This is a genomic window from Acinetobacter sp. ANC 5054, assembly GCF_002135295.1.
In the GTDB taxonomy this organism is placed as follows: domain Bacteria; phylum Pseudomonadota; class Gammaproteobacteria; order Pseudomonadales; family Moraxellaceae; genus Acinetobacter.
Map to the genome: position 1 here is coordinate 57672 of NZ_NEGG01000015.1, position 41351 is coordinate 99022.

The following is a 41351-nucleotide window of genomic DNA, read 5'->3' on the forward strand; positions in this document are numbered from 1 at the left end:
GCCAATACGCACATCCGCAATTTTCTGATTATCCAGCGCTTCTCTCATATTTAAAGCAAATAAAAAGCAGACCCGCCTTCCAAACTGCACTGCAGAAAGGACACTGGTCTGCTGTAGAATTTCAGCGCTATTGGCAAATTACACAATAAACTTTAAACAGTTGATGTAATTAAATAACGCGCTGATTTTAGTTCTAAAGAACAGATTGGGGGATTAAGCCGATTTGCGTGAATTTACACGGCCTTTAATCACAGCTGTTAAATTACCTTTCAGATATTTAAAAAATACTTTTAGAGGTGACAGTTTTGGATTGGGCTGTTTGCCTTCACCAATGGCTTTAAACTGCGCGGCATACCAAATAATTTCCATAATCGCCATTTTATCGACCATTGGAATACCAGTTTTAATTTTATCTACGCCATAACGTACATCCTGCCCTGCAATCAAACGGTCTGCCAATGCTGTTTCTACGGCAAACGGACGAGCAATACCGATAAATTCACATGCACCACTATCTAAGGCCGCATTCATTCCCTCAACGGTACGGAAGCCGCCAGTCACCATTAAATGACATTTCACTTCTTTACGGATTTTAGATGCAAAATCTAGGAAATATGCTTCACGGGCAATGGTCGATGCTTTGCGCTTATCTTCCTTAGCCCCTGCCATCGCTGGCGCTTCATAGGTACCGCCAGAGACTTCGATCAGGTCAATTCCCGCATCATCAATGGCTTTAAATACGGTAATTACATCTTCTTCGCTAATGCCACCGCGCTGGAAATCCGCAGAGTTTAATTTGACTGAAATAATAAAACTCTCTGAGGTTGCAGCACGAACCGCTTTATATACTTCCAGCAAGAAGCGCATACGGTTTTCGACAGAACCGCCCCATTGGTCACTACGCTGATTGGTGAGCGGCGACAAAAACTGGCTGATTAAATATCCATGCGCACCATGCAGTTGCACACCTTCAAAGCCCGCTTTTTCGCATACGGCTGCTGCGGTCGCAAAACGCTGGATAATATCTAAAATTTCATCTTCAAGCAGTGCACGTGGCGTGCCAAACGTCGTGGCTAACATTGGACTGAATGGCACAGCAGACGGCGCAACAGTTTCTTTATTTAAGCCTTTAGGGCATTGGCGGCCCGGATGCGACAGCTGCACCAATTGCACCATGCCATGCTTTTTACCCACATCTGCCCATTGCTTCAGCAAAGCTAAATCACGTTCAGTTTCTACACCCACCACACCCGGCTCGTTTTTGGCGCGTAAATCGACCATCACGTTGCCGGTAATCGCACAGCCTAAACCACCTTTGGCCCATGCTTTATATAAGCCAAAATGCAAATGGTTTGGCTGGCCCTGAACATTGGCCAAAGCTTCACTCATTGCACCTTTAATAATGCGGTTTTTAAATTGTGTATTACGTATTTGAATGGGTTGGGCAAGATGGCTCATTTTGTTTTATTCACTTTTTGAGTTGATGCCTTTACTCTAGCTACATTTATTCTCGCGTCAATAGCAGTTAGACAATATATATTGTCATTTTATGCAAGCCAGCATCAATACTGGCTTGCTTCAATCAGTTTCTGCGTATATTCCGCTTGTGGATGCGCAAATAGTTGATCCGTGTCTTGAAATTCGACTACTTGCGCATGACGCAGCACCAGCACTTTTTGGCATAGCGCTTTCACCACTTGCAAGTCATGGCTAATAAACAGATAACTCATCCCTGTTTGCTGCTGTAAACGGCGCAGCAATTTCACAATTGCACGCTGTGTCGTGCGGTCCAATGCTGAAGTTGGCTCATCCATAATCAGCACTTTGGGTTGCAATACCAATGCACGTGCCAGTGCAACACGCTGACGCTGACCGCCAGAGAGTTCATGCGGATAGCGCTGTTTAAAACTTGCTGGCAACTCAACCTGCTGCAAAGCGTCATCAATTTTCACGCTAATTTCTGTGGCTGAGAGCTTTTTCAGCGCCAAACCTTCACCAATGGTCTGTTCAACATTTAAACGTGGATTTAAGCTGCTAAATGGATCTTGAAATACAATTTGAAAGTCACTGCGTAAGGGCCGCAGCTTTTTCTCATTCAGCTGATTTAAATCCTGTCCTTGCAGCAAGATCTGCCCTTCACTTTCAATTAAACGTGATACTGCCAAAGCCAAAGAGCTTTTGCCAGAACCACTCTCTCCAACAATGCCAATCGACTGGCCCTGTTGCAGCGCCATGCTTAAAGGCTCTACCGCGACAAAATAATCTTTAATACGGTTTAATAGGCCCTGCTTAATAGGAAAGCGCACACCAACATGGTCCAATTGCAGCAGTACAGGCTGCGTATCTAGCACTAGGGCTTCACCAAAATCATGATTTAACAGATTGCGCGTATAATCTTGTGTCGGTGTATCAAAGATTTGCTGTACATTGCCCTGCTCTACAGCCTCACCTTTATGCATCACAATGACCTGATCTGCATATTTACGCACCAAGTTTAAATCGTGACTAATCAAAATCATGGCCATTTTACGGCTTTGTTGCAGTTCTTTAAGCAAATTTAGAATCTGCGCCTGCAAGGTGACATCCAGCGCAGTCGTCGGCTCATCGGCAATTAAGATATCGGGATCTAACGCCAAAGCCATGGCGATCATGACCCGTTGGCGCTGACCACCTGACAGTTCATGTGGATAGCGTTTGAGTTTATCTTCAGGCTCTGGAATACCCACATCGTTTAAAAGTTCAATAACCCATTCACGCGTTTTAGCCTTCGAGCAGCCACGCAGGATTAAACTTTCACCAATAATTTTTTCGACACGATGCAGCGGGTTCAGTGCAGTCATCGGCTCCTGAAAAATCATCGCAATTTTTTCACCGCGAATTTGCCGCAATTCCGCTGTGTTCATTTGCAGAAGATTTTGACCATTCAACAGCGCCTGCCCTGTGACCTGCAAATTTTTCGGTAAGAGACCTAGTATGGCTAAACTGCTAATAGATTTTCCTGAACCGCTTTCACCCACAATCGCCAGTGTTTCACCAGCCTGCAGCTCAAAGTTAAGCGCCTGAACTAAAGTCTGCCCGTCATGTTCGATATGTAACTGACTCACCGACAGCATTGAATGCTGCTGTACAGCATCTTGCGGCATATTATTGACGTCTTGGATCGAATGCATCTCGCGCCGCCTCCCCAATATAAATCAGCAATGACAGAACAATTGCCAAAGTAAAAAAGCCCGACAGCGCAAGCCACGGTGCATTTAAATTGTTTTTACCCTGCAACAGCAGTTCACCCAGTGATGCCGCATCTGGCGGCAAGCCATAGCCCAAAAAGTCCAAAGCCGTTAACGCGGTAATGTTTGCAGTCAGCATAAATGGTAGCTGAGACAGGCTCGAGCTCATGGCATTTGGCAAAATATGCCGAAAAATAATGGCGCGGTCCGAAACACCTAAACTGCGCGCAGCCCGTACATAGTCAAAATTTCGTGCCCGCAGAAATTCTGCCCGCACCAAACCCACTAGTGCGGTCCAACCAAATAGCAGCATAATGACAAATAGCCAATACACACTCGGGGTAAACATGCTGACTAAAATCATCACCATAAACAGCATAGGCAAGCCGCCCCAAACTTCGAGTATGCGCTGACCAATCAAATCAACCCAGCCGCCATAATAGCCTTGTAGTGCGCCAACGATGATGCCCAGCAATGCCGAGGTCAGCGTTAATGCAAAACCAAACAGCAGTGATACACGTAAGCCATAAAGAATACGCGCCAAGACATCACGGCCTTGGTCATCGGTGCCGAGCCAATTTTGTGAGGTTGGTGCAGATGGCACTGGCACAGCCAATTCTAAATTGGGCGTTTGATAGGAAAAATGGTTGATTGGCCACAGCGCCCAGCCTTTTTGCTGAATCAGCTGCTGCACCGCAGGATCTTTATAATCTGCTTCGGTTTCAAACACGCCGCCAAATTCAGTTTCTGGGTAGCTTTTAAATGCTGGCACATACAAGCTGCTGCCGTATTTCACCAGCAGCGGCTTATCATTGGCAATCAGTTCTGCACCCAATGACAACACAAAAATAATGGCAAAAATAATAAAACAGCCAAAACCCAATTTATTCTGTTTAAAGCGCTTTAAGCGCGCCTGCATAATCGGGGACATTATTTTGCTCCCCGTGATTCAAAGTTAATGCGCGGGTCAATGATTTGATACAGCACATCACTGATTAATCGCAGAACCAAGCCTAATAGTGTGAAGATGAATAATGTGCCAAAAATAACAGGATAATCACGCTGAACAATGGCTTCAAAACCTAGCAGACCCAGACCATCTAAGTTGAAAATGATTTCAATAAATAAATTGCCGACAAAAAAGATGCCAATGAGCGCTTCAGGCAAACCTGCAATCACAATCAACATGGCGTTACGGAACACATGCCCATACAGCACACGCGACTCAGTTAAGCCTTTCGAGCGCGCAGCCAGCACATATTGCTTATTCAGCTCTTCCATAAACGAATATTTTGTAAGATACGTCAGTCCTGCAAATCCGCCAATTATCATCGCCAGTAGCGGCAAGGTCATATGCCAAAAATAATCGACAACTTTGCCCCACAGGCTCAGCTCAGCAAAATTTTCCGAAACCAAGCCTTGCAGCGGGAACCATTGAAAGTACGAACCGCCCGCAAAAAACACAATAAGTAAAATAGCAAAAGCAAAGGCTGGAATGGCATAGCCTACAGCCAGTAGCATTGAAGTCGCTTTATCAAACATTAAACCGTGCTGGCGGGCTTTTTTAATGCCTAGCGGTATTGATACCAAATAAATCAGCAATGTGCTCCATAACCCCAAGGACAGCGAGACAGGAAGTTTTTCCCACAGCAGCTGCGTAACGGGCTTATCTTTAAAAAAACTGGTACCAAAATCTAACGTGGCATAGCCTTTGAGCATATGCCAGAAGCGCTGCATAAGCGGTCTATCGAATCCATATTGCGCCTTAATTTGCGCAACCATTTCATCGCTTAAACCCTTTTCACCTTGATATTGAATCGTATTATTCGCCATTTCACTATGGCTATTTCCCAGACCTTGAAAATGTTCAGCCTGCTGAATAGCCTGCTCTACAGGTCCACCGGGTGCGATTTGAATAACTATAAAATTAATCAGTAAAATGATAAATAATGTCGGAATCATCAAGAGCAATCGCTTTAAGATATAAGTGCTCATTTCAGATTATCGTCCTTAAAATTCATTATTACTTATTGTTTACGCAAATATTGAGCCACTGATTTTGCTTCTGTAGCATCACTCCACCAGTAATCAATACCTGTAGAAAGCTTTGGCTTCACTTCTGGTTGATGATACATGTTCCAATAAGCAAACCAGTTTTCACTTTGTCCAAACATAGGGATTTGGTAATAACCCGCACGCAATAAACGATCCAATACCTGTGTCCGTACTATCAATTGCTCACGATTAGGTGCATGAATGATCTGATGTATGACAGCATCTATTGCAGGATTTTTGATGCCTGCATAATTGTAATTACCGGGCTGATCCGCTGACTGACTGCCCCACAATTGTGCTTGCTCACTGGAAGGTGTTAAAGATTGCGGCATTTCATCCATAATCATATCAAAATCAGTTTTACGCATCCGCTCGGTATATTGTGCTTCATCAACTTGTCGTAGTGAAACCTGAATACCTAATCGTTTTAAATTACGTATATACGGTAATAAAATACGCTGAACATTGTCTTGATGAATCAAAATTTCAAAGTGAATGGGCTGATCTTTTTGATCAACCAAACGACCATTTTGATAGAGATAACCCGCATTCAACAAAATTTGCCGTGCCTTTAATAAATTTTCACGGTTAAAACCACTTCCATCTGAAACAGGATAACGCCAATTTCCCAACACGCCTGTTTTTTGGAGCTTGGTCAATTTCGACAATAATGGATTTAAAACTTGTTGTTCAGCCGAAGAAGGCTCACCTTTCGCTTCCAATACACTATTAGAAAAATAACTTTGTAAGCGCTGATACTGCCCATAAAACAATGCTTTATTTTGCCATTCAAAATCATAAGCATAAGTCAAAGCTTGTCTAAATTGAATATCATTAAAGGGGGTTCGCCGCGTATTAAATATTAAACTTCTAGTCGGAATGGGTCGTTGATGTTTAGAGCGATATTTCACAACTAAGCCCGCTTTAAATGCAGGAAAATTATAGGCACTCACCCAATTGCGTGCCTTCTTTTCCTCATACAAAGTAAATTGTCCTGCTTTAAAACCTTCAAAAGCGATTTCAGTACTACGATAATATACGTATTTCAGACGATTAAAATTGTAACGTCCACGATTTACCGCTAAATCTTTTGCCCAATAATTTGCATTGCGTTTGTAGCTTATACTCCGACCAGCATCAATATGCTCGATAACGTAGGGTCCAGAACCTAAGATAGGCACTAAGGTAATTTTCCTAAAATCTTTATGTGCCCAATCACGCTTAGAATAAATTGGCATTTGCGCCAATATCATTGGCATATCTGCATTATTACCAGACTTAAAACTCATTTTGACTTGATGGGCAGACAGCACTTCAGTTTTCGCCAAATCAGACAAATACATCTGCAACCCCGGATTTGCTTGGCTTTGATAGAGGTCAAAACTGAACTTGACATCTTCTGCAGTGAGCAAATCACCGTTACTAAATCTAGCCTTAGGATTTAAGTGAAAAATAACAAAATTGGTTTTCTTAGGGTCTAAGGTGACTTTTTCAGCAATGAGCGGATACATTACACCTGGTTCATCAAGCGATGGGCTCAACAGCGTATCAAATAAAAAATTGACGCCTTCGACCGAACTCCCTTTACCATTCATGCTATTTAGGTTGTCAAAAGCTCCCATTGCTGAACTAGAGATATACCCACCTTTTTCAGCATTTGTATTGGCATACGGCATGGACTCAAGTTGAGTATATTGCGCTGTATTATGTATCGCAAGAAAAGGCGTGGTCTGCAATGCAGCCCATGCCCCTTTAGATAGCACAATAAGACTTAGAGCAATGAATCTATGAGCAGTTGAAGCAATAGACATTCAACTTAACTCCTATTTGTCTAAACTTAGTTCGGCACTTTAATCACATCACCAATACGTAACTGTGCTGAAGGTTGTAAATCATTCATTTCAGCCAGTTTTGAGGTATCCATACCATAACGACTTGCCAGACCAATTAAGGTATCACCACGTTTAATACGATATTCAGTATTGGTTTTTGGCAGCTGAATTTTTTGACCAACACGTAAACCTGCTTTCGCACTCAGATTATTTAATTCAGCCAATTCCGCAACGCTCATGCCTATACGACTCGCAATCGAGTTTAAAGACTCACCCGATTTCACGCTATAACTTTCAGTATTGGCTACTTTAACCGAACTCGTCACGGCTTTAGTTTCAGCTTTTTTTGTCTCGACAACATTACTGCTATTGTTGGCTGGTACTTCACCATCAATTTTCAAGCGTTGTCCTACTCGAATAGCACTATTAGTTTTCAATCCATTGAGTTCAGCCAAATAGCTAAGTTGCAGATGATATTTTTGAGCAATTAAGCCCAAAGTTTCACCTGACTTCACCACATGTGTGTCACTAATTTCTGCAGTATTACTACGACTATTATTTTTGACTTCAGCTTTAACTGAATCAGCTTTCACAACGTTTTTTGTAGATTCTGTTTTGACAGACTCAACATCGCCCGTCAATTTCAACTTTTGACCTACTCGAAGCCCTGCAGTACGCTCAATCCCGTTAATATTGGCAACATAATCCATGCCTAAGTTATAACGACTTGCGATACCTGTTAAGGTGTCACCAGATTGCACCACATAGCTATCAGGTGTCGAGGCGCCAGCAGGAACTTTAAGATTTTGACCAACCATCACACCACTATTCGCCGCGATATCATTCAAGCTTGCCAACTCAGACAAACTAATTTTTGACTGCGTTGCAATGCTATACAAGGTATCACCACGTTGAACTTTATAGGTTTCAACTTTGTACGCTGGTTCTACTTTGACATTTTCAATGCGATTCGCAACTTTGCTTTCAAGTTTTTCTGATTTCGTCTCAGTCTCAACAGTATTTAAAGGCACATTAATTTTTTGCCCCGCCATTAAGCTACTGCCCGCAGTGAGCCCTGAAGTTAAATCCGCTAATTCTTGATTTGACAATGCATAGCGATCAGCAATCAATTTCAGATATTCACCACGTTTCACCACATACGTTTTAGTCTGAACTTTAGGCGTTTTGTCTGCAACTTGCACCAATGCTGCTTTTTTATCTGCTTCTATTTTCGCTTTTGAAGCTGGCGTTTCTTTTAATGACAACTTTTGCCCAACAAAGAGTCCACTCGTCGTATTTAGGCCATTAAAGTCAGCAAGTTGCTTGGTGCTTAAACCAAACTGGCTCGCAACCCCAGTTAAACTGTCATTGGCTTTAACCACATAACTGTCTGGCAGTGTTTTAACTTTAGACTCTTCATTATTTTGTACAATCGGTTTGGCATCGTACAAGTAAATGGTTGTACCCACATATAAGGTCGAATCTGGTGCTATTTGGTTCCAACTTGCGATATCACGCCAATTCACACCATTTTTCATCGCGATCAGCGCTAAGGTATCACCCGTTAAAACGGTATAGGTACTACGTTTACCTTTAGGTGCGACGACAACAATCTCTGAATCGGTACGAATCACGTTTTTACCTTGATTTCGCTTCGCTTCTTCAGAGTCTGCACTGGTATTTTCAGCTACGCTTTTCGGATATGAGAAACCTTTGGTTAACTCTTTACCTTGCTCATCTGCAATCGATTGACTGGTTTGAATAGCTGTTAACTTAATTTTGCCATCATAAGGATCAACAATTTCTGTACCCTTAGGTGCAATGGCTTTAATTTCTTGTACAACTTCTTCTTGTTCAGCCTTGGTTGCGACAGGTTTTAAAACTTCATCAACGGTTTTGTTCTCACCTTCTGCTTTGATAGCCGCCATAATCTGTTCACGTTCTTTTGAACTTAATGGAGGTTCAACAGATACCGCTTTTACAGCTGTGGTTGGTGTCACTGCAACTGGAATACGCGGCGCACTCGGAATATCACTATTTGATGCAAATGCTGCTAAAGCAGATGAACCCGTTGGCGTTGCCACTTTGGCCTTCGTTGTGCTCGCTAAAATTACAGGTGCGGGCGTTACTACAGGCTTCGCTGCTGTCGTCACAACGGGTTTAGTTGTTGTCGTTAATGTAGGCGGCGTGGTTTTAGACGGTTGAATCGTTGTTGTATTCAACTCTGGTGGAGTAACACGCGACGGCGTAATTTCAACATTATTTTTTGGAAGATTAGTATTGCTTGCCCAATAACCCGATGACCCACCTGCTTGTAATTTTTTCAAACGCGCGTCTACAGACGGGCTAACATCTGCTGGAATCAAAATACGCATTGGGCTACTGCTATCAATCACGTCACCACGATGACCCGGGTTTAATGAATACAATTCAGCGCGGCTTAGGCCCGTAATCGATGCAATTTCATTTAAGTTTGCAGGTCCCACAGCAACTTCACGGAAGTGAGGGCGGTTAGCAATAGGCGGTAAACTCACACCATAGGCACCTGGATTTTTAATAATTTGTGCTACCGCTAAGAAACGTGGCACATAATTCATGGTTTCTTGTGGTAATTTTAAAGACCAATAATCGGTAGGTAAGCCTGCTGCACGGTTACGGTTAATCGCTTGTTGAATACGACCTGGTCCAGCATTGTACGAAGCCAATGCCAACTCCCATGAACCAAACTGGTTGTGCAAAGCACCCAAAAATTCATATGCAGCACGTGTCGATTCGACCACGTCACGACGACCGTCATACAATGACGTTTGTTTTAAACCATAAATACGACCCGTACTTGGAATGAATTGCCACAAACCTGCCGCTGCTGCGCTACTGGTTGCTGCAGGGTCATAAGAACTTTCAATAACAGGTAAGAGTGCTAGCTCTGTAGGTAAACCACGACGTTCTGCTTCTTTTACAGTGTGATAAAGATAGCGTGATGCACGCGCACTTAAACGATCAATATAGGGTTGACGTGAAATAAACCAACCACGCTGTGCTTCAATACGGCTATCCCAATGGTTTAAATCCATTTTGAAGCCCACAGTCATACGTTTCCAAACGTCACCGTGTTTTAAAACTAAAAGACGATCCCCTTCTACTGCACGCATATCCGTTGCAGAAAGTAAATCTTCTAAAGAGTCGAGACTATTAGCATCAAGAAAATTCGAGCCAACTTGCTTACTGGCAGAGGTCTGTTTTGTTGTTTGCGAAGATGAACAGCCCGTCAGACCAAAGGCCGCCAACGCAGAACCTAATACTGTAAATTTAAAAATTTGGGGTAATGTAGGCTGCCATTCATTCGCAGTTGATTTATACATAAAAAAATCCAGACAACTCGTATAAAATTTATTTTTTAGATATGCCATTGTAGTGAAGCATGTCTCAGACACAAGGCGTTAATTTAACGCTATTTCAGTATAAATGTTACAAGAAATTAAAAAATTCGCCTTAAATGGATTTCTCTTGGTCATTTGCGTTATACAATACCCAGTTCAAATTGAAATTTTTTGTCCGGATTTGATTTATGTCTCAAACAATCACACTTTATGTTGATGGTGCATGTCGCGGCAACCCTGGTTTAGGGGGTTGGGGGGCGTATATCATTCGTGAATCCGGTGAAGAAAAACTATGTGGCGGTGAACCTGAGACCACCAATAACCGCATGGAACTGACTGCGGCAATTGAAGGCATTCAACATTGCCCAAAAGATGCCAAACTGATTATTTGGACAGACTCAAACTATGTAAAACAAGGTATTACCGAGTGGATTCATGGTTGGAAAAAGAAAAACTGGAAAGACGTTAAAAACCCAGATCTATGGAAATTGCTCGACGCAACATGTCAGGGCCGTGAGATTGAATGGAACTGGATTAAAGGTCATGCTGGACATGCTGGTAATGAAATGGCCGACCAATTGGCAAACTTAGGTGCAGATAAAACCTTAGAACAAATCAAAAAGGTACCTACAGCACAAGTTGAAACAGCTAAAAAAAAAGCTGAACCAGATTGGCTATTGAATGATCCTTTTGGATTAGAGTTTGCAGATAGTGAAGAAGAGGAGGAAATTGCACTGAATGAAACTGTAATTCAATCCGAAGAACCTACATTATCAATAGACTCTCCTGTTTCAAATATTCAGCAATCTGAAGAAGCGACGATGACTTCGGACGTTTCAGATATTGAAATTGAAATGAATCAAACTGGAAGCGTAGCAACAGCAGATACATCAGCACAAAATACCGACGTGCACCCCATGATTGTGATCACACCTGCAACATTAGATGTATCAGGGCCACGACAACTGATTCTCGATACCGAAACCACAGGTTTCTACTTCCAAGATGGCGACCGCATTATTGAAGTCGGTGCGGTGGAAATGATTAACCGTAAGCTGACTGGTAGTTCAATTCATATCTACATTAACCCGAAAAAACCTGTGGGTGATTCGGTCAATGTCCATGGTATCACTGACGAGTTTTTACAAGACAAACCTGAATATCATGAAGTTGCGGATACATTATTTGAATATTTAAAAGGCGCAGAAATTATTGCGCATAACGCAACCTTCGATATGAACTTCTTGGATATGGAGTTCAAGCGCGCAGGATTTGTCGCACTATCGGAAGTTTGTGAAGTAACGGATACTTTGGCCATGGCCAAAGCCAAACATCCGGGCCAGAAAAATTCACTCGATGCCCTAGTTCGTCGTTATGAAATTCCACAGCGTGACCGTACTTTCCACGGTGCTTTACTCGATGCGGAAATCTTATCTGATGTCTACCTTGCGATGACTGGTGGTCAGGTCTCTTTTGATATTGATGCCCTGACCCACAGCCAAAACGAAGATGGTTCAAGTGCACGCGCTGCCGTTGAAATCGAACTGCCTGTTATTTTACCTTCAAACGAAGAACTTGAAGCCCATGAGACATGGATCAAACAATTTGAAGAAAAACATGGCACACCTTGCCTTTTTGCGAAATAAAATCTAAATTTCGTGTTACTTTTTGTATTTAAACAATTCATACATACGTTATAGTAAAACCATAAACATGGACCGCCTTATAAGGCGGTTTATAAACAAGATAAAACATCTAGGAAAGGTGCAGATACATGTCTTACCAAACCTCTATTCATTTTGATCCAACGGCTTTGCTGATAATAAAAAATGAGGTTGATAACTCGATTAAGTTAGTCGAATCAGCAGTCAGCACCTTAGTTGAAGATCAAACTTTACCATTTGGGATTGATGATGCACTGATTCAATTTGAACAATGCGCTCAAGTCCTAGCTTTGGTCGATATGCCTAGCTTGGCAAAAATCGCCCAATATTCAGCAGAGTTAATGCGCAAGATCATGGGGAATCCAGCGCAAATTAACACACAAGATGTTATCGCTCTGAGCGAAGGCACAACCATGCTGAAACGCTATATCGAATTTATCTGTCTACGCGAAGTTAAAATTCCACAGTTCTTGCTCGACAGCTTAAACCGTTTAGAGCTTGCACTGGGTAAACCCGTGACAGCTGAAGGTCAACATATCGAATCCCTACTCGATTGCATTACACCTGACTTTGAATTGCCACAAGCGCCTGCGCTTGAAAAATCAAAATATGTACATCGCCTATATAAACTGGCTTTAAACAAACTGATTAAGCAAGAAGAAGGCGAACTTGACCTACAAGCAATTAAGCTTGTCGGTGCATATCTTGCAGGGTTGTCTGAAAAACACCCTAGCAAGCAATATTGGAATTTGGTCTTTGTTGCATTCAATCAAATTGACCAAATTTTAATTACCGATGCACGTCTTCGCACCTTGGTGAGCATTGAGCGCAATATGTCGCAATTCTTTGCCGCAAATGATCGTTTCAAAGCTAGCATTGCTGATTTAGCCAATGTATTAAGTTTATGTATTAGCCAAGAAGATGACATTTCACATCATATTCGTAACAAATTAAATATTGGCGAAGACTTACTGACCGACACACAATTGCAAGTATTTAGTCGCCATTTGTATGGTCCTGACTTTGATACCATGCATACCATTGGTGAATTGGTTACGGCTGAAATGACTCAAATCCGTAATGATATTGAGTTCAACTACCAAAATATGACGCCTGAAAAAACTGCTGAACTTCAAAACAAGTTGAATGAACTGGCAAATATTTTCAAAGTCCTCAACCTCAATGAAGCGCATAATGATTTATCGCGTCAAGCCGCGTCTTTAGGTCAAACAGCCATTTTGCAAGATGAAAATTTTGCACAACAGTTGATGAACACGATTTTATCTGCAATGAACTCGATTGGTGTACTTGAACGTCATCACACATCGAGTCGTTTACAACTTCGTGTGAATAACATGAATATCTCGCTCGACCGTTTAGATGATGCACATTCTGCATTGTTAAATGAAACTAAAACTTTAATTGATGCAACAAGTCAATCTTTGGTTCAGTATCTACAACATAAAGAATTGGCTCAATTGGAAGCAACAGCGATTCAATGCCGTGAAATCGGTGGTGCAATGTTATTCTTAAATGCCGACGCAGCACAAAATGCCTTGAAATCAACTGCAAAATTCTTAGCGCAACGTGTTGAATCTTCAACTGCTATTGAGCCATTTGAAATTCACGCTGCCTTAGATTCACTTGCAAGTGCAGATATGCTGATTGACAATTTAAAGAACAAACAGCCTGTATTACATACGATGTTTAAGGTAGCATTGGACAGTAGCGAAAAACTGAAATCAGCAGCGGCCTAATGTCTAAATTATCACTTGCATATATCTTCCAACAGCAACAACTGCTCGTCGATGAAAACTTTCAACTGCCTCAAGTTGAACAGCTTGCAAGTGACTTAAATATTGGCACGGGTGATCAAGTGATTGCCCGTGACCTGCTCGAAAATGAGTCGATTCCAGAAGGCTTACAACTCGTTCCTATACGTCAGTTATTACAAGTTTGGAATGTTCGACAATTTGAACAAGCGAGCCGTGCAATTCAATTGCTAGAATGGCGCCGCAATCATAAATTTTGTAGTCACTGTGGTTCTGCAACTGAAGTACATGCTTCCGAATATGCAATGGTCTGCCCTGCATGTGTTTATCATCAATACCCTCGAGTCAACCCCTGTGTAATTACCGTGATTACGCGTGGTGAAGATGAAATTCTACTGGCTAAAAATGCAAAAAATGCCCGTCAAATGTATGGCTTAATCGCTGGTTTTGTCGAAGTTGGTGAAACCCTAGAAGATGCTGTACGACGTGAAACTGAGGAAGAAGTTGGCTTAAAGGTCAATAATATTCAATATCTTGCAAGCCAACCTTGGCCATTTCCAAGTAATTTAATGATTGCCTTTAAAGCTGAATATGCTTCTGGTGAACTGCAATTACAGGAAGAAGAAATTAGCGACGCGGCTTTCTTTAAGTTTGATGCCTTACCTGAAATTCCATTTAAAGGCAGTATTGCCCATTCTATGATCATGCATGTGATTCATGGCACTCAAGTTGCCGATGATACGCAAGCATGGTTATAAACCGCAGTACTTTCAATAAAAAACCGCAATCATATTGCGGTTTTTTTATTTAGAGGAAATTCAGATCAAATTAACGTGGACTAATTTCATCCAAGACTCGCATAATTTCAGCTTTGGTTTTAAAGAATCGGCTAAACAAACTTGAAACTGAGCCAATCATAGTGATATGACCGACACGTGGAATTTGAATCAATTGACTATGATTACCCAATGCTTTCAACTTCTGATCAAGTTCATCACTATTACTAAAGCCCACAATATTGTCATTATTTGCCGTAAATAAATAATGTTTAACCTGATTATGTTCAACAAAATAGTAAGGCATCACTTGTTGATAAGGCACATCTTGATCAAATGCATCTGCACAAAGTGGATCACCTTTATAATCAAAATGATATGGCCCAGCCAAACCTACAATGGCACGAATATTTTCGCGTACCTGAATTGAATATGGCGTTGGATGATATAAGGCTGACATGACATTGAATGCCCCTGCTGAATGCCCCATCAATACCAAATTTTCAACTTCAATTTTAAGCTTTTGCTGCGAATGCGTTAGATAATTTAACGCTAAACTTAAATCATCAATGGATGCAGGAAAAATATGCTCAGGCGCTAAGTGATAGTTAATCACCGCGACATCAAAGCCTTCTTTGGCAAAAGCTTCACCAATAAAGCCATAATCTTTTTTATCCCCGTGCATCCATGCGCCGCCGTGTACAAAGACAATTAATGGGCGTTGGACACGAGGCTCAGAGGTACGGTACAAATCCAGACGATGTCGAGCTTTAAGACCATAAGCAATATTATTTTGCACGCTATAGCCTTTTTTCGGAGTTAAGCGATTTAAGGCATAACTGCCAAAATCATAAATACGAAAATCACGATAGAGTGCTTTAGCTAACTCCAGACTGTGCTGGAGTCGTTTGGACCAGGGATTGATTTTATTGAACATAATTTATTGAACAAAGTTTACAGCATATTACTGAGCATAATTTGGATCGACTGCATCGGGGTCAATAGCAACAGGGGTTTGCACGTCTGGCTGCACATTGCCTAATGCAGGCGTAGTATAACTTGAGTTTACGCTACGCGCTTGTGGGTTTGGATTTTCATCGACATTGTCAATTAAAGTCACAATACGTGTAACATTACCCACTTGTTGAAGCACTTGATTGAGATCATTCAGCTCCGCAGTATTCAAACGCCCCATCACATACAGCACAGCATCTTCGGTATGCACATGTACTTTACTGTCAGAGACCACAGGCGCTTTCATAATCAAGCCACGCGTATTTGCTGTGACTGCGGTATCTTGCATGATGGTGTTATAACTAATTTGATTACCCACGGTAATATAATTATGTACGGTTTTCACATCGCTCATCGAACGAACATTTTCTTCCGCCAATTCTTTTAAATGATTATCGGGTACTTGACCAGTTAACAATACATTGCCATGAAAACTTTCAATATTCACACGAGACTGTTTAAAACGACTGTCTAATTTATATAAATTAATTTTTGCAGTTCGAACAATGGAAGAGTCAATAAAAACTTGCCCCAAAGATCGCGCACCACTATCCGTTCCCACTGGTGCTGAACCTGTTCCACTTGAAATAAAACTCGCACAACCAGATAAACTTGCGACACAAAGCATCGTTATTGCAATACGCTTAACCACTTAGTACGACTCCTCATTTTTTTAACACGTATTTTTTCTATGCATTTACACAGTTTGTTTTATCAGAGATTAATCAACTCTTGATCAAAAGTAAAAGCATTTTCAATCCACTGCTGATCATACGGGTATTTAGAAAAGTCTTGCTGTAGTGTTTTTGCAAAGTGTTGATGAAAATCAAAACAAATCACATCAAAGCGACAATAATAATTTTGAAAATGTGACTGTTCATTTAAAAAGTGCAACGCAGTCTTCATCATTTTACGTTGTTTGTGTATCGAGACCGTTTCATTGGCATGTGCATATTGGGTAATAGATCGAGCTTTGACTTCGATAAAAAGCAAATCTTGCTCGCGCTCAACAATCAGATCGATCTCACCATAGCGACTATGAAAATTCACACGGACAGTACGATAACCCAATTTTTCAGCCCAAGCCCTCGCTTGCTGTTCTGCCCATTGCCCTAAATTTGCCATTCTTTCGATCCCAATTTATATCACAACGGGCACGATGCCTTTTTTACTGCGTTGATAGCAATGAGGGATACGCTGAATATTATTTTCATTGATTTTAATCAGCCCTGTTCGTCCTTGAAATTCGACACTCTTCACTTTGGGATCTTGTAAATACTGCTTCGCGATATGCCAAGTATCTCCACCAAAGGCCATTAGCCGCTGATACGGCATATCGACTGGATTCTTTTCATAGGCCCGAACCACATCGCTCCAACCTACATCATAGAGTGCGGGGGCATCACAAAACTGAATACCTTGTGGCAAAGGCTTATTGGCTTCAATCGCATTTGCCAAGGTATAAACTTTAGACTTTGGTAGCTGAGTTTGCTGATTTAACCATTCATTATTCCCCAATAACAATAATCCCTGATTTTTGCTTAATTTTTTTGGTCGATCTTCAATGATTTGTACAGGGACATTACTTTGGCCCAGCAATGACATCAGCATTAATTCATGTTCAGCTTCTGTGCCTTGTTGCCGTAGCACTAACAATTCCTGAATTTTATCTTTCGCGAATAATTGCTGTAGCGCTAAAGCATCATCACGCTTTGACAGACTATATTGCCAAACATTCTGGATTTGACTGGTGGTCTCATTTAAAGCCAACACGCGAACTTTGGGTTTTGCTTTGACCAAAGCTTCGACATCTTGACGTGCTAAGGGACCAATCACCAACTGGGTTTTTTTATTGACATACTGCTTCAACAAAGCCGACATTTGTTTCTGATTAGAATCGATATATTGAATGGGTACTTTGTAATCTGATGATTGATATGCACTGTCCAATCCTTGCTTAATACTGGATGCAGCTCGCGCCATAGGGCCAGATTCGGGTAGAATGACCAATACATCTGCTTGTACTGCCGTAAATACGCTGCTTAACAAGCAAAGACTTATTATTTTGTTCTTATTATCCAACATGGAGAAACCTATGAGTGCTCAGTTATTTGTTGTTGCAACTCCAATCGGGCACTTAGATGATATTAGTTATCGTGCAATTGAGGTATTGAAGTCGGTTAAAATTATTGCCGCTGAGGATACACGAACTTCTGCGCAATTGCTCAAACATTTTAGTATTAACACGCCTCTCACTGCCTGCCACGATCATAACGAAAGTAATAAAATTGATCAGTTAATTGAGCGCCTTGAGAAAGGTGAAAATATGGCTTTGATTAGTGATGCAGGTACTCCCCTGATTAGCGATCCGGGCTTTAAATTAGTCCGTGCTGCACAAGAAAAAAATATTCGTGTCATTCCTGTTCCCGGTGCATGTGCCGCAATTGCTGCACTGAGTGCCGTAGGTCTACCCAGTGACCGTTTCAGTTTTGAAGGTTTCTTACCCTCTAAGCAATCTCAGCGTCTGCTTGCCTTGAATAAACTCAAAGATGAAACCCAGACCATGATTATCTATGAAGCGCCACACCGTATTGTAGATTGCTTAAAAGATATGGCTGAGGTCTTTGGCACAGATCGCCCTGTTGGTTTTGCGCGTGAAATCACCAAAACTTTTGAAACCATCAAAAAAATGACTTTAGGTGAGTTAGTTCCCTTTGTTGAGTCTGATCATAACCAACAAAAAGGCGAAATTGTCTTGGTGATTGGTGGGTCGACTGAAGAAAAAGACATGGAACAAGAAAAACTGGATAAATTGCTGACTCGTCTGTTGCAGGATTTATCGGTCAAAGCTGCGTCGCAATTGGCTGCCGATTTAACTGGAATCAAAAAGAAAGTGGCTTATCAACGTGCTTTAGAACTCACTCAAGCAAACGACTAAGCACTTAAATCAGTCATTTAGAATAAAGCAGATGGTGTCTTCGGACACCATCCTGCACTTAAAAAAATTAAACATTTTAATTAAATACTCATAAAACAAATGCAAAGCCCGAATATGAGCAACTATATGAAAACCTCACAATTAAAAGTCGCTTATTTGTTTAATTTAATTTGGATGATTGCCCTAGCACATATTATTTATTCAGGTTTACAACCCTATCCGCACTATATTACGGGAGAGTTGATGACTGCAGATATGGTGGCGATTATCTACGCCTGTGCATATTGTTCCCTGTATTTTGTCGCAGGTAATATTTTTAAATTCAGTCATTTTTGGGATAAGCATCCATATTGGGCGTATATTTTGCTAAGTAGCGTCCTTATTTTTCAACTCTTTATCGCCGCTGTAGCCGCCATGCATGCGCCACCATATATCGGTGCATTTATTATCAATACCATGTTCCTATTACTCATCCATTTTGTGTTTTATCCAATTTACGCCATTAGCCGTAAGCATTTAAAGCCTCAGAAAAATTAAACGAAGGTCAATAAAGTAACCATAGACCAAATGTATAATGTGCTTCACAAAAGTACTTGTGTAATAAAAAAGAACGAAAAAAAAACACCATAAATAATGGTGTTTTTCAGTATTAGTCTTTTGCTGATTCGTCTGGAGGTACTTCAGTAATACGTCCACCACGCGCTAAGAATGCCGCAACTTCATCTTCTAAAGATTGACGCTGTTTTAGCTTCGCAGTCACAGTTAATGTTTCCGCTTCAGCGACATCACCATCTGATGCACCTTCGGCTGAATCCGATGCGCCTTTTTCAGCAGCTTTCGCTTCATCATCATCTACAGCAGAATCTTCTGCTTCATCATAATCATTCATATCAGTCATCGTGTTCTCCCCGCTAATGACTTCTGTTGGCCAGCTGATGTCTGGTTTTAAGTTAGAAGAAATTTAGCAATCTCTGAGCTTTTCGCCTAGTACCAAAGCTCATAAAATCGTATCTTTTTTAATCAAAATCGTAACCTTGTTTATACGAGTGATTAAAAATTATCTGACTTTTTATTTATTGGCATAGATTGTGTCTTTTAGAACTCTCAATCCATTGGCTTGTGCCATGAACGCATCTTTAAGAACAGTCTGATTTTCAACTTGTTTTAAACCAAAATTTCGTGCCCAAACAACAGGAAATAAAGTCGTGGTTTCCATCCAACCAATCGCAGACATGCTGTGCATCATGGCATCATTTTGACCTTTACGGCGGTGTTCATAACGTTTTAAGGTTTGTTCATGCGCCCATACACCACGTTTTTTGTCTGCTAGCAGTACGTCACACAGTACCGCAGCATCAAGGCAACCAATATTTACCCCCTGACCTGCCAGTGGATGAATCACATGTGCAGCATCACCAATTAACGCCAGACCATTTTTTACATATTGCTGCGCAGCTCGCGCTTTCAGCGGGAACTTGGCACGTGGTGTGGCTTCAAGCACCTCTCCCAACATATGATGGCTTTCACGGGTTAATAATTGGGTAAATTCAGTATCAGAAAGCGCTGCATATTCATCGGCATAATCATCAGGCAACGTCCAAACGATCGACTGCCAGTAGCCACTTTCTTCAGGCTTTAAACTTGCCATCGGTAAAAATGCCAAAGGCCCAGTTTCTAAGAAAATTTGACGTGCCACATGCTGATGCGGCTGTGCAGTACGAATCGCACAGCTAATTCCCGCTTGCTTATAATCCAGCACATCAATATCGATAAAAGCTTGTTCACGGACAAAAGAGTTTGCACCATCTGCACCAATGACCAGTTTGGTTTTTAGCTGTGTGCCATCTGCAAGATGAATGATCCAAACACCCACGCCTTCTTCAACACGGGTCACCTTCACTTGAGTACGGTAGTCTTGCAGCTGTTCAAGCATTTTTTCTTGAATGGCAAGGTTCAATAAGCTTGGTTCGACCATTGAACCTAGCGCTTGATCAACATGTGGCGTTTTCTCTACCGCTTGACCAAAGTTAATTTCACCATAGCCATTTTTATTCCACACCTGCATGCCGGTATAAGGCTGCTGGCGAGCCAGTTTGTCCCATACATCTACGGTTTTCAGTAAATGGATGGTTGCTTGGCTCAGTGCTAACACACGAGGATTGGCCATGCTTTTGGTTTTTTCAGCATCCAATATAGGTGCAGCATCGAGTACTGTGGCTTGTACGCCGCCTTGCGCCAATAGTAAAGCCGTTAAGCCACCAACTAATCCACCGCCAACAATGACGACATCGAGTATATCTGACTGATTTAAACTCATGCTTTTAACCCCATTGCATAATTGGCCACCAGCGGTTTAATGCCCAGAATGGTGTCAAATGCGACCAAGCCTGTATTACGGATGAGTTTTAAGATTGGGTTTTGATTGCTAAAGCCACGTACCACAGAATCGCAGAATTTAATCACGCGCTGCTGATCTGTCAGGCGGGATTTTTCATAATCCAACAGCATCGCTGCATCGCCAAGATCTGCATTATTTTGTACTTGTTCAGTTAAATAACGGCGCAGCACATAAGCATCTCGCATACACAGGTTAAAGCCCTGCCCAGCAACAGGGTGAATAGTATGTGCGGCATTGCCCATCAGCACCACACGCCCGACAGCTTGTTTCTCTGCCAGTACTTGTGACAATGGGAAGCTAAAGCGTTGACCTGTTTTTTGGAATTTACCTGCACGATCGCCATAGGTTTCTTGCAAAGCATCTAGGAAATGTTGGTCATTTTCATCACCAATCCATTCGCCTTCTGTGCCCTTCGGCACTGGCCAAACCACTGAACGGCGGTATTCACCCGGAAGCGGTAAAAGCGCCAATGGCCCTAAATGGCTAAAGCGTTCAAAGCCCACATGGTTGTGTGGTTTAGAAGTTTGTACTGTAGTGACAATAGCAACTTGGTCATAATCATGTACCGATGCGCCAATACCGAGTGCTTTACGGCAGAAAGAATCCCGACCATCAGCAGCAATGACAATTTTAGATTGCAATTTTAGTTGTTCTTCACCGCGCTGTGCTTCGATAAAAGCATGGTCTGCATCTTGATTCAGAGCGGTCACTTGCACACCATCAATCAATTCAATCAGGGATTCTTTTTTGACTTCGGTCAGCAGTACACGGCCTAACCATGCATTTTCAATCACCTGCCCAAAGCTTTCGACTTTTTCTTGGTCTGCTTTTAATCGAGCCTTACCAAAACTGCCTTGTTCGGTAATGTTAACTTCTAGAATAGGCGTTGCATGTTCTTGTAATGCATTCCACAGGCCAAGCTCTTGGTAAATTTGCACGGTACGGCGGGACAAAGCACTGTTTCGTGCATCGAAGCTCGAGTGATAAGGTGCAAGGTTTGCATCATCATAATTGGGATATTTGATTGCTTCGAGCAGCTTTACGCCAATCTGTGCTTTTGCCAACATCAGAGCCAGACTCAGTCCGACCATTCCACCACCCACGATGATGACTTCTTGCTGCATGCTTTGTTCCTTTTTTATGTTGTATTCGAATTTAGGAGAGGCATTCGAAATACGTATAATCTGTAATGGATTTTATCTTACATCAAGGGCATGAATTTTTATAATGAATTAGCGCAGATGATCAGAATTGTGCTTAAACATTAATGTTTTTTATCGAGATGAGAAAACATCTGCAATTTTTTAAAACGCTACACGCTGACTATGCCGTTTGACTCGTATTCTAATGCTAGAAAATGACATATTTTCTATGCAGGATAATTCATCCTATGAATGCGAGTAGCAAGGGATTTTTCTTATAAACAAATGATCTTTAAAATGAATGGCATCATCCTATTTTACGATCTAAAAATGCACTACTTTCAGAGTAAAATTTAAGGTATGGTAGATCTAGAAAATTCAATACAAATCAAAACAATGAATCAAAACCCATCTATTCAGCCAACCGAAAAAAATAGTCCTGTTGCATTAGTTACAGGGTCTACTTCTGGTATTGGTTATGCTATAGCGCGAAGGTTGTCGCATGAAGGTTATGCAGTTATTTTACATTCACGCAATTCTGTAGATGCGGGGAACGCATTGGCAACGGAGCTGGGAAATTCAATTTATATCCAAGCCGATTTAGCTCAAGATGCCGACCGAATCAGACTCATCAAAGAAGCAGTTGCTTGGACAGGTCGACTTGATGTATTGATCAATAATGCAGGCATTAGCCGTGTTGTTGCGCATGATGACCTTATGGCAGCTTCAGCCGAAATTTGGCAAGAGCTGCATGAGGTCAATGTCATTGCACCCTTTCGATTGATTGCAGAAGCAGAATCTGCCTTAAGAGCATCTGCTCAAGATGGGAGATCTGCTTGTATCATCAATATTAGTTCACATGCTGGTATTCGTCCTAAAGGGGCTTCTATTCCATATGCTGCTAGTAAAGCTGCCTTGAATCATATGACTCGCCTGCTTGCCGTATCTCTTGCGCCTGATATACAGGTAAATGCAATTGCACCTGGCCTTGTGGATACGCCTTTAACGCAAGATTGGACGTCATCCCAACAACTTTGGCAAGAGCATTCACCTATGGGCCGAGCAGCCAAGCCAGAAGATATAGCCCAAATTGTTGCTATGCTACTCTCATCCAACTACCTCACTGGGGAGATCATTATGGCTGATGGCGGGTTGAATTTGATTTGATGATAGCCACAGAATTATTATTTAAATAACAAAGGGATAAATTAAAAACCCATACCTCCATAAGGATGTGTTTTTATAAAAATTATGATATTAACTTTATGTTGGTAATGTTATTTTTCAGCGTAGATATTGTTTCAAATTAAGTAAATTTAGTATGAAAAAAATGCAAATCCTATTTTCAGTACTGCTCATCTTAGCTATTTTATGGAGCATTCAATGGATGTTTCATGGGTTTCCCACAGGGAATTAAACTTATTTGAAGCTAAACTTCTGAAGCATAACTATCCTGAAATACTAAATATTTTGAGAATAATAATGGATCATTCTGAACGCTTAATTGCAGCATTTTACTACTCTGTAGCTGGGATATTATTAGGTCTTGGACTAGCCATCTTTACATCACTTTATTTAAGTCTAACTATAAGTTCAGCTAAAATCGTGCTTTTTACTGTCATCTTCTTTTTTATTATTGGCTTTTTATTTCCCAATAGCGTCACCAATATATTCAAATAGATTTGGAACATTTTCATTCATTAATAGATATATTCCTCCTAAGATTTAAGGCAAGAATACGAAATAAATAAGCCGATCATCTGACCGGCTTATTCTCTTACAGCAAATTACTTCGCCATCAAGGCTTCAATATCTTCAACAGACTTGACCACTGCAGCGGTTAAAACGCGTGGGCCATTTTTCGTTGCCACCACATCATCTTCAATACGAATGCCAATACCGCGCCATTTCGCATCAACGCTTTCATCATCAGGCGCGATATAAAGACCCGGCTCTACCGTGACCACCATACCCTCTTCATAGGCACGCCATTCACCGTCTTGTTTATATGAACCCACATCATGCACATCCATACCCAACCAGTGGCCCGTACCATGCATATAGAACTGACGATAAGCTTCTTTTTCAATAATCTCATCAATATCGCCTTGCATAATGCCTAGATCCAGCAAGCCTTGAACCAAAATACGTACTGCCACGTTATGCGGTTCTTTATAAGAGCTGCCAACACGGATAGCATCAATGGCTGCAATTTGTGAATCCAGAACTACGTTATATAGGGCTTTTTGCTCAGGACTGAATTTGCCATTGACTGGGAAAGTACGGGTAATGTCTGATGCATACAGTTGATATTCGCACGCTGCGTCAATCAAGACCAAATCACCGTCTTTTAACTCTTTGTCATTTTCCACATAGTGCAAAATACAGCCATTTTCACCGCCACCAACAATGCTGTTATAAGACGGTACACAACCATTTTTACCAAACACATAATTCAGTTCAGCTTCCAAAGCATATTCCATCATGCCCGGTTTCACTGTTTGCATCGCACGTGTATGTGCTTCTGCAGAAATATCTGATGCGATTTGCATCAATTCCAGTTCGTCTTCAGATTTGTGCAAACGCATTTCATCAACAATACGATCGAGCTGAATCACCTGTGCAGGCGCACTTGCACCCTTCCGTGATTCACCGCTTGCAGTTGCAATCCATTTAGCAACGCGTGCATCAAAATCTTCCTGCTGACCAATGCGATAGAATAATTTATCTTTATTTTGTAATTTTTCTAAAATATCTTCGTCAAGCAAATCAATTGCATAAGCTTCATCTGCTTCATAATCATCAACAGCACCATCTACACCTGCACGGTAACCATTCCAAATTTCCATTTCACGGTCACGTTCGCGGCAGAACAAGCTATAAGTGTAGCCGTCTTCTTCTGTATCAAAAGTTTCAATGACTGCAACCGCTTCTGGTTCAGCAAAGCCTGTTAAATAGAAAAAACTACTGTCAGCACGAAATTTATAGTCTGCATCACGGTTACGCATGGCCTCTTTACTCGTGGCAATAATCGCAATGCTACGTAGCCCCATTTCACCTGCAAGGATGTCACGACGTTCTTGAAAATCTGCTTGAGTTAATTTCTTCATTTATTTGCTTCTTATGCGCTCTAATGATGTTTGAATTAAAAGTTGTGATTAGCTCTTAACATAGAACTAATCACGTTTTAATGCAAAAAGAATGCCTTAGCTTGGACGATGTGGTGTGAACATTTCAACCACATTGCTGCCCTGTGCTGATTTTTTGCTGCTTAATTGAAGTAAAGGTGTTTCTTCAACTGCAATTTTGCTACGGCCTACAGACAGGCTGACAGGAATTAAACGAACAAATTCGTATAACTCTTGATAGCTTTCCTCACCTTCTTCATCATCATCTGAATCTTCAAATTCAACTGAAGCCACATCCTGCAAATGTTCAATCAGTTCTTGCTCATTGGCACGAAGATGACCTGATGCCAAACCAAAGCCTAAAACTACACCTGCACACCAGTCTGCCAACGCTTGTACACGTTCAGAAAGTAGATGTTCGTCGTCTGGAAGTAAAGGAAGATAGTCGAGTTCATCATCTGAAAGTGAGTGAGCGACGTCTTCTGCTTCTTCTGTAAGCAAAGCCAATGCATCTTCATCTAATTCTGCAACATCGAGGGTTGCTAAAATTTGTTGCCATTCTTCACGGCTTGGTGGTTGTGACACACAAACTATACCTGTGAGTAAGCCATGTAACTCACTTGGGCTTGAAATTTCTTCAATTTTAGAAAAATTGTGTGACCAATCTGACCAACCTGAAATATCGTCTTGCATTCGCTTATCCAATCTCTATACTTCGTATATATTACCTTTGTTTGCAAGACTGTGCGACTACGTTATGTTAGAAGAATTACAGCGTCTCCAAGCGCATATTGGCGTTTTAAAAACGCGACTTGCGCAATATGAAAGTGAAAATGGTGCTTTAAAAGGTGAGAAAAACTCATCCAATGAACAGCATCATAGTCAAATTGTGCATAAGAACGGCATTATCACCTCTAAACAAGAAGAAATTGAAACACTGAATGAGCAATTAACCGATTCTCGTACGCAACTTAAACAGCTCAATACGGATGCCACTGCATTGGCAGATCGTTATAGCCGTTTGGAAAAAAGTTGTACGGATTTAAAAAATCGTTTTCAGGAGATTTTGGCTGAACGTAATGAACTACGTATCGTCAAAGAAAAAATGCAAAACGAACAACGTCATGCTCAACAGGAAATTCAAGGTCTACAACAAGAGCGTGAGCGTTTATTGCAAAAAAATGAACATGCCAAAGCAAAAGTTGAAGCGATTATTCAGCGTCTATCAATTTTAGGCACCGCTCAAGATCATCATGCGCAGGAAATTCAGCAGTTAGCGCATCCGACCGAAAATAATGAGGAAGTTTGATCATGAGTGAACAAATCGCCGTTGATTTAAAAGTTTTAGGTCACAGCTTTCGTCTAGCCACCACTTCGGATAAACAAGCGGATTTGGAACGTGCTGCACAATTGCTAAATGACAAATATGATGAATTCCGTCGTAAAGCGCCACGCATGGAACCAAGCAAGCTAATTATTATGGTGGCACTCGAGTTAATGCAAGAAGTGCTGTCGATGAATAAAAGTTTGCAGGAATATGCCAACTGTGAACTTTTGTTGCAAAATATTTTGGAAGAAGTGGAAGAATTGACTGAATAATCGATAGCTTAGTGATTAAACTTCGCCCGATCACTCGTAATTTATAAATTTATGGCCGTTAGACGATTTGCCAAAAAGACTGAATTCGTTATACTGAGCATATCTCTGAGGTGTTCGCCAGCTAGGTCTAATCCCCTGCCGATACTTAAACTTATGGATGTGTTCTGTATATTCTGAGCGTATGCCCTCCTTGTGTGGGAAACCCAGCGAGTGTACGTCGCGTCCACCTTGAACTCATCGGGTTCAGGGTCACGACATTTGCAGCGGCATCTTCGGAGCTATTTATTCTAATAAGAGCAACTACGATACTTTCAATATTTCAAAATAAATTTTCAAAAATTGTATCGCAAATAGTAACCCTCAAAATAAAATTACGTTTTCTATTACAACCATCCTTATCAGCTTTTAATCTACCAACCTAAATTTAATGCTATAAGGGCAATTAAAGCAGGCAAAGCTTGTATATAGAGTATTTTTCGACTGGCCGTAATCGCACCAAATATACCGGCAATCAACACACAACTTAAGAAGAAATTAGCCACCATCCATGCAAAGGGCTGAGCTAATAACAATGCAAAGATTAATCCTGCTGCCAGAAAACCATTATAAAGCCCCTGATTTTGTGCCAACACTTTCGTGAGCTGTGCTTTTTCAGGCGTATTGCCAAAAGCTTTTAAGCCCACAGGCTTGTCCCACAGGAACATTTCTAAGACTAAAATATAAATATGGAGTAATGCTATTAGGGCAATCAGTATTTGTGCGATCACGTCCAAGTCCTTCTTATTATTGATGCAGTGAATTTTACAAACTTATACACTTAAATGATCTTATATTTCAATTTATTAATTCAATCGAATGCTCTGAGTTAGCCAAATGACAATAAATTAACTGCTCATACACTTAACAGAGAATGATTTGGATGCTATGTAGGATAGCTACTCAGCGCGATAGACATGTTTAAAGCATTATACCAACACAACAAACGCAGTCAAAAATTTGATTTTTTTTAAATGCTTAATGCCCGTTCAAAAATCAAGGTCAAAGTTGAATGTACCATGATCAATTTGAACATGTAATGGTGTGTTCGGCACTAAAAAATGCATGGATAAAAGCAATGTTTGCTATGCACATTTTTACACTTTTGCTCTTCTATAAACATGGTGTACAAAACTACAAAATCATTGATAACAGTCATGTCTAATTCTTAGCCAGATTGAACGTTTTAAATTTTTCGTGATTATGTAATTTTTTTTTAATAGCGCTTACTTTTCATTTTTATCAAGATATCCTTAGAAAAGAGCAACTTGAAAAATCACATTTTAAAAACTGTGATTCATATCAAATAAAAATACAAAAAATGCATAATTTTATGCATAATTCACACTAAAATAGTGCCATTTTTTGTGATAGACACCTAATATAGGTAATTCAATATGCAATTCAAACATGTTCAGACTGTACTCTACTGGGTCATTTTGGCAGTATTCTTTTTAGGAATCGTTGCATATGAATGGCTACCTGTAGGTTATCGAGGCAGCTGGCTTTTTGTCTTAGCACTGATTATTGCAGGTGGCTTTGTCCGTTTTAGTACGGCCATTTTTATCGGGCTCGCTGCCTTCTTTTCAATCTCTATTTATTTCCTATTTGATCTGAATAGCTTCAATCATATTGAACGTCAAATTCTGTTACTTTTCATTGTTTTTTTTGCTCCATTGTTCCTTAGTGCCGTCCGTTATAACTTAATCGCAAGTGATAAATCACAAAAATCAATTAAGAACTTTAGTACAGGTTATTCCAATGATGTGCTGCCCATGAATACTTGGGAGCATATGATGGCAGAACTTTTAAAAATGTTGCCATTTTTGACTCTAAAAAATTATGAAGTCATCAATATTGAGATTAAGAATCAGCAATTGATTTCTGAAATGCTAGGTGAAGATGTCTGGAAAAATATTCAAAACAAAATCCTTGATTTGTTACGTCAAAAAACAGACGGGGTTATCTATAATTTTGCCAATGATGATCTGACGCAAATCCGCAGTGTGATTTTCCGTAACAATCCATCCTCGGAAAATATGCCGCAGTTTATTCATGTTTTGAAAAGCGTTGAAAGTATTGAACTGCAAATAGACTATGTGCTTAGGGATATCCCTGCCAGTATTCAGGAGGGAAATTATGTCTCTGCTCCTTAATATTTGCGGGGTCATTGTCTCGGTACAACAGTTTCCAGATCAGGCACTGCAACAGATTTATCAACAGGAATATCATTGCCCGATTGTGCAAATCGATAAAAATCAAGCCAGCTCAAATACGGATGTTCATGTGCCTGCTCAGGAAATACCTGTACAGGCGGCAGATCAGATCAATCGTTATTTTCCAGCTGAAAATGCTTGGTGGCCGTTGTATAGCCTTGATCAAGTAAAATCCAATAGCTTTAAACAAATGATTGCACGTGGCATCTACCCTGGCGTCATTCTGCCTCAGGAAAACTTTACTTGGGGACAGTATAAAAATGCAAAATATGCTGTACTTCAAGGCGCTATTCCCGTTATTGAATATAAGCATACCGATCCACATTATTTTGCATCTAAAGCGATTTTTGCTACGGCATTGGGTATGCGCCCAATGGCTGCATATATTCCAGCAGGTTGGGATCCAAATATTTTAATGCAGCCCAAAGGTAGTTATATCATTCAGCATTTTTCTAATGCGCAATTGCCAATGCCGGCACGTGCTTCAAAACTCAATGATCTCACTTTTTATAACGCCACAACCAATACCCAAACAGCTTCGGGTATGCAAATTATAGTTAACCCTCCAGACAGCTTACCAATTGAAAATATCCGCTACCCTGATTTTGGCATTGCTTGGCAATTTCATGGCATTCCATTTCAAAGCAACGAGCATGGTATTCAAACTGGAATTATGGGTTATGCGCTCTTGGTGTTGAGTGTTCTGAATATCCCTATTGATTTAATTTTAAATACCCATTATCCAAATATTCTTACCACCATGGGCAGCTCGATTTCTTGGGTCTCCCTTGTACTTGGAGTAATTTTATTCTTGGTGCTTATTATTTCTATCGTCAAAAGAGTGCGTGACAATGGATCCGATTGACCTGCTCTTTTTATTCGGCTTTATCGGAATTTGGGTTCCGCAAGCCTTTTGGGCTTGGCTGAGTTATTCGGCTTGGCAGTATTCAAAAAAGGCGGTTATTGAGCTGAAAAACCTGCCTGTACCTGAACACTGGCCGATGCTGAGTGTCTTGATTCCAGCCTATAACGAAGCTGTGGTGATTGAAGATACACTGCATGCGATGGCGCAGCAGGATTACCCTGCCGAATCCTATGAAGTGCTGCTGATTAATGATGGTTCTAAAGATGATACCTTAGAAATTGCCGAACGTATGGCGGCGCTTTATCCCTGCATTAAAATTGTCAATGTACCTAAAGGCATGGGCGGTAAAGGTAAATCTCGCACGCTAAATAATGGTTTGCCGCATGCCAAAGGCGAGCTCATTGTTGTTTATGATGCAGACAGTACCCCTGAGCCGAATTGTGTACGCTTATTGGCGCAAACTTTAATTGCCGATCCTAAACTGGTTGCAGTTAATGGCAAGGTACGCACCCGAAATTGGCGTGACAGCATTTTGACTCGATTTATCGCCATCGAGTTTATTTTTTTCCAATGGATTTTTCAGGGCGGTCGCTGGAACAAGTTTGAACTTTCAACTTTAATGGGGACAAACTATGTGATTTGGCGTAAAGCGCTGGAAACCTTAGGTGGATTTGACGAAAAATCTTTGGTTGATGATACCGAAATGAGTTTCCGAATTTTCCTAGGAAAAAAACGCATTAAATGGGTGCCTTATGCCGTTGGTTGGCAACAAGACCCCCCCTCTTTAGAGGTTTTTATTAAACAGCGCTCCCGTTGGACGCAAGGAAATTTTTATGTCACCAATAAATATTTACCGATTGCGCTAAGACATCCTTTCCCAATCGGTGTGGAAATTTCCAACAACATTATGTGCTACATCATGTTTGTTCCCGCATTATTTTGGAGTCACACCGCGCTGGTTCTAGGTTTACTGAATATTGCCAATGTATCTATTCCAGGTCCGTTTACGGCACTTTGGGGGCTGTCATTCTGCCTTTATGTTGCTCAAATGTGGTTTACCTTGTCGTTAGAGAAAGCTAAACCACAAATGTATTTCTTTTCAGTACTTGCCTATTTTACCTATTCACAGATTTTCCTGATCATCGTGTTTAAAGCTGCCTATGACATGATCAAAGGCAAATTAAAAGGTGAAGGTATTCAATGGTACAAGACTGAACGTAGTAAAGAGAAAAAATGATGAAACACTTAAAAATCTCCCCACTTTTGTCCTCATTACTTGCAATCAGTATTCTGGCTGCGCAGACTGCTAACGCTGCACAATGGTCTTTTCCAGACAGCATCAGTCAAAGTAAGCAAGCGCAAATCAGCCAATATTTTTATGTTGCCAAAGGTGAAAGTTGGAATAATGCCACGTATACCACCAACTACAATGCCGATCAAAATGTCAGTGTGGTTGTGAATTTAGATGACAAGCCGATCTACCGTGCTCAACTTGCCAATACAGGCACGCTGTCATTTAATGTACCCGCCAGTACCAGCGGTTTTCACCGTCTAGACCTGATTGTTCAGCAAAACAACACCATTGATCAAAGCAATTTGTGTTTAGAACAGCCGATTCAAGCAACGGCATTTGAGCAGGCGAATCTGAGTTATCAGCCCGTGCGTCAAAATTTCCGCTTAAGCGATTTACCTGATGCGTTGTATAACCCTAAACTCAACAGCAATACGGCGTTAAAGGGCGCTTTTATTTTTAATGCCAAAGACATTAAAGAAAGCAGCTCACTGGCGCGCTTAGTCAGTGGCTGGGAACAAAGCCGCACGGTCAAATGGCTCACCGCACAGCAAGCGGAAACAGAAACACCTGATTTTAAAGTGGTCGTGCAACATGCAGCCCAATTAAAAAATCCAGTATTACAACTACAAGCACCAAATAATATTCCTACATTGACGATCCAATACGGCAATGCTGCACAGCTAGAAAATGCAGTAAATGCCCTACTCAATGCTAAATATTTGCAGCAGCTAAACAGTGATAGCGCTCAATTGCCTGAGCGTATTGAAAGTCCAGCATGGGCCGTGAGTAAAAAATTTGATAATTTAGCAGACCTTGGCATCCAAGATTTCCGCTTAGGTCAAAGTAAACAAATCTTTACCCTCAACTTCCCAGCAGTTTGGCAACCAACCGATATTCTGCAAGGCCAAATCGCACTACGCGCTCAAAGTGGCTTACTTGAAGGCTCTGCAATGACTGCTTGGATTAACAGCGCACTTGCAGGCAGCATGAAACTTGCCAATCTAGAATCAGATCCTGTCGACCGCCAGTTCAACATCTTCAGTGCCGATATTGGCAAATCGCCATCCTTTGATTTGGCTATTGAAAATACAGTGCTGGCGAACTCTAATTGCTTACCAAATGTGCAAGGTTCAGTGTGGGTCAATGCTGAAAAATCTAAGCTCATGTTGCCTTATGTGCTGAAACAAGGGGTAATTAGCCTGTCGTCTGTATTGGCGACTCAACCTAAAATCGCAATTAATGATCATCCTAGCAGCAACAGCATAGCGGTGACGGCTATGCAAACAGCCAAACAAATGCTGATGACTGCTGCCCCTGTGCCACTTAATTTAAGCAGTTTTGATCCTGCACATCCTGAGCAAGTAAATGTCCGTGTCAATGCAGATATTTACCACCAGCAAGTGTTAATGCATCAAGATACGCTGTATCAACCAACGGCAGCGAATGGTTTCTTTGTTATATACCAAAATAACCGCTTCAATATCATTACAGATGATACAACTGGCGCCGACACATTTAACCGCTTGTGGCCTAAAATTCAGAGTCAGATTCCAAACAATACCGCGAAACTTTTTGTATCAGCAGAAGGTAATGTATATGTACTTAAAAAGCTAATTTTACAAACAAAAAGCGAGCCGATTATTGAGCAATCGAATACTTTCGTCATTATCGTGATACTATCAGCGCTGGTCGTGCTGATGGCCTTCTTCTGGTTATGGCGTAAACGTAAAAATGAAAGCAAATCCGAATAAAAAGAACTTAGCCAAAATGCTCATACTCTTTAGCATTTTGGCATGCTTTGTTTTAGGGACCTGTGCTGCGGTTTCACGCACACAGTCCCCTGCTAAGGTTATGGGTGTATTTTGGCAACCCGATTCAAACTCCGTACCCAGCGGTAATTGGGATCTTTTGGGTGCTCACACTTTTGTTCCGCAATTTGGCATGGTCAATGCCAAATCATGGTTTCCTGCTGGCAATATGCCACAGTGGGAAAACCTACCCAATTGGGAGAATGTACAAAAACAGCCGTGGTCTAAGCATCTCATACTCGGTCTATCGGGCGAATACAATGAAATTAACGCCCGCGCACATGTCAAACAACATGCTGCAACCTCGCAAAAATTCCTTCAACAAGTAACCCTGAGCCATCCACCTCAGGGTTATTATTTTCCAGTCGAAGCAGATCCTACATGGCTGCGTGTGAACGAATTAGGTAAAGCACTACAAAGCTTGCCGTCTCCACTTTGGGTGAGCATTTACAGTGCTGAAGCGGAACCTGAATTTTATGATGCATGGTTAAATAGCTGGCTTCCATCAAATACGAATGTGTTCTTTCAGGATGGTGTCGGCACAGGCACACGCACCCCTGCACAAGCTTTAAAAATCGCCAAACAATTACAACAAAAATTTGGTCAGAAAAGAATTGTATTGGTCTTAGAGGCCTTCCGCCCGACTAAAAATGGTGGATTTCGTGCAGCGTATCCATGGGAAATTATTCAGCAACTCAAAACCTATGAAAATCAAAACGTATTTATCTTTGATGGTCCACATTATATGGACCGTTCAACCGTGTATGCAGTTGCTTTATGGCAAAAGCTTGCTTATTAAATACTACATTGAAATAAAAAAGATCAGCATAAAGCTGATCTTTTTTTTAGAGTACATTAGGCTAAATTTATTGCCAAAATGGGTCATCTAATTTCAAACTGGCTTGCTCGCATCCTGATAGATTTGTTCTAAAATCCGTTCTGCGGCATAACCATCACCAAAGGGATTTTTTACCTGAGACATGGATTGATAATAATCAACATCGTCCATCAAACGCGTTGCCTGTTTTAAAATCAAATCTTTATCTGTACCCACTAAAACTCCGCCACCAACATCTACAACTTCAGGTCGCTCTGTAGTTGTACGCAAAATCAGCACTGGCTTATTGAAAGATGGGCCTTCTTCTTGCAAACCGCCCGAATCAGTCATGATAAAGTGCGCGCGGCGCATCATATTCAATAGATTTGGATAGTCCAGTGGCGGCAATAAATGCACTTGCGGATGCGCATCAAAATATTGATGCACCACTTGGTGAACTGCAGGATTGAGATGCACGGGCCAAACAAAATTCAAATGCGGATACTGCGCTGCCAATTGCTGAATTGATTCACAGATATTTTGAATCCCTTCACCAAAATTTTCACGGCGATGTGCAGTCACCAAAATAACTTTTTGCTCATCACTAAAATTCAAACCCAATTCTGCCATCAGGCGCAAACCTTCTGCATCACTCAATCGAGATTTAGCCAAACGTACGGCATCAACCACCGTGTTGCCTGTCACATGAATGTGTTCTGGTGTAATTGCTTCATTCATTAAATTTTGCTGCGACTGCTGGGTCGGTGCGAAATGCCAACGTGCAATGCGCGAAACCAACTGGCGGTTACCTTCTTCTGGAAATGGATGTTCCATATCATAAGAGCGCAGTCCAGCCTCGACATGCGCCACAGGTATTTTCAGTGAAAATGCTGTTAATCCAGCGGCGAGTACCGTGGTAGTATCACCTTGAACAATAATTGCATCACGCTTCACGCCATCAGCAAATACGCTTTCCAATTGTTCTAAGCCATGTTGTAGCAGTTGATTGAGGCTTTGCCCTGCGGACATCATCTTTAAACGTTGATCAATTTGAATTTGAAAAAATTCGATGGCATCACGTACCAATTCATCATGCTGACCAGTAAAAACCACTTCTACATCAAAACGCGGGTCTTGCTTTGCAAGCAAAATAATTGGAGCAACTTTAATTAATTCTGGGCGTGTGCCAAAAACAATCGACAGTTTCAATTTGTTTTGCATCATGATTAAAATCCTTGATAAATCGTCAATTCCACGCGGGTATTATTAAAGGTATCTTTCACATCTGTTGGTGTTGATGTCACGTATTTACCATATAGCTGCTCTACGCGAAGCGTCATTGGAAATTGTGCAAAAGGCTTCCATGAAACCCCTGGGCCGGCTTCCGCAAAATTATTGTAATAGCGATGTGCAGTATCATTAATGCTGTGGAATTTGCCATATAGTTGAACGCTATTATTTGCAAAACCCAGTCCCGTGCGTACCCGCATATCGGCTAAAACTGAATAATCTTCTCGCGAGTAGGTTGCAATATTGCCATAAGCATCGGTATGCCAATTTGGACAAGCTGCTTGTTCACACCATTGGTCTGAATTCCATTCCTGATAGCCCGTTAAACCAGCGTTGATACTTTCACGAAATTTACTTCGATCACGGTCAATCAAATCGTAACTGCCGCCCACTTCTGCATACGCCCGCACTGGCAGTTGTAGCCATGGTTGGTAACTCACCCCAACACCGACAATCGCCGCATTATCATCATAAATAACCGCATTACTACCCAAAACTTCCGGGTTGGTATTGCCAGAAGAACGTGTGTCGCGGTTGATACTGGCAAAACCATACAATTGACCTTGCTGACCTTCGCCAAAATAACGACCTGCACGGGCTTTTAAAGGAAATAGCCCAAGATCAAAACGACCTTCATAAGAGGGAGAGAAATAGACGTCTGCAAATACACGGCTGCCTGATTGATCATTGCTGCCTTGTAAATTTTTAACTGCCTGTTCAGCCGTTGCTTTGGTATCAGGGTTAGTGGAATCTCGAACTGATTTAAATAATTCTAATGCTTCGGCATTACGCTCTAGCCCATTCAACAAATAAGCTTGCTGGAGTGTCAGTGACTCATCTTGTGGCGCTAAAGCACGTGCTTTAACAATACTATCCAACGCGCCTTGATTGTTTTTTTGATTGATACGTAAATACGTTAAGCTTTTCCAAACACGTACATCATTAGGCGTGATCTGACTAATTTGCAGCAACATTTGTTCAGCTTGCTGTGGATCACTTTTCTCAATTTTATAATAATTTTCCCACAAAGGATAAACCGCAGTATCCATTGGAACCTGAGATTGTTCCACTGGGTTTGCATTTACAAACTGTACTGCTGAAAGACTCATCAAACTGCAAAAAAGCAGCTTCATCATCTTATGCATTTGGGGATCAATCATTAGAGCACTCTCATTATTTACTTAGATTACAACAAGATATTTTACCAATAACACACTATTAGGCTTAATAAATGTTAACCAAGTCACTATTTTAAACCAATAGACACCATTTTCACACGTATAATCTTAAGTCGTTTCTCCTAAACTTAAATGATTTTTGTACAGTAAATACGTAACGCATGCTTGGATTAGTTCATTTTAAATGCTGTATATTTCATTTTATTGTGATGGCTAAATGATAATTTCTATTGACCTGCACATTTTTCGCAGGCGGAATGACCCCATCTATCTCAATATTTTTCTTCATTCAAAATCGGTGCACTCTTCCAAATTACATCAGCGAATAAGGAAATTCTATAACTTCCCATATTCACGATCTTAAGATTTACATTTTTTTCAATTGGTCTATATATCCATCTAGATGACTCTGCATTTCAGGCATGATTTTTCTTAAAAATTGGCAATAATTTAGTGCATCTTGTGCGGACAATATACCCGTAGACACCAGCTGCATTTGCTTTTGTAGTAAACCTTCAACTTTTGGGATATCTGGCTTTTGACCATGACTTAAGCCCTGACTAATGGCTGCAAATTCAGTATAAAGCTGATCACGTTGACGCAAAAGTTCGGTTTGATTATCTAATGGCTTTAGATTCTGCTGTGGATTTTGCATTGGCTGCGAAGCTGATTCTTGCGCGGCTGTTATAGCGTGATTCGGCGATGTTTTAGAAGTCTCAACAGCTGTTTTAAGAAACCCTGTCTCAGGTTTAAAAAATAGCACCATAAGACACAAAACAATCAGTCCACCTGTAGTAACGGCAGTAAATTTGATCCAGCTCATTGTTTCACCTTTGTTATTTTATTTAAATGATTAATTTAATTTATAAAATTTTCTTTTAAATAATTTCATAAATTAGAAGAGGTGCAAAAAACCCAAGCGATCTGCACCTCGAATTAATTTTTAAGTTTATTTACTTCTATCTTTATTATTCATATTAAGGCGTAGACCATCCTGCTGGTGCATAACCTAAACGAACACGCTGTGGGTGATTGCCAACTGGAACTGTGATGACTTTTTCACCTGTTGCAAAATCAATCACGGTTACTGCATCTGTGGCACTTTCAGAAATGACACAGCGTTTACCATCTGGACTTTGCGTTGCCCAATACGGTTTGCCTGCAGCAATCAATTTCGCCGCGGTCAAAGTTTTACGATCGACGATGGTGGCATAATCGTCCATCGTTCCTGCAACACATAGTTTTTCACCATCTCCACTGATCGAAAGCCCATGATGGCGTGAGTCATTCACCCATTTGGTGCGATCAGAGGGAATAGTTGTACTTCCCGGAAGCTGTGCAATGCGTGTGACTTTGCCTTGATTGAGATCATATTCGACCAAGCCATTAAAAAATGAGACTTGCGCATAGATTTTGGATTCATCTTTGCTAAACACAATTGGACGCACAGCGTTCGATAGGTCTTTACGGCCAAAGGCATCCAATGCAGGACGAAAATCAATTTTCTTCAATACTTTAAAATTATTAGCATCGGCAATGGTGAGATAGCGTTTGCCTTTAGTGAAATCCTGCCACGTTGCATCCATTGAGGTTTCCACATTACCTATGGCTGAGTTAAGAATTTTTGTGCCACCATCAAAGTAAATATTTTCATGTGGCTTATCTCCTGTGGCAAAGCGCCCGAGTTCCTTGCCTGTGTTGATATCGAGTATATGTACGACATTTCCTGAAGACGCTGATACTGCAACCTGTTGACCATCAGGGGATACTGCCATATGGTCTGCTCGAAATCCCTCAACGGGTGTGCGCCAATTAATTTTCCCTGTTGTAATATTAATCGAGACAACATCTGCATAGCTTGGGCGTGATGCAACCACCGATTTGCCATCTGGTGTGGAATACATGTCATCGACCAATTGATCATTTCCCTCTCCTGCCGTATTACGAATATAGCTATAGGCGATCAACTTTACTGGATTGAGGTAAATCTCAGTGAGCCGTTCCTTTTTGTCGGGCACCATATTGATGACACCAACTTTCTGATAGTTTTTTGCAGGATTGATGACAGTAACCGTACCATCCCAGTTATTGCCGACAAAAAAGACTTGCTGGCTATTGGGTGGAACGGGTGCAGTGCTGGTCGCTGCGAAAGTAAGTGGCGACACCGCAACCATCATATAAAGAAGTGTCCTGATCCAGAGATTCTTTTTCATTTTTATTGTCCATTAATTTGTTTTATTTAGAAATATTCATCTGATAATTGATAATTTTTTAATCTAGATGAATCTACCTATTTATGTTCTAGGCGATTTAAGATTACTTAAATATACAAGTGTATTTATATAGTGAATTTTTTATTTCCGATGAGTTGAATATATTTCACTCAAGATACGAATAAAAAAAAGCACCCGAAGGTGCTTTTTTAGTTCATCAAATGATTAGTAAATAATTTGATTATTGTTGATTAGGTCATCTAGTTCGACTTTGCTCGTTTGATTGAGCAAGATCACGAGATCTTGTGATTCATATTCCGTACCTGATGTGCCATCACGGTCAATTGAAATCACAGCTGAATCAGTTTCTTCGTCATATTCTACTGTTACAAACTCTGCGAGATTCGCTTCAGTTGCATCGTCAGAAAGTAAGGATGAGATGTCGATTTGGTCATTTGAACCGATAGTAAACCCGTCAACCTGGTTCGCTTCGCCATTCGCTAATGCGTATTCTTGATTTAAAACTTTAAAGATAGGATCTTCGTCAATCGCTAAATCATTCACATCATTAACTTCTGCTGTAAGCATTGAGCGCCCAGCAAATCCATCTGCATCCAACACTTTTACTTGAAAATCCAGTGTAGACGTTGTCTTATCACTATTTGATATTTCCGTAGAAGTTGCGGTCAAGGTCACATCAAGGATTTCTTGGGATTTTTCTTTAACCGTCAGAGTAAAGTCAGTGTACTCTGATGCACTTGCATCTTGAACCGCAGGAGAATACTTAGCAATACCATCTGCACCAACAGTCACTGAATGAGATTTACCCGCTGCATCCTTAAAGCTGAGGATAGAACCTGGACGCAAGCCTGACATTTCAAATGATACATATTCTGAACCATCAATATCCATTGCTTTTACATGAATACCATCTAACTGAATCACATCTTCAGCATTACCTTGATATCCTAGAGCTATTGGATAGAAGCCTGTCTCATCTTTACCATCAACGCCAGCATTATAGTCACCTAGAATATAACCTGTGTCTGTAAGCAATCCATTAATGGCATCGACACTTGGATAATAACTTACAGCACTACCATCTTTTGTAGTAACGTTAAAGTTATAATTACCCACACCCTCAGCATTATGCGCATAGAACTGGAAGCTATAGAAACCTGTTTGACTCACACTAAAACTAGTATCTGCTTCGGTATTTACCCCTATCCAGTTGACATGTTCGGTAGAAACGCCATCACCAATAATAATCGCAGCACTATCATCAGCCTTTCCTTCATATTTATAGACTTGACCCGCTTCAAGGAATACAAAACCATGAATATAAACTGCATCAAACGTCGGTAAATTACTAGCATTCAAACTGCCAGTCTTTCCTGCCTCTGCATATGCAATACTACTACCATCCGAATTGGTGACGTTCGTATTGTTACGCAAATAATCAATAGCATTGATAAGGGTATCTCTATTTGCACCATCCCCAGAATTTTCAATCAAATTACTGCCATCAACATTTTTAACATTTTTCCAGGTTTGAATATTCAATTCTAACGGTGGTATATCAAAGTTAAAAATACCCACCATCGGCTGGTCGGCAACAGCAGTGACCTGAACGTTGATGGCATCTGTTGTGATTGTCTCTCCAACGTACCCATAGGCATAAGTAATTTCAGGAATTTCAACCATACCACTAAAGTCTTTCAATGGGGTAAAGGTTAATTCACCAGTTGATGTGACCGTTAAAGTACCCACACCTGGAACTTCAATAGGATTTTTTACAACGCTATTCCAATCATGTGTAATCTGTGTCGTAACTCCACCAATGGTAACTGTGTTTATCAGGTTATACGTTGGCTGACCCTCAATTGGATTCGGCAAAGTTACTTTTCCATCTTCCAGCACTGTAGCGTCAGGTTTAACAGGGACATCATCAAATGTCACTGTACCCGTATCTTCATCCGTGCCATCTGTCACGGTGTAAGTTACATCTGGAACTGAGCCTGAATAATTCGGCTCTGGAGTAAAGGTTAACTGACCTTCTTCTGTAATCGTGATTGTACCTACGTTTGGAATAGTCGCAGTTTCACTCGGTTGATAAGTGTTACCACCAACGGTGAAGTCTTTCACTGTTAATGGTTTACCTTCTGGATCGCTGTCGTTTTCAAGGATGTCTTTGGTTACTGGCGCATTATGCACTGGGGTAACAAGGTCATCGTTTGCTTCTGGTGCTTNATTCGGTGCAGCTGGAACATCTTCAAAGGTCACTGTGCCTTGAGCTTCGCCGCCTTTGCCATCAGTTACCGTGTATGTCACGTCAGGAACCGAACCGGTATAACCTGCTTCAGGCGTAAACGTTAAATTACCATCTTTATCAACGGTGATTGTTCCTACGCCTGGAAGTTCAGCCGTTTCACCTGGCTGATAAGTTTTATCCCCAACAGTGAAGTCTTTTAACACTAATGGATCATTTTCAGGGTCAGTATCGTTTGTAAGGATGTTCTTCTCAACTGGCGTACCGTGCTCCGTGGTCACTGTATCATTTTCAGCAACTGGTGGCTTATTCGGTGCAGCTGGAACATCTTCAAAGGTCACTGTGCCTTGAGCTTCGCCGCCTTTGCCATCAGTTACCGTGTATGTCACGTCAGGAACCGAACCGGTATAACCTGCTTCAGGCGTAAACGTTAAATTACC

At 41.1% G+C, this 41351-nt stretch carries 36 protein-coding genes and 1 other RNA gene (1 of these 37 only partly in view); 16 read left to right on the forward strand and 21 right to left on the reverse strand.

The genetic code is table 11. From position 1 onward, the window contains the following. A protein-coding gene (locus B9T33_RS14165; protein WP_086179541.1) for a glutathione S-transferase crosses the window boundary here: on the forward strand, window positions 1-149 show its end. 532 nt of this gene lie to the left of the window's left edge; 149 of the gene's 681 nt are visible here — the last part of the coding sequence; its start codon lies off the left edge, out of view; its stop codon occupies window positions 147-149. Window positions 150-213: 64 nt separating this feature from the next. On the opposite strand, the gene B9T33_RS14170 is transcribed toward B9T33_RS14165, so the two are convergent. The 6 genes from B9T33_RS14170 to B9T33_RS14195 form a co-directional block, all read right to left on the reverse strand. Next, on the reverse strand, window positions 214-1458 hold the full coding sequence (locus tag B9T33_RS14170; RefSeq protein ID WP_086179542.1) for an NADH:flavin oxidoreductase/NADH oxidase family protein: 1245 nt from the start codon (window positions 1456-1458) through the stop codon (window positions 214-216). Window positions 1459-1562: 104 nt separating this feature from the next. Further along, window positions 1563-3170 carry an ABC transporter ATP-binding protein gene (locus B9T33_RS14175; RefSeq protein ID WP_086179543.1) on the reverse strand — a complete coding sequence of 536 codons (1608 nt, stop codon included), beginning with the start codon at window positions 3168-3170 and terminating at the stop codon, window positions 1563-1565. After that, window positions 3145-4158: an ABC transporter permease gene (locus B9T33_RS14180; RefSeq protein WP_086179544.1), complete on the reverse strand. Its 1014-nt coding sequence runs from the start codon at window positions 4156-4158 to the stop codon at window positions 3145-3147. Before B9T33_RS14180 ends, B9T33_RS14175 begins: the two co-directional genes overlap by 26 nt. Continuing rightward, entirely contained in the window at window positions 4158-5222 is a 1065-nt protein-coding gene (locus B9T33_RS14185) for a microcin C ABC transporter permease YejB (protein ID WP_086179545.1), read from the reverse strand. Before B9T33_RS14185 ends, B9T33_RS14180 begins: the two co-directional genes overlap by 1 nt. A 32-nt stretch (window positions 5223-5254) precedes the next feature. Beyond that, a complete protein-coding gene (locus tag B9T33_RS14190; RefSeq protein WP_086179546.1) occupies window positions 5255-7093 on the reverse strand; it encodes an extracellular solute-binding protein in 1839 nt (612 codons plus the stop codon). A 26-nt stretch (window positions 7094-7119) separates the two neighbouring features. Further along, complete coding sequence (locus tag B9T33_RS14195; protein ID WP_086179547.1) at window positions 7120-10476, reverse strand: lytic transglycosylase; 3357 nt, start codon at window positions 10474-10476, stop codon at window positions 7120-7122. A gap of 206 nt (window positions 10477-10682) precedes the next feature. Between B9T33_RS14195 and dnaQ the strand changes: the two genes are divergently transcribed. From dnaQ to nudC, 3 genes are all read left to right on the forward strand, one after another. Then, entirely contained in the window at window positions 10683-12140 is a 1458-nt protein-coding gene (gene dnaQ, locus B9T33_RS14200; protein ID WP_086179548.1) for a DNA polymerase III subunit epsilon, read from the forward strand. A gap of 128 nt (window positions 12141-12268) precedes the next feature. After that, window positions 12269-13915 carry a chemotaxis protein gene (locus B9T33_RS14205; protein WP_086179549.1) on the forward strand — a complete coding sequence of 549 codons (1647 nt, stop codon included), beginning with the start codon at window positions 12269-12271 and terminating at the stop codon, window positions 13913-13915. Further along, the gene (nudC, locus tag B9T33_RS14210) at window positions 13915-14688 is read left to right on the forward strand and encodes an NAD(+) diphosphatase (protein WP_086179550.1); all 774 of its coding nucleotides are present in this window, start codon (window positions 13915-13917) and stop codon (window positions 14686-14688) included. Before B9T33_RS14205 ends, nudC begins: the two co-directional genes overlap by 1 nt. A 70-nt stretch (window positions 14689-14758) precedes the next feature. Here the strand turns inward: nudC and B9T33_RS14215 are convergent, their stop codons facing one another. The 4 genes from B9T33_RS14215 to B9T33_RS14230 all read right to left on the reverse strand — a co-directional run bounded on the left by B9T33_RS14215 (window position 14759) and on the right by B9T33_RS14230 (window position 17805). Continuing rightward, window positions 14759-15643, reverse strand: coding sequence for an alpha/beta hydrolase (locus tag B9T33_RS14215; protein ID WP_086179551.1), 885 nt, complete (start codon window positions 15641-15643; stop codon window positions 14759-14761). A gap of 27 nt (window positions 15644-15670) precedes the next feature. Next, window positions 15671-16372, reverse strand: a complete 702-nt coding sequence (locus tag B9T33_RS14220) for a BON domain-containing protein (RefSeq protein ID WP_086179552.1) — start codon at window positions 16370-16372, stop codon at window positions 15671-15673. Between the two features lie 62 nt (window positions 16373-16434). Next, on the reverse strand, window positions 16435-16845 hold the full coding sequence (locus B9T33_RS14225) for a YraN family protein (RefSeq protein WP_086179553.1): 411 nt from the start codon (window positions 16843-16845) through the stop codon (window positions 16435-16437). A 15-nt stretch (window positions 16846-16860) separates the two neighbouring features. Continuing rightward, complete coding sequence (locus tag B9T33_RS14230) at window positions 16861-17805, reverse strand: penicillin-binding protein activator (protein ID WP_086179554.1); 945 nt, start codon at window positions 17803-17805, stop codon at window positions 16861-16863. Between the two features lie 10 nt (window positions 17806-17815). Here B9T33_RS14230 and rsmI point away from each other — a divergent pair, with 10 nt between their 5' ends. Together rsmI and B9T33_RS14240 are read left to right on the forward strand one after the other, a co-directional pair. Further along, window positions 17816-18658, forward strand: coding sequence for a 16S rRNA (cytidine(1402)-2'-O)-methyltransferase (rsmI, locus tag B9T33_RS14235; protein WP_086179555.1), 843 nt, complete (start codon window positions 17816-17818; stop codon window positions 18656-18658). Window positions 18659-18784: 126 nt separating this feature from the next. Beyond that, complete coding sequence (locus B9T33_RS14240) at window positions 18785-19195, forward strand: hypothetical protein (protein WP_086179556.1); 411 nt, start codon at window positions 18785-18787, stop codon at window positions 19193-19195. Between the two features lie 112 nt (window positions 19196-19307). On the opposite strand, the gene B9T33_RS14245 is transcribed toward B9T33_RS14240, so the two are convergent. From B9T33_RS14245 to B9T33_RS14255, 3 genes are all read right to left on the reverse strand, one after another. Further along, window positions 19308-19556 carry a hypothetical protein gene (locus B9T33_RS14245; RefSeq protein WP_086179557.1) on the reverse strand — a complete coding sequence of 83 codons (249 nt, stop codon included), beginning with the start codon at window positions 19554-19556 and terminating at the stop codon, window positions 19308-19310. A gap of 171 nt (window positions 19557-19727) precedes the next feature. Beyond that, on the reverse strand, window positions 19728-20975 hold the full coding sequence (locus B9T33_RS14250) for an FAD-dependent monooxygenase (RefSeq protein WP_086179558.1): 1248 nt from the start codon (window positions 20973-20975) through the stop codon (window positions 19728-19730). Next, window positions 20972-22180, reverse strand: a complete 1209-nt coding sequence (locus tag B9T33_RS14255; RefSeq protein ID WP_086179559.1) for an FAD-dependent oxidoreductase — start codon at window positions 22178-22180, stop codon at window positions 20972-20974. The genes B9T33_RS14250 and B9T33_RS14255 overlap by 4 nt, the downstream gene beginning before the upstream one ends. 414 nt (window positions 22181-22594) lie before the next feature. Between B9T33_RS14255 and B9T33_RS14260 the strand changes: the two genes are divergently transcribed. After that, window positions 22595-23365 carry an SDR family NAD(P)-dependent oxidoreductase gene (locus B9T33_RS14260; RefSeq protein ID WP_086179560.1) on the forward strand — a complete coding sequence of 257 codons (771 nt, stop codon included), beginning with the start codon at window positions 22595-22597 and terminating at the stop codon, window positions 23363-23365. Window positions 23366-23581: 216 nt separating this feature from the next. Next, complete coding sequence (locus B9T33_RS14265; protein ID WP_228145840.1) at window positions 23582-23878, forward strand: hypothetical protein; 297 nt, start codon at window positions 23582-23584, stop codon at window positions 23876-23878. 107 nt (window positions 23879-23985) lie between these two features. On the opposite strand, the gene pepP is transcribed toward B9T33_RS14265, so the two are convergent. Together pepP and B9T33_RS14275 are read right to left on the reverse strand one after the other, a co-directional pair. After that, window positions 23986-25308, reverse strand: a complete 1323-nt coding sequence (pepP, locus tag B9T33_RS14270; RefSeq protein WP_086179561.1) for a Xaa-Pro aminopeptidase — start codon at window positions 25306-25308, stop codon at window positions 23986-23988. 96 nt (window positions 25309-25404) lie between these two features. Then, window positions 25405-26019 (reverse strand): UPF0149 family protein, encoded by a 615-nt coding sequence (locus tag B9T33_RS14275; protein ID WP_086179562.1) that lies wholly within the window; start codon window positions 26017-26019, stop codon window positions 25405-25407. Between the two features lie 64 nt (window positions 26020-26083). Here B9T33_RS14275 and B9T33_RS14280 point away from each other — a divergent pair, with 64 nt between their 5' ends. The 3 genes from B9T33_RS14280 (at window position 26084) to ssrS (ending at window position 27208) form a co-directional block, all read left to right on the forward strand. Beyond that, window positions 26084-26635, forward strand: a complete 552-nt coding sequence (locus tag B9T33_RS14280; RefSeq protein ID WP_086179563.1) for a hypothetical protein — start codon at window positions 26084-26086, stop codon at window positions 26633-26635. Between the two features lie 2 nt (window positions 26636-26637). Then, the gene (locus B9T33_RS14285; protein WP_086179564.1) at window positions 26638-26925 is read left to right on the forward strand and encodes a cell division protein ZapA; all 288 of its coding nucleotides are present in this window, start codon (window positions 26638-26640) and stop codon (window positions 26923-26925) included. A gap of 99 nt (window positions 26926-27024) precedes the next feature. Beyond that, window positions 27025-27208, forward strand: a non-coding RNA gene (gene ssrS, locus B9T33_RS14290) — 6S RNA. A gap of 127 nt (window positions 27209-27335) precedes the next feature. Here ssrS and B9T33_RS14295 read toward each other — a convergent pair. Beyond that, the gene (locus B9T33_RS14295) at window positions 27336-27692 is read right to left on the reverse strand and encodes a DUF1304 domain-containing protein (protein WP_086179565.1); all 357 of its coding nucleotides are present in this window, start codon (window positions 27690-27692) and stop codon (window positions 27336-27338) included. Between the two features lie 666 nt (window positions 27693-28358). Here B9T33_RS14295 and B9T33_RS14300 point away from each other — a divergent pair. From B9T33_RS14300 to B9T33_RS14320, 5 genes are read left to right on the forward strand one after another with little or no spacing between them, the layout of a single operon-like run. Continuing rightward, on the forward strand, window positions 28359-29117 hold the full coding sequence (locus B9T33_RS14300; RefSeq protein ID WP_086179566.1) for a hypothetical protein: 759 nt from the start codon (window positions 28359-28361) through the stop codon (window positions 29115-29117). After that, window positions 29101-30042 (forward strand): hypothetical protein, encoded by a 942-nt coding sequence (locus B9T33_RS14305; RefSeq protein ID WP_086179567.1) that lies wholly within the window; start codon window positions 29101-29103, stop codon window positions 30040-30042. Before B9T33_RS14300 ends, B9T33_RS14305 begins: the two co-directional genes overlap by 17 nt. Further along, complete coding sequence (locus tag B9T33_RS14310) at window positions 30029-31279, forward strand: glycosyltransferase family 2 protein (protein ID WP_086179568.1); 1251 nt, start codon at window positions 30029-30031, stop codon at window positions 31277-31279. The genes B9T33_RS14305 and B9T33_RS14310 overlap by 14 nt, the downstream gene beginning before the upstream one ends. Continuing rightward, on the forward strand, window positions 31276-33087 hold the full coding sequence (locus B9T33_RS14315; protein ID WP_086179569.1) for a hypothetical protein: 1812 nt from the start codon (window positions 31276-31278) through the stop codon (window positions 33085-33087). Before B9T33_RS14310 ends, B9T33_RS14315 begins: the two co-directional genes overlap by 4 nt. Further along, window positions 33068-33943: a hypothetical protein gene (locus tag B9T33_RS14320; RefSeq protein ID WP_086179570.1), complete on the forward strand. Its 876-nt coding sequence runs from the start codon at window positions 33068-33070 to the stop codon at window positions 33941-33943. Before B9T33_RS14315 ends, B9T33_RS14320 begins: the two co-directional genes overlap by 20 nt. 93 nt (window positions 33944-34036) lie before the next feature. Here the strand turns inward: B9T33_RS14320 and wecB are convergent, their stop codons facing one another. The 5 genes from wecB to B9T33_RS14345 all read right to left on the reverse strand — a co-directional run. Continuing rightward, window positions 34037-35182, reverse strand: coding sequence for a non-hydrolyzing UDP-N-acetylglucosamine 2-epimerase (gene wecB, locus B9T33_RS14325; RefSeq protein WP_086179575.1), 1146 nt, complete (start codon window positions 35180-35182; stop codon window positions 34037-34039). Between the two features lie 5 nt (window positions 35183-35187). Beyond that, window positions 35188-36360 carry a tetratricopeptide repeat protein gene (locus B9T33_RS14330; RefSeq protein ID WP_228145841.1) on the reverse strand — a complete coding sequence of 391 codons (1173 nt, stop codon included), beginning with the start codon at window positions 36358-36360 and terminating at the stop codon, window positions 35188-35190. 436 nt (window positions 36361-36796) lie between these two features. After that, the gene (locus B9T33_RS14335) at window positions 36797-37252 is read right to left on the reverse strand and encodes a hypothetical protein (protein ID WP_086179571.1); all 456 of its coding nucleotides are present in this window, start codon (window positions 37250-37252) and stop codon (window positions 36797-36799) included. Window positions 37253-37406: 154 nt separating this feature from the next. Then, window positions 37407-38606: a YncE family protein gene (locus B9T33_RS14340; RefSeq protein WP_086179572.1), complete on the reverse strand. Its 1200-nt coding sequence runs from the start codon at window positions 38604-38606 to the stop codon at window positions 37407-37409. Between the two features lie 261 nt (window positions 38607-38867). Then, on the reverse strand, window positions 38868-41351 hold a 2484-nt coding region (locus B9T33_RS14345; RefSeq protein WP_143224020.1), incomplete at its 5' end, for an Ig-like domain-containing protein.

Bases quoted from the DNA above. Each gene is read 5' to 3' on its own strand.
- B9T33_RS14320 (WP_086179570.1), top strand. From the start codon at position 33,068: ATGAAAGCAAATCCGAATAAAAAGAACTTAGCCAAAATGCTCATACTC.
- B9T33_RS14255 (WP_086179559.1), bottom strand. From the start codon at position 22,180: ATGCAGCAAGAAGTCATCATCGTGGGTGGTGGAATGGTCGGACTGAGT.
- B9T33_RS14305 (WP_086179567.1), top strand. From the start codon at position 29,101: ATGTCTCTGCTCCTTAATATTTGCGGGGTCATTGTCTCGGTACAACAG.
- B9T33_RS14250 (WP_086179558.1), bottom strand. From the start codon at position 20,975: ATGAGTTTAAATCAGTCAGATATACTCGATGTCGTCATTGTTGGCGGT.
- B9T33_RS14335 (WP_086179571.1), bottom strand. From the start codon at position 37,252: ATGAGCTGGATCAAATTTACTGCCGTTACTACAGGTGGACTGATTGTT.
- B9T33_RS14190 (WP_086179546.1), bottom strand. From the start codon at position 7,093: ATGTCTATTGCTTCAACTGCTCATAGATTCATTGCTCTAAGTCTTATT.
- B9T33_RS14225 (WP_086179553.1), bottom strand. From the start codon at position 16,845: ATGGCAAATTTAGGGCAATGGGCAGAACAGCAAGCGAGGGCTTGGGCT.
- B9T33_RS14205 (WP_086179549.1), top strand. From the start codon at position 12,269: ATGTCTTACCAAACCTCTATTCATTTTGATCCAACGGCTTTGCTGATA.
- nudC (WP_086179550.1), top strand. From the start codon at position 13,915: ATGTCTAAATTATCACTTGCATATATCTTCCAACAGCAACAACTGCTC.
- B9T33_RS14175 (WP_086179543.1), bottom strand. From the start codon at position 3,170: ATGCATTCGATCCAAGACGTCAATAATATGCCGCAAGATGCTGTACAG.
- B9T33_RS14275 (WP_086179562.1), bottom strand. From the start codon at position 26,019: ATGCAAGACGATATTTCAGGTTGGTCAGATTGGTCACACAATTTTTCT.
- B9T33_RS14265 (WP_228145840.1), top strand. From the start codon at position 23,582: ATGGATGTTTCATGGGTTTCCCACAGGGAATTAAACTTATTTGAAGCT.
- B9T33_RS14260 (WP_086179560.1), top strand. From the start codon at position 22,595: ATGAATCAAAACCCATCTATTCAGCCAACCGAAAAAAATAGTCCTGTT.
- B9T33_RS14240 (WP_086179556.1), top strand. From the start codon at position 18,785: ATGAAAACCTCACAATTAAAAGTCGCTTATTTGTTTAATTTAATTTGG.
- B9T33_RS14185 (WP_086179545.1), bottom strand. From the start codon at position 5,222: ATGAGCACTTATATCTTAAAGCGATTGCTCTTGATGATTCCGACATTA.
- B9T33_RS14280 (WP_086179563.1), top strand. From the start codon at position 26,084: ATGTTAGAAGAATTACAGCGTCTCCAAGCGCATATTGGCGTTTTAAAA.
- wecB (WP_086179575.1), bottom strand. From the start codon at position 35,182: ATGCAAAACAAATTGAAACTGTCGATTGTTTTTGGCACACGCCCAGAA.
- B9T33_RS14330 (WP_228145841.1), bottom strand. From the start codon at position 36,360: ATGAGTCTTTCAGCAGTACAGTTTGTAAATGCAAACCCAGTGGAACAA.
- B9T33_RS14245 (WP_086179557.1), bottom strand. From the start codon at position 19,556: ATGACTGATATGAATGATTATGATGAAGCAGAAGATTCTGCTGTAGAT.
- B9T33_RS14310 (WP_086179568.1), top strand. From the start codon at position 30,029: ATGGATCCGATTGACCTGCTCTTTTTATTCGGCTTTATCGGAATTTGG.
- B9T33_RS14285 (WP_086179564.1), top strand. From the start codon at position 26,638: ATGAGTGAACAAATCGCCGTTGATTTAAAAGTTTTAGGTCACAGCTTT.
- B9T33_RS14195 (WP_086179547.1), bottom strand. From the start codon at position 10,476: ATGTATAAATCAACTGCGAATGAATGGCAGCCTACATTACCCCAAATT.
- B9T33_RS14340 (WP_086179572.1), bottom strand. From the start codon at position 38,606: ATGATGGTTGCGGTGTCGCCACTTACTTTCGCAGCGACCAGCACTGCA.
- pepP (WP_086179561.1), bottom strand. From the start codon at position 25,308: ATGAAGAAATTAACTCAAGCAGATTTTCAAGAACGTCGTGACATCCTT.
- rsmI (WP_086179555.1), top strand. From the start codon at position 17,816: ATGAGTGCTCAGTTATTTGTTGTTGCAACTCCAATCGGGCACTTAGAT.
- B9T33_RS14215 (WP_086179551.1), bottom strand. From the start codon at position 15,643: ATGTTCAATAAAATCAATCCCTGGTCCAAACGACTCCAGCACAGTCTG.
- dnaQ (WP_086179548.1), top strand. From the start codon at position 10,683: ATGTCTCAAACAATCACACTTTATGTTGATGGTGCATGTCGCGGCAAC.
- B9T33_RS14230 (WP_086179554.1), bottom strand. From the start codon at position 17,805: ATGTTGGATAATAAGAACAAAATAATAAGTCTTTGCTTGTTAAGCAGC.
- B9T33_RS14315 (WP_086179569.1), top strand. From the start codon at position 31,276: ATGATGAAACACTTAAAAATCTCCCCACTTTTGTCCTCATTACTTGCA.
- B9T33_RS14180 (WP_086179544.1), bottom strand. From the start codon at position 4,158: ATGTCCCCGATTATGCAGGCGCGCTTAAAGCGCTTTAAACAGAATAAA.
- B9T33_RS14300 (WP_086179566.1), top strand. From the start codon at position 28,359: ATGCAATTCAAACATGTTCAGACTGTACTCTACTGGGTCATTTTGGCA.
- B9T33_RS14170 (WP_086179542.1), bottom strand. From the start codon at position 1,458: ATGAGCCATCTTGCCCAACCCATTCAAATACGTAATACACAATTTAAA.